Origin of the sequence: Methylobacter sp. BBA5.1, from assembly GCF_000746145.1 — a bacterium.
Taxonomy (GTDB): domain Bacteria; phylum Pseudomonadota; class Gammaproteobacteria; order Methylococcales; family Methylomonadaceae; genus Methylobacter; species Methylobacter marinus.
Window position 1 is genome coordinate 1 of the sequence record NZ_JQKS01000041.1, and the last position, 41742, is coordinate 41742.

The window sequence follows — 41742 nt, forward strand, 5'->3', positions numbered from 1 at the left end:
TGCCCGTTCGGGCATGACCTCTTCCAGAATGGCAAATATCCGCTGACGCAAGCTGACCTCGGTATAAATGTATTGCAGTCCACGCAGTAGTTGGGGAATGTCATCACGTGATTTAGGATCAATGACAATGGCGGCAATATCGGTTTCACCGAATTTGAGTTGAGGCTGAATGACGGTGCGCATGCGAATTCGAGGGATGAAGATTTTGGCTTTTAGGCGGTTACGGGCCGATTTTCGCTGGAAATAAGACAAAACCGGGGTCAGGGCAACACATCTTCGTGTTGGAAAATCATTATAACCTATTGATGAATATGAGATTAATTAATTTTCATTCAAACACTAATTAGCATTATAGCGGCCAGTTGTTGAATTGCCTGGGCGAGTCGGTTGTAAAAAGTATTGAAGCTATCTGGATCTGTTTATCGTGAAAATGACGTATGTTATCCCGTTTAGAACTGCAACGTTTTTCAGGAAAAATGTTTTGATGCTGTGGTCCGGTGTGTAATATATGCAGATCTTGAGAATCACTTGTTAGGCATATACTTTTTCACTTGACAACATTAATTGGAATTTTACGTGAATGAAATTGTTCAACTAATTTCATCAATAATCACAGGTATTTATTCTGGGATTATTGTTGCAAAATATTTTGAATTTAGAACCTTGCGCGAAGAAAGTAGCCGGATATTACATAAAGGGCTAACCGCAAAAGATTGTGGATTTGAACTAAGCATTATTTCAAGCTCCCTTAAGCGGCTTGGTCATAAAAATACTGCAAAAATGCTTTCAGAAATTTCTAATGACTACATGAAGCTATCAAAATCGATAGAAATTATTGGCGAAGACGGTTCAATCAGCTTACCAAGTATTGAGGAAGCGCCAAGAATTAACGATGAGAATAACCGACTGAGAATTAGGGTGGCGAATCTTCAGCCATCATGGTTCCATATTATTTTCCCATTTTTATAGCTCTAGTTGATTTTGTGGTAATCAATTTTTTTTGCAGAGCTGGCGGTGTTGTTGCTTCATTAGGCGATTTGCTTTCGTTCATGCTGCTTATGCCAAGCTTGCCGGGTCACTCACTAGGGTCAAATCGATCTGTTTTTGTTGGTGGTTTACTGGTTTTGTCGGTTATTGCCTGGCCTAACAAGCCGGTCAAAGGGACGCGCCGCCCGTTGGCGGTTTTGAAGTTCAGTTTTTTATCAAGGTTCGGTGGCTTCGTTTAAGCTCAGTGAGCGGCGCGCCCCTTACCGTAACGTTAGCCTCCAAGAAAAGATGACAATAAGAAACGACGAAGAACTTAAGGAAGCGGTGTCTCAAGCGAGTGCTCTACTACAGAGCATCCATGAATATTGCGTTGAGCAGAATCATCCATGGTCAGAGCTTGAGGCTGCCAAGGTACGTTTCCCGCGTGGGTTTATCCGTCCGGCGGCTTATCAGCGCCACCGGCTTCCGTTTATCAAAGACCAGAACCTCAAGAGCAACTTGGCATACACCCTGCTACTGTCCGATGCAATTCTCTGGCTAGGCATGCGGACGGACTTGGCGGGGACTGCTCAGGAAATGCTCACCAAGCTCTACATCTTCTTGATCGCAACCCTCTGCGAAAGCATCACCAAAGATTACCTAAAGGGAATCTGCGGGAAGAACGTCAAGAGCCGTAACGAGTTTCTTGCCGCGAAGGGAATAATTAATGAGAACCTGCAGCGCGAGCTGGACTGGCTCTGGGATACGCGGAACCGGATGCACCTGTTTCAGCTTGAGGAGCGCGAATACGAGACGAGCTACAACAAGGGAAGTCACATGCGGTGCATCTTTGCGTTTCGGGAGTTGATTGGCGCGCTAGCCAAGGTCGGACGGCTAGAGGCTAACAAAAGCGTGGAGTCGACCGTGTAAACGCGGCGGCTCACACTCAACGTTATGTTGAAAAAAGAATTAATGGAAACTCGGGCGTATCACGAAATATGTAGCAAACCTTCTTCCTTTTCTAGGCAGGAGATTGAGCAAACACTGGCAGCTTTAGAAAAGGTTGAATCAAATAAAATGGGTTTAATAAGTGATACGTTAAAATCAAAGCCAGCAGAAAAACCTGCTCAACACCGAGGTAGCAAGGAAACAGATTATTTTCTTGTTCAAATTACCATTGAAGATGCAGAGAAAATAGTTGAAGCTCTAGGCACATTAGAAGCGCAGTCAGTAAGCCCCGAAGGACATACAACGCGCGAGGCTTCGTATTATGCTTCATTACTGGATAGGTGGCTTAATTATGTCGAATCATTGTAGTCGGCAAAATCAACATAACCAGGCCATTAAAACCGACGCTCGTACCTCGCGCGGCTTATGGCAACGTTAGCCGCCAATTAGGGAAAGCCTCATGAATAAAGAATTTATCGATCTGATGAAAAAGCGAGCCGGGAATGGCTCGGTTGGTCCGTCTACTGCGAGAAGCATGGGGCCTGCGGGAACAATTGAGGCCGCAAAAATCTTCTTTCATGAATTCGATATTCGGTCGATTAAAGCGCGTAGTGAAGCATCTTTCTTAAAGAAACTGGATAAGGCCATAAGATGCGCCAGGCATAGGATGAGCTGAGGAACGAAGCGCATCTTTCGTGATTGATGCGCCTCCTTGCGTCGGCACATCCTATGGCTCTATGACCATGCAATTACCCAGCGAATTAAACATAATTAAGCCAGCTCAGCAAGGCGTTTTATTTAAGGAAATAAAGTAGTGAAAAAGATAATTTCACTCATTTTTACAATTATCATCTTGGTGTTAATTGTAGTTTATGGTGCGCTGGTCTCTTTTTCAGAGAGCCGTGAATATGGCAGAGTTAGTTTAGATTACTACCTATTAACCCCCAATGAACTATCTCAACTATCCGGGTACTGTGAAAATGATCCTCGGTTTATTTATAGTTCAGCAGATGGACCAAAGCCCGCAATCATACAGTTGCATTGTTTATTTGAGCGAAATGTAATGGACGAATACTTGATTAAAAATAAATTTGATCAGGCATCCCGGAACCATTTTAAAAGAGGGGATATAGAAATTGAGTTTGAAGAAAATGATAGTAATAAGGTAACTGTAACCACGGTATATGAGTATCTATAGCTGAACAAGGCATTGACGCAAATTCCGCTACGCTCCATTTGTGCCTTTTAGCTCAGCGTTAGGTTTTATCGAGTGGCCGAAAACATGAGCATTAGTGAACAAGAAAGAAAAGCAGTTCTTGATAACCTGCTGGTAAAACACAAAGCTCAACCAGTTGGCAGTGGATATATTGACATTATTGTCATGAGAGAGAACTACAAGGATTTTGCTAAGGATCTCATAGGCAATGGATTTAGAATTTACGCCATCAGTTGGTGGGAATATGTAGATAAAGTTGGCAAATCAAACACCTACGGAATGGGAGGGCCACGTAGTCGTTTTTATGATGGTTGGTTCGCGGAAACTTGTATGGATATTGACAAATTACCTATTGAAGATCATTCAAAAAATAAATTATCAATTGTCATAGACCTCGTGGAAAATAAAGTATTAGGGGAGATTGATGGAAAGTTAATAAGTTATAAAAACTGTCTCTCCCTGACCCCAGCATTTTGGATAAAAGTAAATAAAAACTGGAAGAATGTTCGATAGTATCCAGAAACCTAATATTGCGCTCAACCGGAGCGCGGTTACAATACGGTTTTATTTTTTCAGCTTTCCGGGCCGCGCCCGGTTAGCTCTACGTTAGCCCTTAAGACCAGACCAATGAAATGTCCTTGCTGCGGAAAAGAAGTTGAGCCCCATCAGATGGATGTGGCTTTTGGACTACCTGATGCCATATTCGCCTTATCTGAGGAACAGAGAGACGCACGCGCAAAAACTCATGCAGACTTTTGCTCCCTTGATGGCAAGCGCTATTTCATCCGTGGTGTTATGTACGTCACTGTTCAAGAGTTGGGTACGAAATTTGGCTGGGGCGTCTGGGCTGAAGTCTCAGAAGAAACCTTTGACCGGTATCACGAGCTATATGACAAAGATGGCTCGAACGAGCCGCCTGCTGCGGGTATTCTGGCAAACACTCTGCCTGGTTACACTGCTATCGAGCAACCGCTCGAAATTCACTTCGGGCCTGCGGATAAACGTCCAATATTCAAGCCAACTCCTACAGAAAGTGAGTTTTATCATGAGCAAATCGAAGGCCTGCCGGTTCGCAAGTGGCACAGCATTATTGAGCAATATGCGGGCTAACCCGGCGATCAACAGAGACTGGCTTCCAGCCAAGGCCATAAGATGCGCTAGGCACATCCTATGGCTCTGGCCACATAAAACACACTGTTAGGCTTTACAGAGAACAAAATGGAAAATCCATATCAACCATTTCAGCCAACTTTGACGAAATCAGGCTTAAACACTTTTGGCCTTTATCTTAAGTCTACGAATGCATGTATTTATTTACGAGGGATAGTTCATTCGTATCTGCAAATTGAAGCAACAATGCCCACTCGTTATCCCATTATTCCAGATGGCACTCAAGCGATATTTATTTCTCCTAATGGATCGCTACTCAGTGGGTCCCGGTTACAAGCCTGCGATCTACAAATTCTCGATGCCGGAGAGTATTTTGGCATTTGGTTTTATCCTGGGGGGTTGCGTCATTTTGTTAACTTAAATGTTTCGGAAATAAAAGATCAGTTTGTGGATGATAGTTGTCTTTCATGGAGTGGCTTTGATGATCTTTATAAGCGCATTTATCAAAACAACAACTTCCGCGATCGAGCAGCCGTCTGTGAGCAATGGCTGTTAAGTAACCTCAATAAACTTCCAATAAACCAATTCGATCACGCATTGAGTCTGATATATCAATCGTTTGGCAATATAAGAATTAGTGGATTAACCAAATTGGTAGGGTGGAGTGATCGCCATCTAAATCGATTATTTCACCGAAACACGGGGTTGAGCACAAAAGAATTCGCACAGACTATTCGCATTCAACATGCATGCAAGCAGATGTATTCGGTACAAGCTTCTTCATCAAATACGCATCATGACCTTGGATATTTTGATCAATCCCACCTGATAAAGAACTGGAATAAGTTCCTGCTTTCAAGCCCGAGCACCTTTTGGGAGCGATTCAAGTCCGATTTTTACAATAGCTGATCTCTGGAATTTGAAAGAATTACGTTTTTTGCCCACTCGGAGGCCAGGATGCGTTTTTCAAATACAGAAATTTTGGAAATGACTAAAGGAAAATTTTTTGGTGAGGGCAATGCTCAGCTACCGAATTCCTTAATGTTGATGATCGATGAGATTACAAACATTACTAACGATGGAGGAATTTATGATAAGGGCCAACTTGATGCCAACCTGAAAATTCAGCCAGAGCATTGGTTTTTTAGTTGTCACTTTCAGGGGGATCCCGTCATGCCCGGCTGCTTAGGTCTTGATGCATTATGGCAATTGCTTGGGGTATTTCTCGGGTGGTCCGGGTTACAGGGTAAAGGGAGGGCATTGGGTGTCGGCAAAGTCAAATTTACAGGCCAAATATACCCTGATGCCGGGTCCATTCATTATCGATTACATATAAAACGTATTTTTAAGAAACCAATGCCGATAGGTATTGCAGATGGTATTGTTGTACACAAAGGTAAGACTATATATCAGGCTGAAGACCTTCGAGTAGGACTAATAAGTTGATATTTATAATATTTCGCCTAACGAATCGCTCAAGAGGGACGGTCGCTATCGCGCCCGCCCCTTAGCTTTACGTTAGCTGCAGAGCTGCCTATGAATCTCATTCAAGAGGGAACTGGTAAAGTCAAGTTCTATACAAGCATGCTGGACGTCGAGGCGTGGCTGGGCATTACCCTGTCGGGTTTTAACTGGCATATTTCCGATATTGACGGTGGCTGGGAAGGGCTGCCTGATCCGGCATGGGTCACTGGACGGGAGCTAAAGGCTAAGCTGGTCGAGTACGATTATCAGTTCGTTTGGGCCGTTTTTTCAGCCTTTTCATCTGGCGCCCAGGCGATTCTATCCGACAGGCCGTATGCGGATGGGAATCCAGATTTTTGGAAAGGCAAACCATCCAAACAAATCGAAAACGCTGTCTTTGAAATAGTCTGTTGGGACAGCAGTGCAACATTATTTATCGGGCTTCCCGATGAGTTGGGACAGTCCGTGCTTGCCAAGGCACCGGGTATCAAAGATTTGGACAAATACAATGATTCAAGAAGCAATTAACAACCACATCGAGTCCGACACCTTACCCTTCCGCTGCGCTCCAGGGCAAGCCGCGGCTCATATGGAATGATAGGCTTATTAAAAATGGACGTCTCAGATTTACCTTTTAATAAACTCATTGGGCTGCAATTGGCGTCAAGTGAGAGCGGTTTTCAAACCTGCTTGCCTGACGGGCAGCAGTACACTAACCATCTCGGCACGGTTCATGCCAGTGCCATGCTGGCTGTCGCCGAGGCCGGATCAGGGGCTTTTCTAGCTCGGGAGTTCTCGGGGTATGCTAGCGTCGTCCCTGTTGTCAGGCGACTTGAAGCAAAGTTTCGTAAGCCAGGCGTTGGACAAGTATCTGCAAGATGCGTCATTGCGCCGGACACGCTTTCAAAGTGGACTGCCGAGCTTAATGAGCGCGGGAGGCTTTCTGCGCCAATTCCCGTCGAGGTGGTTGACGCCGCAGGCAATGTGGTTCTGTCAGCTACAGTCGAATGGTTCATTTCCAATGTGCCAGCCTAACCCGGGATTCAAAGGGACGCTTCGCTGCTCCATGCGCTCCTTAACTCAGCATTATTATGCCTTTAAGGAGGAATGACATGCGGTACCTGCTCATTATCAGCCATGATGACTCTTTTGCTCCGACTGAAACCTTGATCAGGGACATCGGTACCTGGATAAAAGAGATGGAGCATCGGGGAGTCCGTGTATACGGCAATCCCTTGCGCCCCGCCGGTGAAGCCACAACCGTCCGGGTGCGAGAAGGCAAGGTAGTACTAAAGAAAGGGCCATTCGCCGACTCGATGGAAAAGATGTGCGCCTATGAGTTGATTGAATGTTCGGGCGATGAGGAAGCGATCGAAGTAGCGTCATCGCATCCAATGGCAAAGGTTGCAACGATTGAAGTAAGAGCGATTTGGAGCGAACTGGCCGGTCGGTAGCGCCAGATGAAATCCCCGTAGAACCTCATAGCATGAGTACGTCCCTCGATCTGAATAGGAGATATTAAGTGAACAATATTAAGCAGTCGACGTTGCAGGTCATTGATGCCTACAAAACGGCGGTTTTTGAGAGGAATGTCGACGCATTCATAAATTTATATAGTGAAAATGTGTGGGTATTCGACGCATGGAGCGCCTGGTCCTACGATAGTTTGGAATCCTGGCGGAAAATGGTTGATGAATGGTTTATATCGCTAGGGAACGAACGCGTTAAGGTGAGCTTCGAGGAAGTGCGAGCCATAGATGAGCAGGAACTGACAATAGTCACGTCCATAGTCACCTATGCGGGTTATTCCGCTGAGGGTGAGAAGCTGCACGCCTTGCAAAACCGACTTACTTGGACGCTCAAGTCCGAGGGAAACGCTGTGAGGATCGTTCATGAACATACATCGGTGCCTGTAGGCTTTAATGACAAAAAGGCGATCCTTCTGCGCGAGACTCAATCATGCCCTGCCAAATAACGCATCTTTTTGTTCGAGGGGATGCTCCGCCTTCGTCGCGCTGCTTTCTGCTGCCGGTGATGCGAGGCGTTATGTCTGGCCGTGAACGCACGCCTTCAAATGATCACAAATGATCAACCCAATAAGGCCATAAAATGCGCCAGGCATAGGATGTGCTGAGGAACGAAGCGCATCTCTCGCGATTGATGCGCCTCCTTTCGTCGGCACATCCTATGACTCTGTATATGGCGTTAGGCAAAGAGGCGAGCGAGCGGCAAGCCAGATATCGGGAGTTATTCACGCAGCATATCGATGGGAATTATTGGAAGAGATTCGACGGACGCTGAACAAGGAGCTAGCGCTAGGGAATGAACGGTTTAAAGCGCAAATTGAAAAACTGACCGGTCGGCGGGTCTCAGCCAAACAGGCAGGCTGCCCTGTCGGTTGGCGGAAAGATAAGATTTAATTTTACTCTGGCCCCAGTTATCTGCAGTTATTAAAAAATGATAGATAGTTCGATTCCACCTGCAGTTGGCTACGGTCAAAGGAAATTTGAGTTTCCTTTAAAAGTTAAAGAATTACGTTCGGGGAACTCAAAACAATATCCAGCCCTCCAATTCGCCAGACCTTATAGTTGGGGCAACGAGATATTATTATTCGGCATTCTTTCGTAATGAAGATGATCAGTTTGCGAATAAGCTTAAAGATGCCGGAATTGAGCGCTTCGTATTTGGAGCTGTTGGTCCGCAAGATTTAGAATATTTTATACCAGACGATTTGAAAACCAGCGATACTGATATAAGCCCTGCCGATTACATGACAAAATTCTGTTCATAAAAAATCGCAGCAGGGAGAAATACAATTTGGTTTCCAATCACTACTTGAATTAGGTTATGTCGATATGAAAATTTACACGGCGATTATTGAAAAATGTCACGACACTGGTTTATATGTGGGTTTCATTCCTGGATTTGCAGGCGCACACAGCCAAGCGGAATCATTGGATGAGCTGAATCAAAATCTTCGGGAAGTCATTGAAATGTTGCTTGAGGATGGTGAGCCAATACTGGAAGCCGAGTTTGTTGGAACTCAAAATGTGGTCATCGCTTAAGCATGGGAAACGTACCTGTTCTTAAACCTCGCGAAGTTGTCGCTTTGCTTGAAATATTAGGATTTACACAAATCCGGCAACGCGGTTCACATAAACAATTCCGCCATCCTGACGGCAGATGCACAACAGTGCCATTTCATGCCGGACGTGATATTTCCCCAATTTTACTTCGGCAAATCGCTAAAGATATCGGCTTGACAGTTGAAGAGTTACTTAAATTTCAAGCCTAACCCAACGCTCCAGAGGACTCCTCTAACGCTACTCCGCTGAGCTTTACGTTATATGGTTCTGAGCGCTCGACTCATATCACTCACGATTCTAATGGAGGTATCGTCCAATGGCGAACCGGGAGAAAGACGAAGAACGCGAGCATCGCATCAAGATGGAGGCTATCGTTGACGCTTACTGTCCAGAAGAGCAAGCGATGGGATGGTACTACTATCTCCAGGACAGAATCGCCTTCCCTTTCAAGGCACGCTGCATGCGAGAACGCTCAATTTCGCCGCTGTGCAAAGGTGAGGAGGTCGTAGCTGAGAGTATGGCGTCAGAGGGCGATTGTATGTATGAGATGTTCGTTATGGTGAAGTGGAAGGGGCGATCGATGGGTCTTCCATTGGCGCAACTTGAACCGATTAGTGCGGATGAGGACACAATAGAAGCTGTCGATGATTGGCGTTACTGGGTAGATCGGGGATACGAGCTTTGAGGACGAAGAGCCGTATAATTCTTCATTCAAAGCGGATCCGCCTACGTCGATGGCCGATTTGAAGGTGGCGGTTTCGTTTAAGGCCATTAAATGCGCCAGGCATAGGATGTGCTGAGGAACGAAGCGCATCTCTCGCGATTGATGCGCCTCCTTTCGTCGGCACATCCTATGGCTCTGCAATTGTTTTCTAATAATTTCAGCAGCTTGTGATGCGGCTCATGCAAATCCAAAGGGGACGCCTGAACCATACAGATGCATTGTAGGGGCGGACCTGCGTGTCCGCCCTGTTTCCGGTGCACGATGGATTATCGGAGAGCCATTGGCCGAGGGTGAACCGTTGGGCAAGGGCGAACATACAGGTTCAGCCCTGCGTGTCCGCCCTGTTTCAAATGCTGTCATTCACATTCGCAACATAACAGCCCGCAAGCGGCCGGTACCGCCCAGTCACGGACCGCCTGATTCACTATCGATATCAGCCGCCAGTTTTGCCGGAAGCGGGCGGCGCTATTCTCACCAGCGGCAACAGCAACAAGGCCAGGAAGAAAACCAGAGCCAGGAGTTGGAACATGGAGTTGATAGTGAGCACTTCCGCTTCGCGCCTGGCCATGCCATAGATCTGCTTCAGCGCGGCCAGATCGCCGTCCTGCAACGAGGCCGTGCTGAAGCGGTTCTGTAGTCCGCCCAGCCAGGCTTGCGTGGTCGCCGAACCGGGCCTCACCGCCTCGCGCAATATCGCGTAATGCTCCTTGTTCAGCCGGATCATCAGGGTATTGGAGACGGCCAGGCCAATGGCGCCGCCCAGATTACGCATGAGATTGTACAGTCCGCTGGCGTTTTTCACTTCCTCCGGCGGCAGCGTGCCGAAGGTCAGGTAATTGATGGGCAGGAAGCAGAACATCAAGCAGAAGCCCCGGAGCGCCTGCGGCCAGAAGAATTCCCAGTAACCGGCCTCATGGGTCAGATTGCCGTTCATCAAGGTCCCGAGGCCGAAGCCGAACAGCCCCAGGCCCAGCGTCAGGCGCGGACCCAGCTTTCTGGCGACCCGTCCGGCGATGAAGGCGGAGGCGAACTGAAACAGGCCGGTGACCATGATGTACTGGCCGATCTGCAGGCTGTTCAGGCCTTTGACGGTGGCCAGATAGGTCGGCATCAGGAAGATGATCGAGTAAAGCCCGATGCCGAGAATGAAGCTGAACAGGCAGCCAATGGCGAAATTGCGGTTGCGGAACGCCCACAGGTCCACGATCGGGTGCTCGATGGTCAGCTCGCGATAGAACATGGCGATGCCGGAAGTCACTGCGATCAGGGTGAAGAACACGATCTCGCGGCTGTCGAACCATTCCTCGCGCACGCCTTCCTCCAGCACGAATTCCGTGCTCCCGAGAAACACCACGATATACACGATGCCGCGGAAATCGATCCGCTTAAGCAAGGCCCAGTCCGGCTCGTCCAGCCGCAGAAACAGCGCGGTGGCTATGGTGACCAGCGTGCCCGGCACCAGGTTGATCAGGAACATGGTGTTCCAGGAGGCCGTCTCGGTGAGATAGCCGCCCAGCACCGGGCCCGCCGTGGGCGCGACCGTCACCACCATGGCGACGACGACCGTCATGGTCGGCTGAAGATGGCGCGGGAACAACGTGTAGGTCACGGCGAATACCGACGGGATCATCGCGCCGCCGAAAAATCCCTGGAAGGCGCGAAAGGTCACCATGGACGGCAGGTTCCAGGCGAGCGCGCACAGCAGGCTCATCACGGTGAAGCCGCCGCAGGACAGGGCGAACAGGTAGCGCATGGACAGCGCCCGTCCGAGCCAGCCGGACAGAGGGATGATCGCCACTTCCGCGATCAGATAAGCGGTCTGCACCCAGGTGATTTCGTCCTGGGTCGCCGACAGCGCGGCCTGGATCTGCTCCAGGGAACTGGCGACGATCTGGATGTCGAGGACCGCCAGAAACATCCCCAGGACCATGGCGAAAAACCCGATCCATTGCCGGGGGCTGACCGTCTTTTCGGCAGCGTCGTTCGAGGCCGGGATCTCGGACGGCTTTTCGCTGGCGGCTGAAGGCCGGGGCGAGGAGGGCTTGACTACCGCTGCCATGCCGGACTACCCGACCCTGACCTTGACCACCGTGGACAAACCCGGCTTCAGGCGTCTCAGGTCGGTACCGGGCCGGAACCGGATCTTCACCGGCACGCGCCGCACGATCTTGGTGAAGTTGCCGGTGGCGTTTTCCGGCGGCAGCAGGCTGAATTCGGAACCGGAAGCGGGCGAGAAGCTGTCCACCGTGCCTTCGAACCGGTTGCCGGGATAAGCATCGATCAGGATATCCACCGGCTGTCCCGGCCGCATCCGGTCGATCTGGGTTTCCTTGAAGTTCGCCTCCACGAACAGGCCATCGGTCGGGATCAGGTAGGCCAACACGCTGCCGGGCTTGACCAGCTGACCCACCTGCACGCTGCGATTGCCGATGACGCCGGCGATAGGCGCCACAATGCGCGTGTTCTCCAGATCGATGCGGGCCAGTTCCAGGACAGACTGGGCCGCCTTCAGCCGGGCCCGGGTCTCGCCGATCCGGGCATCCAGGGAGGCCAGTTCGCTTTCCGCGGCCTGCCGCGCCGAACGGGTTTTCTCGACGTTGGCGGCCGCCTGCTTGAGGGCGGATTCGGCGGCATCGCGGGTCTGGGCCGAAATGGCTCCTTCCGCCGCCAGATTGGCGAAACGTTTGGTATCTTTCGCGGCCCGTTCCAGGTCGGCTTGCGCGGCGGCGATATTGGCTTCTTCCTGATGAATTTTGGCGCGCTGCGTGACTTTGTCGGTTTCCAGCGTATGGATGTGCGCCGTTTCTATCAGGACCTGCGCTTCCGCCTGGGCGACCCTGGCCCTGAAATCATGGTTGTCGATGACGACGAGCAGATCGCCCGGCATCACCTTCTGATTGTCCTCGAACAGCACTTCCTTGACGTAGCCCGTTTCCTTGGGGCTGATCAGGCTCAGGTGCGATTTGAGATAGGTATTGTCGGTCGTCTCGAAGGGATGAATCTCTTTAAGCCAGTACACGATGCCTGCGGCTATCGCCGATGAGAGTATTAGAAGGATCAGGATGGTTTTTGGAGAAAAGGAGAGACGCATGTTTGTTGTTAATGCCTTATCAAACGGTATAGTTTAATTTAAAAAAACGGTAATTGGTCATTTGTTCATGTGCTTGCCCTTGACTTCCAATACCGGATCGGGCACGCATAGGCCTTCCAGCGTTGGTTAAGGCACGGGAAGGCCTATGCCTCCTGGCGTCGTTACTGCAGACCCAGTCGCCCGCGATGTCCGGCTTCGATACGGTATTGGATCGAGGCCGGCCGGTCACAATGTTGGCGGGATTGAACGGAATTGACCACGGTGATGGTTTTGCGGGCCGACGAGGATACTTTGTCCGGCCGCGCCGTGTGTCAGCGACAAAATCAAGCCGGACAACAGTCCGAATTTCCTAATCCTGCCGGATTACGAAAAACGACTTGTTTCATCCATTTGTGCCCCTGGCTCTGCCCAATAATCCGAGTCCGGCCAATCCCGACATAAACAGCCACGCGGCGGCCGGAACAGGCACCAGACTGGCTTGAAAGCTGAAATTGCCGACTATCGCATTGGTCGAACCCCCCAAATGATTGAAACTGCTGCCCAATCCCAGATCGCCGGAAAGAAGCAGCGAAGCGGTGGTCAGATCGGTGACGACATTGAACAGATAAAATGCATCGGCCCGGTAATACAAATGGTTATAGAGCGTCCAACCGGAGCGGCCCGTGCTTGGATCGATGTTGGCAGCGTCGTACTCCAACGTATAGTCGCCCGACAGGACCCTGTTGCCCTGTGTTCCGGTATCGATTCGAAAACGGGCGGCGCCGCCGAAACCGACCGCACCAGTGACGCTGCCTGCCAAATCGTCAGGATTGAAAGTTAACGTGGTCGGCTGGCTGTTCCGGCCCTGCGGGTTGCTGACCGTAGGGCCGTTGACAGCAAATTCAAGGCCTGTGGCCTGAATTTCATCGACGCCCGCTACCAGATGGTCTTCCAAAAGCTGTTTATTGGTGCGAGTAGCGGCGGCCTCCGCATCAAAAAATTCTTCCAGGTAAATGGAAGGCGCGGCAGTCGCATCCAAGGCGATTGAAGCTGCCAGCGCGTCCCGGTCCAGATTCAGGATCAATGATCCGCCGGAGACTTGGGCGGCTGTCGCCGTTGCCGGCATGAAAGCCGTCAGTGCAGCCAGCAAGGTCAAATACCCGCCGGCTGTTTTTGCCAACGGTGACAGGGAATGTGCGGTCGTAACGATAAGCCCGTTCAAGATTGAAATGGAGTTTTGCAGAATGGTCAATGCCGGCAAACGGAGGCTGGGGCGGCTAAAACATCCGAGCCGCCGGCCGTTATCCGGCGCGATAAAAAGGACCAAGCCGCCTGCGGCAAGTGGTCTGCCGGATCCGTATTTTTTCAATTCAATTTTTTGCATGATTGTTTCCTGCGTTTTGAGAAATATAAGTTGTTAAACACACTATTCGAAGCCCTCGAATAACTCTCACGGGAAAGACGTTCAGGCTGTCTTGAAACCAAAGGCCACGGTTTTTTCCAGTCCGCCTTACAGCGCATGTGGCGAAGATGACTCTTTATTTGCGATCGATAGCATCCTGGGACAGTCGGCCGGCAGGCTATCAATCGAATTATGACAGCAAATGTCATGCCATCTAACGCATCGGATCCGGCTGTAAATTCCGGTTGTGAAAATAAACAAGCGCATAGGGAAACGATTCGGCATTCAACCGGCCAAGCATGCGAATCCGCTGGCCGTCGGGAGGGATAGACGACGAGTATCCATGTCTTAATATACTAAGGAACGCGCATAGAATAACTTCCTCAAGTGCGCGGATGCATTTCCGGTGTAGGTGCGAATTCATTTATGCCCTATGGGTACTTGTGCCCTTCAGGGTATTCGCACTGTGCGGATAAATCCGCACCTACAATTCCCTGATTTATTCCATGCCCATTACTAAGCTTCGTTGGAGACGGGCTTCGGGCACCTGGATCAGGTAAGACTTAAATACAGTCCAACTTATTTACTAAGCGAGGCATATGACACAATGTCAAGCTCTAGCATAAACACAAGTTATTGTTTATAAAGATATAAAAAATCAATCAGCCATATCCCATAGCCCCGATGCGGTATATAACATAATTATTTTATCGAAATTGATAAATACCAATGGAAATCCGCGAATACGCCAAAATCTGCTGAATAATGTTTCACAACTCCTGCTCTAGCTAAACCGTTAAAAATCGTCTCAAGCCCGGCCAAACCTGATCTCAACGGGTTCTTACGCCTGAACAGCCGAGGCCGGTTTATCGCTTGGCACAGCTATTGCTGACAGGCTTGGAAATAGTTGTTTTCCGCCCGTACGGGCCAATAAGAATGAGTCTTTCCACCATGACATCCAGTGAATTCCAGACCCTTGCCGAGATGTGCATCCGCCAGGCCCAGCTGCGGCCGGATGCCGTTGCCTTTATAGTGGACAACCAGCAGCAGACATTTGCGCAACTCGATCTAAGCAGCAATCAGGTCGCCCACGGCTTGACCGCGGCCGGCGTCAAGTCCGGCTCCAGGGTGGCGATACTCGGCAAGGACACGATTGCCCATTATGAGATTCTGTTCGGTTGCGCCAAGATCAAGGCCGTGCTGGTCGACCTGAACTGGCGGCTGGCCCCGCCCGAGATACTTTATATCCTGAACGACAGCGAAACCGAAGTGCTGTTTGTGGCGCCGGAGTTTTTGCCGCTGGCGCAGTCCCTGTTTTCGCAACTGATCACTGTCCGTACGATTATCGCCCTGGATGGCGCGCATGCGGACTGGCCGCTCTACGAGGACTGGAAAACCGAGAATCCGGCCACCCCGATCGCCTGCGAATACAGTCCCGAAGACGTCGCCGTGCAGATGTACTCCAGCGGCACCACGGGGCGGCCGAAGGGCGTACAGCTCGCCAACTACAGCTTTTTCAGACTGATGCAGGGCATGCGCGCGGCCGGCGATGCCTGGATGTCGCTGAATCCGGACGATACCTTGCTGCTGGCGCTGCCGCAGTTTCACATCGGCGGGCTCTGGTGGGCCATCCAGGGATATGCGGTCGGCGCCGCCGGCGTCATCGTCGACACCTTCGTCGCCTGGCAGGCCCTGCATTTGATCGAGCGGCACCAGGTCACCAAAGCCGTGCTGGTGCCGTCGATGATCCAGCTGATGCTGGAAGAACCCGCCTGCGCGCAGACCGATCTGTCGTCGTTCAAGGGACTGCTCTACGGCGGCTCGCCGATCGCGCCGCCGCTGCTGCGCAAGGCCATGGAAATCTTCGGCTGCGACTTCTTCCAGATCTACGGCCTGACCGAAACCGGCAATATGGCCGTGTGCTTGCGGCCCGCCGATCACAGTCCGGAAGGCAGTCCGAGAATGAAAGCCGCGGGCAGGCCCTTGCCCGGCGTCGAGGTCAAGGTCATTGACGCGAAGGGCCGGACATTGCCGGCGGGCCGCAGCGGCGAAATCTGCATTAAATCGCCCAGCAACATGCTGGGCTATTGGAAGAATGAATCCGCCACCGAACAGACGCTGGTCGGTGGCTGGGTACATACCGGCGACGTGGGTTACAAGGATGAGGAGGGCTACGTCTATGTCTGCGACAGAATCAAGGACATGATCATCTACGCGGGAGAAAACCTGTTTCCCGCCGAGATTGAGGCCGTACTGAGCGAACATGACGCGGTTGCCGAAGTCGCTGTCATAGGGATCCCCGATGAAAAATGGGGTGAAGTCGTAAAAGCCTTTGTCGTGCCGCGCCAGGGCGGCGAAATCAAGCAACGGGAGTTGATCGATTTCGCCAGAAGCCGTATCGCGGATTTCAAAGTGCCCAAATCGGTAACGTTTGTCGATGCCTTGCCGAGAAACCCGAGCGGCAAAGTCCTTAAGCGGGTATTGAGGGCGCCGTTCTGGCAGGACCAGGACAGACAGGTTAGTTAAACAGTCAGGATTCGGTTATCAATCATTTCCCGTTTAAACATAGGATGTGCCGACGCCAGGAGGCGCAGTTGTGCCTTTAGGGTATCGTTCGCGAGCAGCGTCGCCTGGAGCGCCTGCTTCTGGCCAGCGCATCCCATGCAGGATTCCAGTTTCAGGAAGTCATTTTTAGCCGAATCCTTAGTCAATTCACAATCTAGAGCAAAGGAATAATAAATCATGAATGCAGTGGTATCAGAAGATCAAGTATCCATCATCGAGGCCGCACCCGGACAAATCGGCGCCGAGGTGCATGGTTGGGATGTAACGACCTTCACCCCGGGTTGCCCCGAAGCGGAGATGCTCAGGCAATTACTCTACCGGAATAAACTGGTCGTCATGCGCGGCCAGCGTCTTGACATGACCGAACAGCAACAAGTCGATTTCACCAGAGCGGTAGGCCGGCCTCAGGTTTATTTTCAACCGAATTATCACCACCCTGACCACCCTGAAATTTTCGTTTCCAACAACCTCAACGAAGACGGAAAAAAATTCGGTGTTTCCGGTACAGGCCGCTACTGGCATACCGATTGCTCTTTCGAGAAACATCCTTTGTCCTTTACCTCGGTACGTCCTATCTTCTTCCCCAAATCGGCCAGGGATACCTCCTACATCGACATGACCCGCGTCTACCGCGAACTCCCGGACGATCTGAGACGTTATGTGGACGGCCGGATGGCCATGCAGGAAGCCTGGCCGCGCTATAAAGTACAACCGTGCGACATCGACCGTTCGATTGAGGAACTCATCGAGAACTTCAAAGCCGAATGTCCGCCACAGGCCCATCCCGCCGTCATTGAGCATCCGGTGACCGGCGAAAAAATCCTGTATATCAGCAGCGGTTTCACCAGCGGACTGGTCGGCCTGTCCTATGAGGAAAATCAGCGGGTGATGAAGGCCCTGTTCGAATTCGTCGAGCAGCCTAAATTCATCCACACGCATACCTGGGAGGAAGGCGACATGATTATCTGGGAAAACCGGACATTGATTCATAAAGGCTCCAAGGCCAAGCCGGGCGAATACAGCAGAATGTACCGCATCGGCATTTACGACGATTTACCGTTTTATGTGGGGATTGAATAATGAGTCTGCTAAGGATGGTTGACCCGCTGGAGAACGTCATCGTTTCCGATATCGACAATGGTTTTATGAACGAGGTGCTGAAACCTTATTTCAGCCACAGCCGTTATCTGAAACAGGCCTGGTTCCAGCAGTCGGAAGATCTTGATCCGCAAAGCCTGATCATGAACGGCGAATTCTCGATACCCGAGTCCTGCTATATCGACGACACCGGGCACTTCAATGCCGTGGAATACAACATCTGCTTCAACCAGATTTGTTACGTGCATTTGGCGCATTGCATCAAACACGCCCTGATACCGGAGTTATCGGAAGATTACGACATGGACACGTTTTTCGAGAAACAGCTTCCGAACGTCTTGATTGCAAAGCTCGCCTCGAGCTATCAAAGCCAGCTGAACGCCAAGCATTTTTACGGCACTTACGGCATCAAGAGTATCAAGAAGACCTCGACATGCACCTTCATCAAGACCTATTGCAATTTTCACGATGACGCCAAAGGCAAAAGCAAAGGAGAAGTGACGCTCGCGGTATTGGCGCCATAAAGACCGAAACCTCGCCCTTTTTCCGCGAAATCCGGGATGTAGTCCGGTGTCCGGCGTGGAAAACGGGCGACGGTTTTGCCTGGCGGCCCGCGTTCGTGCCGAGCCTCCCGAAAGCTGTCCGCTCGCGCTCCGGCGCCCGGCCTCGGCATCCCGTGCCCCGACGCTTTAGATTTTCACTACCACAAGCCCGCAACCGTTATGTACGCCAGTTCGACGATCATCAACACCTTACAACACGCCCGGCCGGCCCAAAGAAAGCCGATATTGAACGCCTACATTCGCGAATTACTGGCGAATTTCATCGGCATGGACAGTCCGGAAGACATAACGCCCGATCAGAACTTTATCGACCTGGGCACCGATTCCCTGCAAGCGGTCGGATTCAAGTCCACACTGGAAACGAATCTGGCCTGCTCGCTGCGCACCACCTTATTGTTCGATCATCCCCGGATGGATCTGCTGGTCGATTACCTGATCGACGAGGTATTGCCGCTCAACCCGGCGCCGCCCGAAGAAACGCCGGATGCCGCCGCCGTCACGCCGCCGCGCGAGGAGGGCGGAGCGCTGACCGCCCCTGCGCAGCCGATCGCCATTGTCGGTCTGGCCGGCCTGTTTCCCGGCGTCGATGACGCGCAATCGCTCTGGGAAAAAGCCCTGGCCGGCGACTGCCTGCAGCCGGACCCGTGTGTGCCGTCCGTCGCGTTCGGCTACGGCCGCCTCGGCGCAGGCGGCCAGGGCGAAACACCCGACCTTGCCGAGCGCCAGCTGCAACTGCTGAACGCTCTTCTTGCCCAGGTCCAGAACGACTACGGCATGGCCGGGCCGATGCTCTCGGAGCCCATGACCGGCGTTTTCATCGCCGCCCAATCGTTCGTCGACCGCCTGGGCTGCCGCGCTAACGGCGGCCAGCCGTACCGGGTGCCCATCGCCAACGAGCTGTCCTTTCAGTTCGACCTGAAAGGCCCGAGCGAAGTCATCAATACCTTCTGCACCAGTGTCCACGTCGCGCTGCACCGCGCCGTGCAAAGCATCCGCGCCGGCGAATGCGAACAGGCCGTGGTCGGCGCCGTCAACCTCATCGATGGCGACGAATTCGCGTCCATGGCCATGCACGGCCTTTACGACCAGCTGCTGAGCAGCCGCAACCGGACGCGCAGCTTCGGCGAGGAAGCCGACGGCTTCGTTCGCAGCGAAGGCGCGGGCGTCATCATCATCAAGCCGCTGGCGCAGGCTCTGGCCGACGGCAACCGGATTCTGGCGCTCGTCAAGGGCAGCGCCGTGCATCACGGAGGCCGCGGTTATTCGCTGGAAGCGCCCAACGTGCAAGGGCTGAGGCACGCCATCGCCGCCAGCCTCGCCCAGGCCGGCGTCAGCACCGATACCATCGATTACGTGGAAGCCCACGGCATCGGCAACACGCTGGCCGACGCCCTGGAATTGACCGCCATCAGCGACGCTTACCGGCAGCTGAGCGCGGATGCCGGCAAAAACTGGTTCGTCAGCAGTATCAAGCCCAGTATCGGCCATCCGGAGGTCGCCTCGGGCATGGCGTCGCTGATCAAGGCTGTCAAAGCCCTGGAGCACCGGGCCATACCGGGCATAGCGGGGCTCGGCGAACTCAATCGCGAACTGCCGGCCGATCATGCCCTGATCCTGCAAAACCGGGCCACCGCCTGGCAAAACGGCGCCGGCCCGCGCCGGGCGGCGCTCAACAGTTACGCGATCGGCGGCGTCAACGCGCACATCGTGCTGGAAGAGTATTGCGGACAGGCGGCAGCCGATGCCGGCGCGGTTTTCAGCCAGCCGTCGGGCCAGGCGGCAACCGCTCAGGCAACGCAAGCCGCTTTGACCGACGATGCCGAGGCGGCGCTGGCGAGCGTGACCGCCGAGGTGTTCGGCAAGGAACTGTCGGCCATCGACCGTTCGCTGTCGCCCGTGCATTACGGCTTCGATTCGATCCAGGTGGTGCAGTTCATCAAGCGCCTGAACGAGCGGCTGGGCCTGAACATCAAGGTCGCCCAGGCGATGGGCGCCAAAAACTTCGGCGAATTTTTCGCCTTGCTGGCGCAGCAAGCGCGCAGCGCGGACAAGGTCGCGCCCGAACCGGCGCAAACGGCGGCGAGCGCGTTGGCGGCGCCGCAGCCCTTGTCGGAAACCCAGAAAGGCCTGTGGTATATCCAGGAAACCTTTCCCGACTCCATCGGCTTCAACGTGCCGCTGATTTTCCGGCTCCAGGCCCCGGCGGACCGCGACTGTCTGCGACAGGCGCTGCACGCGGTGCTGGAAGAGCGGCCGCTGCTGCGCTGCCGCTATATAAAGGACGCGGCGGGCGAAGATATCGCTCAGATGGCAGGCAGCGCCGCCGACAACCTGGCGATCGAGCATCTTACCCTGCCGGAAAGCGAACCGACGGCGCCGTTTCTGCGCCGGTTGCTGCAGCGGCCGTTCAATCTGAAAACCGATCCGCCGCTGCGGCTGTATACCGTGGAATGCCCGTCGGACCGGCGCTTCTACGTGTTCTTCGTCATCCATCACATCGTCATCGACGGCTTTTCCGGCATGCTGTTCGCCAACGAGTTCTGGGACAAATACCAGACTTTGGCCGCCGGCGGCCAGCCGGCCGCGCAAGCGCCCGACACGGCCTTTTTCGACTTCATCGCCTGGGAGCGCGCCTACCTGAACTGCGCGCGCGCCGAAGACGATCTGGCCTGGTGGAAGAACTATCTGGACGGCGTACCGGCGACCATCGCCCTGCCTTACGATACTCTGCCGCAGCCCGGCCTGCCAGACCTAGGCATGGGCTGCGAGACGCTGACCCTGAACAGCGCCACGCTGTCGGCGCTGAAATATCTCGGTTCCATGCTGAACCAGAACCTGTCGTCGCTGTTGCTGGGCGTGTTCAATATCCTGATCCACCGGCTGAGCGCGGAAGACGATATCGCCGTGAACATGCCGGTGGCCGGCAGGCCCTTGCAGCGCCATGAAAACACGGTCGGCTGCTACATCAACCTGATGATCGTCAGGAACCAGCTCCGCCCGGACGAGACCTTTCTGCAACTGGTCAAACAGATCGGCGCCAATCTCGCCGAAGCGCTCGACCACGCCCATTTCCCGTTCATCCGATTGATGCGCGAGCTGAAACTGACGCTGCTCAACCCGAGCGAAGTGCCGTTTTCGGTATCGTTCACCTACCAGAACATCTTCGACGGCGTACTCGGCGCCGATGAGCGGCTGGGCGGCGCCGAGCTGTGCTACGACGTGTATCAGGAAACCATGGACAGCTACATGCTGGAAGTCTACGACTTCCGCGACAAGGTGGAGCTGCACCTGAAATACCAGCGCAATCTGTTCGAGGCCGACACGATCCGCCGCCATCTCGGCTATCTGGAAATGCTGCTGGGCGATATCCTGGAAGATCCCGGCAAACGCATCGACGAATACGACTGCCTGCCGGCGCAGGAGGTGAGCCTGTTGCTGGACGGTTTCAACGACACCGCCAGCGAATTCCCGAGCCAGCACTGCGCTCATGAGCTGTTCGAAGCCCGGGCGGCGCAGACGCCGGACAGCACGGCGCTGATTTTCGCCGGCCGGGCCATGTCCTACGGCGCCCTGTTGGAGCGTAGCCGGCGTCTGGCGATCTATCTGCAGGCCCAGGGACTGGGGCCGGATCAATTGGTCGCGGTGTGCATGGACCGATCGGCGGACATGATCGTCGCGGTGCTGGGCGTGCTGGCTTCCGGCGCCGCCTATCTGCCCATCGATCCGCACAACGGCGAGGACAGAATCCGCTACATGCTCAGCGACGGCGGCGTCAGCCTGCTGCTGACCCAGTCCCATTTGCAGCCGCGCCTGTCCGGCCTGTCGGCCGACTGCCGAACGCTGGCCGTGGACGATCCGGCCTGGACCGACCAGGTGCCCCATAACACTGAGCTGCGCCGCGAGGTCGGCCCGCAGCATACGGCCTATGTGATCTACACCTCCGGCAGCACCGGCAACCCGAAAGGCGTGGCCATCGCCCACCGGTCGCTGGTGAATCTGTGCCAGGCGATGACGGTGAAATACGGCATTACCGAACAGGACAGGATCCTGCAGTTCGCCTCGTTGAGCTTCGACATGTCGGTGGAGGAAATCTTCCCCTACCTGCTGGCCGGCGCCGGCATCGTGATCCGCCAGGAGGCCGATATCGAAGTGGACAATTTCTACCGGGTCGTCGTCGACAACGGCGTCACGATACTCAATCTCCCGCCGCAGTTCCACGGCGTAATCGCCGCGCTGGAGCCGGAGCGGCAAGCGCGCCTGTTCGGCCAGCTGCGCCTGATTTCCTTCGGCGGCGAGGCCCTGCCGGAGGCCACGCTGCAAGCCGTGCAGGACCGCGGCGTCAGAATCTTCAACGCCTACGGCCCGACCGAATACACCGTCAATGCCGCGATCGCCGAGCTCGATGCCGGGCAGCGCCTGACCATCGGCAAGCCGATCGCCAACACCCGCCTGTATGTGCTGGGCCAATACCTCGAACTGCTGCCGATAGGCGTCGCGGGCGAGCTGCATATCGCCGGGGAAGGGCTGGCGCTGGGTTACCTGAACAATCCCGAGCTGACCGCCGAGAAGTTTATCGACAACCCTTATGCGCCCGGCAAGCTGTACAAAACCGGCGACCTGGCGCGCTGGCTGCCGGACGGCACGCTCGCCTATGTCGGCAGAACCGATCATCAGGTCAAAATCCGCGGCTTCCGGGTCGAGCTGGGCGAGATCGAAAATGCGCTGACCGCGCTGCCGGGCGTGACCGGCGCCGCCGCGATAGTGGCAAAATCTCACGGCGGCGAGCGCCTGGCGGCCTATTATACGGCCGACGCGGAAGGCATCGATGCCGACGGACTGCGCGAGCAATTGCGCCGCCGCCTGCCCGATTACATGGTGCCGGCCGCCTTCATCCGCCTGGACAGCCTGCCGCTGACGTCCAACGGCAAGATCGACCGCAAGCGCCTGGAGCAGACGCCGGTGGCATTCGACGCCGGCGAGCACTATGTCGCGCCTCAGACCCCGGTCGAACGGCAACTGGCCGGCATCTGGGAAGACGTGCTGGGTCTGGCGCGCGTCGGGCTCAACGATAACTTTTTCGAACTCGGCGGCCATTCCCTGCTGTCGATACAGCTGGCGAACAAAATCAACCAGCAGCTGCCGTCCGCGCAGATCGGCATCGCCGACATCATCCAGTGCCCGACCGTGCGGGAACTGGCCGAGCGCATCGGCGACGCCGGCGAAAAACCGGCCGGCTCGCCCTATGTCGCCAGACTGCGCGACAGCGTTCCGACCTTCATCATCCCGGGCATGCCGGGGCTGAGCGACGGCTACCACCAGCTGGCGGCCCGGATCGGCGACGGCGGTCCGGTGTACGGCCTGCAGATGAAAGGCTACGCCGGCAGCGCCCCGGCCGCATCGGTCGAGGACATGGCCGCCCACAACATCGAGCAGATCCGGGGCATCAAGGCGCGCGGCGCGATCCGGCTCTACGCCCACAGCTACGGCGGCACCGTGCTCTATGAAATGCTCAAGCAACTGCAGGACAGCGGGATCGAGGTCGAGGACATGGTGCTGATAGACAGCGGCGTCGCCAACTGGCCGAAGCGGATGGACAAGCGCTCGGTCATCGCTTTCTGCACCATGATCCTCGAAAACGCCGGCATCGATCCGGCCGGGCAGGAGGCGGCCATCGTCGGCATTCTGGAGGACAATCCCTATCCGGCCTGGAAAACCGGCTTGGCGGAACAGCTGCATGCGGCGATGGGCATCGACCCCGGTTATTTCCTGGACTTGTGGCAGGTGGTCGAGACGTCGCTGGCCGTCGATTACCGCTATCCGCACGGCAGACTGCCGCACCGGGCGACGCTGGTCATCGCCGAGGAGAGCAGGGGCTGGCTGGAGCCGGGCTGCTGGGACGAGTACTACGACGAGGTCAGGGTCGTGCATGCCGGCGGCGGCCATTACACTGTCGTGGCCGAGCCTTATTGCGGGCAATGGCTGAAAGACCTGAAGCCCGTCCACCGCTCCGGTGCGGAACTGCCGGAAGGACACTACTATGGCGCCTAAGGCAGGCTATCTGTTGCTGCTGTGCAGTCTGGCCGGATGCACCATGGGGCCCGATTACCGGGAACCCTTGCTGGCGCTCCCGGGTAGCTGGCTGGCCGAAAACGACGCCGGCCCGGACCGGCAACCCGTAACGCCTGAGCAGCTGAGGAACTGGTGGAAAAATTTCGGCGATGCTGAACTTAATCGCCTGATGGAACTGGCGCTGACCGACAATCTGGACCTCAAGATAGCCCTGACGCGCATCGATCAGGCGCGCGCCGATCGCCGTTCGGTCCGGGCCGAGCTGTTTCCGCAGATCGATATCAAGGCAGGCGGCCAGCGCCACCAGAACCTTTCGCCCATTTATGCGAAAGGCGTCCGTTTCAACCTGTTCGAGCTCGGTTTCGACGCCATCTGGGAACTCGACCTGTTCGGCCGCCTGCAGCGCCGGCTGGAGTCGGCCAGCGCCGATCTGGATGCGGCGAAGGAAGAGCACGCCCAGGCGCTGGTGACGCTGACGGCGGAACTGGCGCGCGCTTACGTGGAATACCGCAACCTGCAGAACCAGCTGCGGATCACGCGCTCGAACCTGGAAGCGCAGCGTTACACCCTGAGGCTGACTGAACGGCTGTTCAACGAGGGTGTCGGCACCCGGCACGACGTGGTGCGGGCAAGGGCGCAGGCCAAGAACACCGAAGCGCAGGTTCCGGCTCTGGAAGCCGGAGTCACCGTCACGCTCAGACAGCTGGAGGTACTGATCGGCCGGCAGCCCGGCGCACTGGACGGCGAGTTGCAGGCGACGGCCGCGCTGCCCATGGCGCTGGCGCAGCAATTGCTGACTTCGCCGGCCGAGACCATTCGCTGGCGGCCCGACATCCACGTCGCCGAACGCCGGCTCGCGGCCGCGACCGCCATGCAGGGCGCAGCGATCGCGGAACTTTTTCCGAAAATCTCGCTGTCGGCCTTTCTGGGGCTGCGCAACACCGACATCGAAAGCCTGTTCAAGTCGGCGGCCTTTTCTTACAGCACGGCCGCCAACCTGCTGCAGCCGCTGCTCAATTTCGGCCGCATCCAGGCCGGCATCGATCTGACCGAGGCGCAGCAAAAGGAAGCTTATCTGACCTATGAAAAGGCGGTGCTGGAAGCGCTGCGCGAGACCGAAACCTCCCTGACCCGCTACCTGAAGGAAGAAGTGCGGCGGCAAACCCTGGCCCACGCCGTGGAAGACCAGCGCGAATCGGTCAGATTGTCCCAGCTGCGCTACAAGGAAGGCGTCATCACCTTCCTGGACGTGCTGGACGCCCAGCGTGCCCTGTATGCCGCCGAAATCGAGCTGGCCCGCTCCGAGGCGGAGGCGTCCACGAACCTGATCGCCTTTTACAAGGCGCTGGGCGGCGGCGCGAACGCCCTGACGCCGGAAGTCGCCCAGGAGACATCGGGGAAGGCATCATAAGCCAGGTGGCCCTGTCCCGCCCGTGAACAAGCGGGCCGGGGTTTGCAACCCCGGCCTAACGTTTCCATGATGTCTGAGATAAGTGGCTGCTCTTGACCAGAGTCAAACGTTTCGGATGGGGCAATATGCTCCGCCGGCTCATGGGCCTGCACCTGCACCTGACAGCCGTAGGGTACGCAGTGCGTACCTTTTGGGGCTTGAATTAAGGATGCGGCAATTAATAACTTCCCTGAATCTTGATAAATAAATAATACCTTTGTGGAGGCGACTTCGCCTAGAGCGCCTACTGTTGGAAGTCGCCCGGGGCGAATACCTAAAGTGCACAAGTACCCAAAGGGCATAAATAAATTCGCCCTACATAACGGTTAATTACACCCGCAAACCACGGCCAAACCCTAAGAGAATTTTTTCCTCGTGCCTTCGATTGCTGTTCCAGACGCCATTCTGCCTTCCCGTAGTGGTTTATAATGCACAGGAAAAATTAATCGACTGGTTACAGGATGGATAAAAAACAGAACCCCCCCGAATCAAATCGGCCGACAGCCGCGATCCAGGAAATGGTCCTGGTCTTGCGGCCGGGCGGCAGCAAAAAACTGGCTGAGATACGCCACAAGGCCCAGACGGGCCAAACGAGCCCGCCGCCCGTTGAACCGGCCCATACTGATCATGAAATTCCAAAAGACTTGAAACCCGATGTGGCCGCGGAGCTGAAGAAAGCCCGCGGGCTCATCGATGCAAGAATCGCGGAGATTATGAGCCGTTTTCCCGCCGGCAAGCAGAACAAGCTTTTCGGCTTCAGGTACGGCTCAGTCGATGCCATAAAACACATGGCTGTGAACGACGCGTTCAAACGGTTGGGAATGCCGGACAATCAGGTCAAGATGATGCTGATTGCCGGGCTGGATTATTATGGTAATGAGACGGGGACCCCGCACAACGATACTCAGTCAATTTAATTATGACGGTTAAATTGTAGGTGCGAATTCACTTGTGCCCTTTGAGGGTATTCGCACTATTTGCACTATTCGCGCTATCGATACTCGGCAAATTTTACTCGTCAGAACAAGATTGACTAAATACTAGCGCGGTCATCATATCGTTTGATGATTATCACTCCTGACAGGACGTATTGCCTTTATCGTAAGGATCTGGGATTTTCAGGAATAAAACGCGGTCATCGCCGCGAACCTCAGCCCTTTCATTATCTTCTATTTCTGTATCTATATCGGCATCCGATAAGCCTATTCCGGTTCCCGGCCCAGCCGAAACCAGACGTGCACAATCGGTCGGATTTGTCGATATGCTGCAGCTTGTAGGCACCTGCAAAATAATAGGCCGTCCCCAGCCGTCCATAACAATAGAGTCTCCATCAGCAAGCGCATGCACATAAGTGTCGCTGCTGAAATTCGCGGCCAGCTTCGTTTTATCGGCCAAACTGATGCCAGTCATTAAATAAGGCCCGCGCCAGCCCACGCCGGTTTTGGGGTTGTATTCATCCCATGAGCCTCGCCCGAATAAATATTTCAGGTTGTAGTCAGAGCTGTCTTTATCAGTGGCCGGGTAATACCCCAACGTATCGGCATAATACCCAGGCCCCGCCTTGCCGCCCATGATCGCCTGCTTGACGGCCTGCAGGGTTGCATCCGTCGCTTTGCACATAGCCGCGCCGCCCGTGCCGCCCACATAAGGCACAACCATTCCGGCCAGTGCGATCAGTATCAGCAACACCACCGTTATTTCCATCAGTGTCATGCCTGACTGCATTGTTTTGTGAAACCGTTTCATCATATTGCTCTTCATGTTGTCGTTATGTTTCGGGTCGAATTAATTCGACCCTACAGAATTGGCCGGAGGCACGGATAAGCCACGTAGGTGCGAATTTACTTGTGCCCTATGGGTGTTCGCACTTATTTGTTGATGTAGATTGATTCTCGCCGAATGCCCTGTAACAGTATTCCGGCCGGCGACATGGTAGGTGCGAATTCATTCGCACTATATATCAATGCCGATGTTCAGCGCTGTCCGGGGTCGAATATCCTAAAAGGCACAAGTACCCAAAGGGCATAAATGAATTCGACCCTACAACCATATTGCATCCCACAAGGCATAGTCGCCTATGTGTTCGACCAAACCCGCGCGCAGTGGATTGGCCACGATATAATGCGCGACTTTTTTAATATCTTCGTCATCGCGCAGGGCATGATCATAATAAGCCCTTTGCCAGAGCGACCCACATCGCTGCAAGCGATCATTGACGCGCCGCGCCGACGATGCCTTGAAGATTTTAATCGATGTCGACAATTCGGCATCGCTCCCTAACGTTACCAGCCAATGCAGATGATCCGGCATCAATACCCAGGCCAATGTGGTCAGACGGCCTTCGATTTCGCTGCGGCGCATTTCATCGATTACCAGACGGCCCGTGTACAGACACCTGAACAACGGCTCCCGGTTGGTCGTTACCGTGGTGATGAAATAAATCTGGCCCGGGATGCTGACCCGGCCTTTACGCAAATCGTCATAGGCCATAGCGTTCCTCCATGTTCGAACCGGTCGGATTTCGGGTCGAATGAATTCGACCCTACAGGACACATGCCTTACGGCATGTGCGCCCCTACCATGTAGGTGCGAATTCATTCGCACTAAAATGTATAAATAAAGACCAATTTTGACATTTTTACCAATTGATGGCCGGCAATGACGTCCGTGGGTATACGGTTACTGTTAGTGGTTTATGGTCTAATGGATAAGGATAGGGCATAGTTGTTTTACATCCGGTTGCGTCCTGCTGATAATACAATCCAATGCTTGCCTGACCGATATTAATTAAAGTGTTTGCCGGAAAACTGAATACCATAGTATGTAGGTCTCCATCTTCAATAATGATAGAGGCTGAAGGATAATGAATTATTGCCTCGTCAGAGCGATAATTAATACTCAAACAAATTGACCTAGTACTGTTTGGGCCATCACCAAACCAATTTGAAGCTGGTATTGTAGCTTGGCAGTCAGCTTGGGTGGTCTTACTCTTATCACTGCAACTGTACCATTCGTTTGGATCTGGACAAGTCGCTTTATCCAATTTTGTAGGATCAGAGGAACAACCGTAGCCATCTCCATACCATAAACCTTGATTTGCTTCACAATCGGCTTGTGTCGTATGAGCAGTAATACTGCATGAATTCCATTTGCCGGCGGGACAGGTGCTCTTGTTAGCGTATTCACTGTCACTACAGCCACCATACCAAGTTCCTTCGTTATCCTCACAGTCTGTTCGCGTAGTATATGAAGCATTACTACAATGGCTGTTCAACGAGAACGGCCGCCCTCTAACCGATATCGTGATTCCTGGTGAAATATCTAACTGATAATCACGTTTCAAAATTTGAACGGAGCAATCTCCACTATAATCACTATCCGAACAATTGCCGCCAGGGGCCTGATCTTTGCCGTAGCTCAGAACTGTTAGACCATCGGTTTCTGGTGTATCTAAGAGTAATCCCCACCCATAGTCGTGATTTATGCTATTTGCAGCAAAGCTACCCCAGCCATCAACAAAAGCATCATCGTCCAATGCGCTGCCGGAAATATTAAGATAAGGCCCGTGCCATCCGTACCAAAGGCCGCTATCAGAATCCAATGTCCAATCTTGCTGGAAATTCCATATCTTGCCAGCCGCTTCACAAGTTGCTTGGGTTGAATACGTTCGATCAGAACAAAAATTTTGCTCCAGCAACTCATGCAAATTCTTCGGCAACCGCCCCATATCCGCCACAAACCCGCTAACCGCCTGCTGACCGTTGATGATCTGCCGGGGATTGCCGAGGATGGCTTCCCTGATGCGCTCCAGGCGCTCTCGGGTCTGCTCGTAGCGGACCTGAAAACTCAAGCCGTTGGTTTCGCGGATGGCGACGCTGGCCAGTAAGGTCATCAGCAGCAGCACGACCGTCATTTCAAGCAGTGTGAAGCCGCGGGTCTGGGGGAGGGATGATGTGTTCATAAGCCGGTAAGTATCCGATTGTCAGTTGCTTGATGCTGTCAAAACCTGTAAGCCATGCCCAGATTGAAACCGAAGGAATCCCAGTTCACGCCGTTGAACCGTGTCTCTCCGACCGTACCGTCGGCACCATAGAACGTGTCGATGCCTTTGTTGTTGGCTTTCCATTTCTGATAGTCGGCCGACAGACTGACCGTCCAGGCCGGATTGATCCGGTAGCGTCCGCTTGCCGAGGCGACGATGCCTTCGCCTTCCGCTTCATGCGTGAAGCTTTTGGGGTGCTGGAAATCGTCGCGCAGGTTCCAGTTGCCGGTACCTTCATAGTCCGCCCAGTGATATTCGATCGAACTTTGCAGGGACAGGCGGTCGGTCAGGAACAGTTGTGTTTCCAGGCCGCCCCAGGGGCCGAAAAAGGTCGCTTCGTAGGTGCTCTCCAAGCCGCCGAAATGGCCCCAGGCCGGTATGGTCTGAAAGCCGTTGGTGATGTTGAACTGCTGGGTGTGATAGGCATAACCGACTTTGGGCGTCAGGCGCAGGCGGGGCGCAAAGCGCTTGCCGGCGATGTCGAAGTGATAACCGAGCGCGCCTGACACTTCGATCGTCGCGCCGTCGTCGGCGACATTGTTGGAGCGCGAGAATTCGGCTTGGCGATTGTCCTGCAGGTAATCGGAATCCTGATTGCGGCCGTCGACAATCCCGCCGTAAGCGAACTTGCCTTCCGCATGCCAATGGCCGGCATAGGTCATGTCGATGCCGGTCTCGACCATGGCGCTTTCCACGTCCTGCCATTGCAGCTCGGACAGGACATCGGGCGATCCTGACGGCGCGGCGATGGTCCAGTCCAGATCATCCTGCCGATAGCCGCCTTCAATATAATAATCAAACTGGAATTCCGGTTCGGCGTCGTAACGCTCCGGTTCCCGGTAATTTTCAGCGACGGCCGGGCGGTCGGCGGCAAGGCTGACGGTCGGACCGCGTTCGGCGGTTGCAGGCCCGCCCGAAGGCGGCTGGTCAAAGATGACCATGTGCATGGGCCTGTCGCGGCCGATTTCGTGCTCGCGCCTGTCGGGCAACGGTTCGTAGTCAGACGTTTCAAACACATGCATTTTCATGTCCGGCACGGCGCCCGAGGCGATGCCCGTCGCCTGCGCCGCCAGAGGACAGCAGACGAGCAAGGGGCCGAGTCTTATCAAGCGGTATTTCTTAGCCATGATTTTCCTTGACTGTCCGGCGCATCAACGGGTCGCAGGGGCTACAATTTCCTCGAACGGCTGGGAGGAAATCAGGTACAGATAGGTCGTCGCATGGCTTTGCTCGCTTTGTCCTTCCAGCGTCTCGTTTTCGATCGTGGACGCCAGCCAGCGGCCTTTCAGTTGGCGGTAATCGACCGTCACCCGATCGTTCGAGACATTGTGCAGTTCCACGGCCGTGACATAAATGCCGCCCTGGCGCCAGCCGGCGATCGGCAACGCCTTGATTCTGGAATCGTAGGTCAGGTCGACCGGTGCGAAGTCGGTCATCCTGACCAGCGTGATTTTGGGATCGATTTTGCGCTGTTCGGGCGGCAGCCGGATGGCTTCCGACGCGTAGCGGGTCAGGTCCACGTAAATCTGCTGGGCGGGCGAGGGCGCCGCTGCCGCCCGGCGATTTTTCGGGAATTCCCGCGAATCGCCGCGGCCGCGGTATTTATCGAAGCTATCCTGTTTGCTGTATTGCTTGTACGGCTGTTCCAGCACATAGCCTTTATGACGCCTGTCCGGGTTCGAATAGACGTCCAGCGCGCCGGCATCGAGCGCGTTCGGATGAATGCTGTTTTCCCGTAATACCTCGTGACTGACGCCGGCCGCTTCCGTCGGCGTTTCCATGATATGCGGCTTGATGATGATGACCAGTTCCCGGCGCGTGCGCGACTGGCCGTCGTCCCGGAAAAAGAAGCCCAGGCCCGGGATGTCGCCCAGGATGGGCACTTTTTTCTCGCTGTTGCTGGCCGCTTCCTGGATCAGGCCGCCGACGGCGACCGCGGTCGAATCCTTGGCGACGATGGTGCCGCTGAACGTGCGTTCCTGCACCAGATCGATATTGGCATCCTGGAGCTTGTCGCCGATCTGCACCGGAATCGTGCCTTTGCCGGCCGACAGGGTGGATTGCTCGACCAGAATCTGGATGCCGACCGTCCGGTCCGAATTGATGTTGGGCGTCAGCAGCAGGGTGGTGCCGATGGCGCGCAGGTCGGTTTCGGGCACCAGAATCGGCTGTTGCACGACGGTTCCCGTGCCGAGCCCGACGCCGCCGGCCACGGTGGACGATGCCGAATAGCCGCTGATGATGGGTCTTTCCTCGCCGACAAACACGCGGCTGACTTCCTGATTGGTGGTCATCAGCATGGGCGTGGCCAGTTCCGTGACCCGGCCTTCCCGTTCCAGCAATTGCAGGCGCGCCTCGAAATTGTTGCTGACCACGGTCGCCAGCAGGGACGGATCGAAAGCCGCCGACGCGGCCCGCAGGCCAGTGTCGAAAATTTCCTGGGCGCCGATGCTGTTGACGGCGTCCAGCGTGGACAGATTGGCGTTATTGGTCTTGAGCTTGAAATCGAACAGCGAGTTATAGCCGTCCGACAGATCGATGGACAGGACTTTGACTTCCATCAGCAGCATGGAACTGTCGGTGTCCAGCTTCTTGTACAGCTGGCGGATTTCATCCATCGCATCCTGGTCGCGCGTACGAACCAGCACCCGGTTCTGGTGCTTGATGACGCCGACATAAATGGGCGCCTGGTGGCGGATGGTCTGATCCAGCAGTCCGATGCTCTGGGCGGCATCGCCGGTCATCAAGCCCTGCATGCTGTCTTTGGCTTCGGCGATTTTGCGCAAAATCTCGGTGCCGACCCGCAGCTGCTCGTCCATTTCAATTTGCCGGTTGCTGTGTTCCTGCCCTTCGACGGAAACGCCCAACTGGTTGCCAAGCATGCCGCCGCTGCCGGCACTGATACTGGTCGAGTTATTGCTGCCTCCGCCGCCACCGCCACCGCCGGAGCCGCCCCGCGCCGACGTCAGGGTCGAACGGCCGTCGATCATGTTAAAGCGCTGAAAGCGCTGGGACAGGTCCGTCATGATTTCCCGCTCGTTTTTTCCGTAACTCAACTGTACACGCTCGGAGAACAGGTTTTTAACCGTCTCGGCCAGGTCCAGCGCATTCTTGGCGTTCTTCATGGTGAAGATTTCCGTCTCCTCCTTCTTGAACTCGACCTGTTCCAGCCGGTATTCCTTGACCGTGTAGATGCGCACGATATTGGAGTTCCAGTCGCGCTGATACCAGAGGTTGTAGGTTTTGGCGATGGCCTCGATGACTTCCAGGGAGGTCACGCGGCGCAGGAACATGGTGACGTGTATCTCGGCGGCTTCCTTGGAGGCGATGATGTTCAGGTCGGATTGCTCCGACAGGATGCGCAGGGCATCGCCGACGGTGATATCGCGGAACTCGATCTGCTCGATGACCCGTTCGGGATTGTCAGGCGCGGCCGTGAGCAAGGACGGTTGCAGCAGCGATAAAGCCAGTAGAGCGGCGGTCAAACGGGATTTTGAAAAAAAATTGGGCATATGTAATTAATTCTGGCGTTGCGGCACGGCTGATTGGCATCAGGCCGCTCTCATGCCGCAAAGCGTCATCAGCGTAAAATAATGGTCTCGTTGCTCGGGTAGATCCTTACCTGCACATGGTTTTTTTGTATTTCCAACACGTGGATTTCTATCAACTGGTTTTTTTCGATATAGGTAATCCTGTCGTTGACGCTCACCATCTCGGTCTTGCCGTTAATGCGCAGCATGGCGTGATTCTTGCCCTCATGCATGTTGCAGGCGCTGGCGGCCAGGGAGATGTCGGGCAGGTTCGGGGCTGCGGAAACGGTCGTTTCGCCGCCCGCCACGGCTGAACGGCGGGTGACGTGTTTTAACGCATCCCTGAAGTTGTCGTTCATGCGGGTCGGGTCCGGAAATTCCTCCTTTGACTTTTTTCGGCCGGCGCCGGGTTCCTGTTCCGGGCCTCTCAGCCGTTGTTCGAATTGCCGGGTCATGACCGTCGGGTCGGCCAGGACATCGGCCGCCGGATCGGGCGCGGCGTTATCCTGCCCCACGGATAGGGAAGGGCAGAACAACAGCCATAGCGCCGTCCGTTTAAGCGATTGCATCTTCATGAAGGGCTTCCTCCCGCGGCGGAAAACATGGCCACCAGGAAAGCGGCGTAAACAAAGCCGACGACGCCGCCGACAAAAATGGTCATGAGCGGCGCGATCATGCCGGTCAGCGTGGCGATGGCCTGTTGCAGCAGTTCATCGTGGTATTCGGTCATTTCAAACAGGATGTCGTCGAGCATGCCGGAGTTTTCGCCGACACGCGTCATTTGCAGTAATAACGGCATATAGCCGGATTCGGTTTCCAGGGGCTCGGCCAGTGACGAGCCTTGCAGCACGCGGCCGCGCGCAAAGGCGATGCGGCTGGCCATGTATTTGTTGACGTGCAGTTTTTCCATCGTCGCCAGGGCGTCGACCATGACCACGCCGCTGCGCAGCAACAGGCCCATGGCCCGGGAGAACAGCACGGTGCCGGACAGGCGCAGGACATAGCCGAACAGCGGCAGTTTCAGCGCCCACTTGTCTATCCACCAGCGGCTGGGCGGCCAGTTGTAAAGGACGATAAAAGTCACTGTTAACGCGGCTGCGAAAACGGCGATGGTGAGGCCGTTGGCCAGCATCCAGTCGGAGGTGTCGATCAAGGCCTGCGTCACCGGCGGCATCGGTTTGCCCATGATCTGCAGCAGTTTCTTGATTTCGGGAATGATGCTGGTGAGCATGAAGATCACCAGGCCGATCGCGAACAGCAGCGTGAAGGCCGGGTAGCGCAGGGCCGAGACGATCTGCTTTTTGAGTTTGCGGCTGGATTTGACTTCCTTGGCCGCCTCGTCCATGACTGTGTCCAGATGGCCGGTCTGCTCACCGACGTGGATCAGCTGGATAGTGAATTCGCTGAAGGCCTTGTGTTCGGCCAAAGCGTCCTTGAACGAGCTGCCCTGCTGGATGCGTTTGGCCAGTCTTTCCCAGGTCGGGCGCGCGCCGGGCCGGCAATGGGTAAGGGTCAGGTTCAAGGCGTCGAGCAGGCTGATGCCGCTGCGCAACATGACCGCGATCTGGTGAAACTCATGCTCGATGTCGGAGGCATTGAAGGCGCGGTAAGCCAGCGGGTTCAGGCTGTAGGATTTAAGCGCGGTGTCGGCTTTTTTCAGCTCTTCGATTTTAAGCGGCAGCAGGCCCTGTTCGCGCAACGCCAGAATCGCCGATTCGCGGGTCGCGCTTTCGATGGCGTCAGTCAGCTGCTGGCCGCTGCGGTCGCGGGCGAGATAGGTGAATACAGGCATTAGCGGACCGCCGGATTGTTAAACAGATCAGGACTTACGCAAACCTGTGGGGGCGACTTCAGTCGCCTCTTGGGTCTGAAACGGGCGACTGCCAACAGTAGGCGCTTTAGGCGAAGTCGCCCCACAGGTTTTAAAGCCGCTTGTTTCGACGGTTGAACGGGCAAACTGCGTAAGTCCCGCAGGTGTAGGTTTTCAATCATCGGCTTTACCATGACGAGGCGATCTGGATGACTTCGTAGACCGACGTGACGCCGGCGATCAGTTTGGCCACGGCATCGTCCAGCAGGCTATTGATGCCGGACGCGCGCATTTTGACCACCAGGTCCGACTCGCCTTCGCCTTCGGCGACGGCGCGTGCCCAGTCCTCGCGCAGTTCCAGCAGTTCGTAAAGCCCGATACGGCCCGAATAGCCCTTGCCGCCGCAGTAAATGCAGCCGGACGGGTCGTGGATGATCTCGCCGGCCAATTCCGGATGACCGATCGACACCGCTTCCAGCTCGGTCATCGGCCTAGGGATGCGGCAGTACCGGCACAGGCGCCTGAGCAGGCGCTGGGCCACGGCAAGTCGCAGCGCGGCCGCGACCAGGTACGGCTCGACGCCCATGTCGGTCAGACGCGTGACGGTCGCCGCGGCCGAGTTGGTGTGCAGCGTGCCCAGCACCATGTGGCCCGTGAGCGCCGCCTTGATGGCGATGTCGGCGGTTTCCCTGTCCCTGATCTCGCCGACCATGATCACGTCGGGGTCATGACGCAGCACGCTGCGCAGGGCCTTGGCGAAGCTGACCTTGTCGGCGGCATCCACCTCGACCTGCGCGACGCCGCCGATTTCGTATTCGATCGGGTCCTCGATGGTGATGATGTTGACGTGGCGCTCTTCCAGCAGCATGCGGATGGCCGCGTACAGTGTCGTGGTTTTGCCGCTGCCGGTCGGTCCGGTCATGATCATCATGCCCTGGGTGCGGCGCAGGAAGCCTTCGATCTTGTCCTGGTGATCCGGCTCGAAGCCCAGATGCTCCAGGGTCAGCGAGTCGGTCTGCACGGCTAGCAGACGCATCGTGACGCGCTCGCCGTACTTGGTCGGCAGGGTCGCCACGCGCACGTCGATGCGCCGCCCGCCGGACACGAACTGGTGCGAGAAACGGCCGTCCTGGGGCTGGCGTTTTTCGGCGATATCCAGATAGGCCATGACTTTCAGGCGGCTGACCAGCTCGGTGTAAATGTTGGCATTGATCTGGCTGTACTGCTCCAGCTGGCCGTCGACGCGAAAGCGGATGGTCGCGCCGTTAAAGCCGGGATCGATATGGATATCGGACGCTTGGCGCATGTAGGCGGCATAGAGCAGCTCGTCGCCGGTACTGACGGCGTTGGAACTGATCTCGGCCGCTTTCGGCAAGGCCTGGACCTGGTGGCGGTTGTCGCCGTAGACCTGCCTGAGTTTTATGTCCAGCAAAGCCTCGTCGCCGGCCCACAACTGCACGGGCATTTTCAGCAGCCGTTCCAGCAGGTTGGCCAGCGTCGGATTTTCAATATCCTGGCAGATGACATGGATAACGCCGTTGAACTCGATAAAGGGCAGGGCTTTCTGCCGTAGCGCAATATTGGCGGGCAGCTTCAGCGCGCAGGCCGGATCGATGCGCGTCAGGCTGATATCGAGCAGGTGGGTCTGGGGATTGAGGCCGACATGGTCGATGTATTCCACGGCCACATGCAGTTCATCGCCATCGGACTGGGCCCGGCACACCCTGGCCTTGCGGGTAAAGCGCCGGTGTTGGGCCTCGATGCTGACCGTGATCGCCTGGTCATGCCTGACCAGGCCGGGCTGGCCCGCGATAACCAGGCCGGCGCCGCTGTCGGAGGCGTCCTTGACGTCGGCATGGCTGAACGTAAGGCTGTCTTCGATGAACACGGTCGCGCGCCAGCCGCTGACGGGCTGGCGATCGGCGCTTCTTTGCTCGGCAGCGGGCCGTTCAGGCTCTGAGGATTTTTGTCTCATGTCTTTATAGTTATTATCATCGCGTGGAAAGCGCTCTGGTGTTTTCCACGGCTGTTTATTATTTCGTCAGGTTTTTTGTGGGGGCGACTTCGCCTAAAGCGCCTGCTGTCGGTAGTCGCCCAGATCAGTATGTAGGGGCGAATTGATTCGCCCAGGGCGACTGAAGCCGCCCCCACAGACCGCAGGCGTTTATAAAAAGCGTGCGCCCAATACGCTTACAGCCACAGTTTCAACAGCCATTCCTGTTTGCCGGCCCCCTTGTCATAGGCTTTCATCGCCAGGGACACCGGCAGCGCTTTGATATTGCTGTCGGCCAATGTTGCCAGTGCCCGGTAAGTATCCACATAAGTGCCGGCAAAACGGATTTTTCTAATGTTTAAAGCAAGGTCTTTGGCGTTTTTATCGTCAGTGGCGGCCGGCTTTTTGGCTGCGGACGCTTTGGCTTTAGGATCGGGGGTCTCTTCCGGTGTCAGCAGCTCCTTGAGCCAGTTTTGCGTATCCTGTAACGATCGGGACAGGTTTTTCTCGATTGACTGCTCATTGGGCGTCTCTTCAAGTACCTGTAAATGGTTATCGGCCAGGATAACGGTAATGCGGTCTATGGCGTCATTGGTCGAACTTTCGAGCGACAGAAAACCACTCTCGGCCGCCATGGCAGCATGGATGGATTTGGTTTCCTGTTCAAGCTTGATAACTTCCTCCTTTAACCGGCTTTTCTCCTGTTCCATGCCTGGTATCGCATCCGGGTTGATGCCCTTGCTGACCATCTGTACATATTGTTCCTCGGCTTTTGCTGACTTGTCCGTGATAAAGCCGCTGATGATGGCGAAATAAACCACCAGCACGCCCAGTGCCGGCAGGATGCGTTTAAGCAGTTGCTCTCGTTGTTGTTCGGGTGTCATCGTCATTCGGGCGTCAATTCGTTAAAGGGAAGCCGGCGCTATTTTTTTTGCGGTTCATGATGAAATCCTTCGATGCCTTTATCGCGCAGGGCGATTTCAAATTCCCAGGGGCCGCCGTCTTCAAACAGGTTCATGTTCTTTTTGGTCGGGGCCGCGATTTCCCAGCCCAGATCCGCCAGTTTCAGTTCCAGATAACCGGCCAGTTTGTTGGTTGAAACGGCATCCAGACTGATGCCGCGAATTTTTATGTCGTCGTTTTCGGCGACGATTTCTTCCAACAGCAGATTCTCGGGACGGCCCGAGGCGATGGCGGCCAATAATCGCGAGGGACGGTGCTGCAGCGCGTTGATCATCTGCGGCAAGGTGTCCGAGTCGCCTTTGAGCTTGTCGAGTGTTGTTTTCAGCTTGTCGCGTTTGTCGCGATCGTCGGTTGTGGATTTGCGCAAGGCCGTCAGCGACGTTTCGACTTTTTTCAGGGCTTCGGCTTCATAGGTGAACTGCCGGGCTTGATACAGATGCCAGCTTAAATGAACGACACAGATCAGCACGGCCGCCGAACCGCCGGAGGCCATCAGCAGCAGGTCCTTGTTGAGCCTGGATTGATGGCGCAGCATCGGGACCGGGGGCGGCGATTTTTGGGTCAGCGCGCCGGCCCACAAGGCCAGCCATTCCGGTATCCGTTCGGTATTGCCTAAATGCACCCTATAAGCGGTTTCAGGCAATAACTCGATTTTATTGTTCAGCAGGGTTTCGGTATGCGGGACCGCGCCTTGCTCGTTCAGCCATTGCTCCAGCTGCGTCTGCCAATGGCGATAGTCAAAAGAGAATTGTTGCATGGCAAGGCCGCTGTCGGGATGGCGCCGCAACGCGACCAGCTGGTTGGACCAGCACTCCAGTCTCAGCCAGTCCTCATGCTCCGGGTTGGCCAGCGATTGCGGCATGCCGGCCGGATGCAGCAGGCCGCCCAGCTGGCTGCCGGCTTTTTTCACGGCTTTGTGGAGGTCCTCGAAATGCAGTTGGTTGATCTGGCTCACCCAGTAGGTGCTCATCTCGTCCCTGTTGCTGAGCAGGTGATAAGCCAGCTGCATGTCCAGCGAGGACTGGCCGGTCAGCCCTTCCAGTTCGAATTGCAAAGCCTGTAGCAGCGTGGTCTCGTCGACGCCTTCCACCTGCATGGAGGGAATGCTCAACAGGGCGATCGGCAGGCGTATGTACAGCAGCCAGACCTTGCGTCCCAGTGGTTTGCCGGCGGCGATCTGTCCGACGCACTCGGCCAGTTTCGCCGTCGTCGGACAGCTGATGTCTGTCGTGCTCATCTCGCCGGTCAGCACGCCTGACTTGTCGAAATCGGCGCGAAAGGTTTTGGCCTCGGTGATGAACAGCAGACTGTGAGCCGGGCGTTTTTTGAATAAGGGGATTTTCATGGTTTTTTAAACTACAAATAAAACCTGGGTTCGTTATAGCGTTAAAGAGGCGCGGCCATGACAACCGGGCGTCTTAATGCCCATACCGCTGCATTCTTTGGAAAAACGCAGGGGTATGAGGTGGATGAGGAGGTCTCCGTATCCTCTTCATCCGTCATCCGTGAGAAACATCTCCTTTGGTATTTTTCCGTCATCCCTTGCGGAAACCGCCGGGCATCGGTGGGGTGCCTGGAGCCCGGGTTAGCGGAGTTGTTTCTGTCTGAGAGGATGGCCATTGCTGTTGCGGACATCCTGTTAAGCTGATGCAGGGCGGGCACGAGAGGTCCATGTCCGCGCTGCATGGTTTTTGCAACGGTGGCGGATTCGCGGGTCGCTGATCCGCCTTGTGATTAATATTGGGTTGCCGGACAGCATGGCAACCCGAACTGAGCGGCTAGGGATTAGTTAGCGGCTCTGTTTTCCCAGCCTTTAGCCAGCAGGGTATTTGCGCCAACCAGAGTAGTTGATTCAGACGCTGGCACGTTAGCTACAACGCCCAGAAATTTAGCTGGTTCGATCACAGCAGAGCAACCAGCGGTGGTGTTATCTTTATGTACCTGTAAGATTGCAATGAAGTGGCCATAAGCTTTTGCTGGGCCATATTCGGCATCCTGAGGGAAGAACACAGGTGCGGCTGCCATTGTGGATTGAATCAATTCATTGTTATCGCCAATACCGACCCCGATGTAGTCATAGCAGGTGTCATTGTAGACCATCGGGTCGCGGCCTAATGCTTTTGCCAAGTGTTTTTCGACACCTGAAGACATCATATCTGTCACTAAACCAGCGTCCGCAACACTTGCAAATGCTGTCGTATCAAAATCAGTAGAAGCTGGATCATCAAGCATATACATGCCTGTGCTGGTGCCAAACGTCCTGTTTGCGACATTCGGGTCATTGCCTACCGCCATGTTGATTCCGGATTTTACCAGCGATTGTGCTGCAACACTGTTAGCGCCGTAGACAGCTGGTGTAAACATGGCAGGATTCGCCAAACCGCAATAGATGTCCCATTGCACGGCAGCTGAACAGGTTCCTCCAGCAGTACCTGCGTCAGCTAAACCGTTGGTTAGTGTGTCTACATGCGGGGGGATTCTGTTTTTCTCATTTACATAACGGCCCATCGCATTATTCAGCTGAGTTACGTTATTGGAGTTGGTGCTGTCATGGGTAGTCTGGGTAAAGCTGCCGACATAGGGCACCAGCAAGCCTGCCAATCCGATCAGAATCAACAGTACCACGGTTAATTCGATTAAAGTCATACCCGCCTGGCGAGCCATGTTGTTATAATGCTTCATGAAGGGTTACTCCCTATTTTTCTAGTTAATGATTAAGTTAAAGTTGCCATTAACAAAGTTGTTGGCGGCAGAGCTCGACCCTCTGCCGCCAACCGGGGGTAGCCTTTCCCCCACACTCCTGAAATTCCTTTAGTTCACCATCCCGGCTCTGCCCATCCTGGAACGAATTAACTCGCATGGTCGAAATAGATATAGCAAAGGTTGTGCCAGAGTTGTAAGCAATGGATTACCAAGTAATTATTCTTCCTGAATGCCAAGTGGTCTGTAAAACTGCGTGAAATGCCGCGTTTTTACGGGTTATATGCGGCATATGACTTAATTTATCGTGCAAGTATTTGATATAAAAAGATTAATATTTCATTTTGGCCGGTTTGTAGTTTGAAAATAAATATGTGAAATGCGTCACTTTTATTTAGGCTTAAATGTGGTATTAGCCTGTAATCCTTTGATTACAAGGTGATAATTGCTTCTATTGAGTCACGCCTTAACAAACTGCGTCAAATAATATACTTTTTATAAGGTAGTTGTTTATATGGGGTATTTTTGTCACTAGCAGTCAGCCATTACTTAAAAGCAATGGCTGTTGTGAAAATTGAGTATTGACAGGCGGGCTTGCCTGAAAAATACAGTAGGGTACGCATCGCGTACCTTTTCCAGCGGTTCCGGCCATCCCAAAAGGTACGCGATGCGTACGAGACTGTGAAAGTATTCAAGACTCCTCAATGGTATAATATTATTTATTATTCCATTGATATAAAAAGAATAAATGACTGCCAAGAACTATAAAGTGGGTCAAGATCGCTACCAGTCATCGTTGCTGCCCCCCCGCGTGGATGAGTATGTATCCGAGAATAATCCGGTACGCGCGATTGATGCATACGTGACCACCCTTGATTTAGTGCGCCTGAAAATCCAAAAGTGCAGCTCAGGTCTGACAGCCGGGCAACCGGCCTATCATCCAAGCCTGCTGATCAAGCTCTATCTTTACGGC

General features: G+C 54.8%; 37 protein-coding genes and 1 pseudogene. 23 read left to right on the plus strand and 15 right to left on the minus strand.

Annotated features, from left to right (window positions below; all coding sequences use genetic code 11):
- Positions 1-183 (minus strand): annotated as a pseudogene (locus tag EK22_RS19275) (ISNCY family transposase); the annotation flags it as partial.
- A gap of 393 nt (positions 184-576) precedes the next feature.
- Between EK22_RS19275 and EK22_RS24395 the strand changes: the two are divergent.
- From EK22_RS24395 to EK22_RS19345, 16 genes are all read left to right on the plus strand, one after another.
- The gene (locus tag EK22_RS24395; protein WP_152565154.1) at positions 577-969 is read left to right on the plus strand and encodes a hypothetical protein; all 393 of its coding nucleotides are present in this window, start codon (positions 577-579) and stop codon (positions 967-969) included.
- Positions 970-1275: 306 nt separating this feature from the next.
- Positions 1276-1896, plus strand: coding sequence for a hypothetical protein (locus tag EK22_RS23305; protein WP_152565155.1), 621 nt, complete (start codon positions 1276-1278; stop codon positions 1894-1896).
- Between the two features lie 24 nt (positions 1897-1920).
- Positions 1921-2283 carry a hypothetical protein gene (locus EK22_RS19285; RefSeq protein ID WP_036253685.1) on the plus strand — a complete coding sequence of 121 codons (363 nt, stop codon included), beginning with the start codon at positions 1921-1923 and terminating at the stop codon, positions 2281-2283.
- 91 nt (positions 2284-2374) lie between these two features.
- Positions 2375-2590, plus strand: coding sequence for a hypothetical protein (locus tag EK22_RS19290; RefSeq protein ID WP_036253688.1), 216 nt, complete (start codon positions 2375-2377; stop codon positions 2588-2590).
- 138 nt (positions 2591-2728) lie between these two features.
- Positions 2729-3112, plus strand: a complete 384-nt coding sequence (locus EK22_RS19295) for a hypothetical protein (RefSeq protein ID WP_036253690.1) — start codon at positions 2729-2731, stop codon at positions 3110-3112.
- A gap of 84 nt (positions 3113-3196) precedes the next feature.
- A complete protein-coding gene (locus tag EK22_RS19300) occupies positions 3197-3643 on the plus strand; it encodes a hypothetical protein (protein WP_036253692.1) in 447 nt (148 codons plus the stop codon).
- A gap of 114 nt (positions 3644-3757) precedes the next feature.
- Positions 3758-4240 (plus strand): DUF2199 domain-containing protein, encoded by a 483-nt coding sequence (locus tag EK22_RS19305; protein WP_036253695.1) that lies wholly within the window; start codon positions 3758-3760, stop codon positions 4238-4240.
- 108 nt (positions 4241-4348) lie between these two features.
- Positions 4349-5149 (plus strand): helix-turn-helix domain-containing protein, encoded by an 801-nt coding sequence (locus EK22_RS19310; RefSeq protein ID WP_081917979.1) that lies wholly within the window; start codon positions 4349-4351, stop codon positions 5147-5149.
- 48 nt (positions 5150-5197) lie between these two features.
- Positions 5198-5686, plus strand: a complete 489-nt coding sequence (gene fabA, locus EK22_RS19315; protein ID WP_036253700.1) for a bifunctional 3-hydroxydecanoyl-ACP dehydratase/trans-2-decenoyl-ACP isomerase — start codon at positions 5198-5200, stop codon at positions 5684-5686.
- Between the two features lie 90 nt (positions 5687-5776).
- Positions 5777-6232, plus strand: a complete 456-nt coding sequence (locus tag EK22_RS19320) for a hypothetical protein (RefSeq protein WP_036253702.1) — start codon at positions 5777-5779, stop codon at positions 6230-6232.
- A 66-nt stretch (positions 6233-6298) separates the two neighbouring features.
- Complete coding sequence (locus EK22_RS19325) at positions 6299-6739, plus strand: DUF4442 domain-containing protein (protein ID WP_235209454.1); 441 nt, start codon at positions 6299-6301, stop codon at positions 6737-6739.
- 77 nt (positions 6740-6816) lie between these two features.
- The gene (locus tag EK22_RS19330; protein WP_036253704.1) at positions 6817-7158 is read left to right on the plus strand and encodes a YciI family protein; all 342 of its coding nucleotides are present in this window, start codon (positions 6817-6819) and stop codon (positions 7156-7158) included.
- 68 nt (positions 7159-7226) lie between these two features.
- The gene (locus EK22_RS19335; RefSeq protein WP_036253707.1) at positions 7227-7679 is read left to right on the plus strand and encodes a YybH family protein; all 453 of its coding nucleotides are present in this window, start codon (positions 7227-7229) and stop codon (positions 7677-7679) included.
- An 880-nt stretch (positions 7680-8559) separates the two neighbouring features.
- Complete coding sequence (locus EK22_RS19340; RefSeq protein WP_020157745.1) at positions 8560-8769, plus strand: type II toxin-antitoxin system HicB family antitoxin; 210 nt, start codon at positions 8560-8562, stop codon at positions 8767-8769.
- 2 nt (positions 8770-8771) lie between these two features.
- Positions 8772-8999 carry a type II toxin-antitoxin system HicA family toxin gene (locus EK22_RS23845; RefSeq protein ID WP_081917981.1) on the plus strand — a complete coding sequence of 76 codons (228 nt, stop codon included), beginning with the start codon at positions 8772-8774 and terminating at the stop codon, positions 8997-8999.
- Positions 9000-9106: 107 nt separating this feature from the next.
- Complete coding sequence (locus tag EK22_RS19345; protein WP_036253709.1) at positions 9107-9475, plus strand: calcium-binding protein; 369 nt, start codon at positions 9107-9109, stop codon at positions 9473-9475.
- Positions 9476-9947: 472 nt separating this feature from the next.
- On the opposite strand, the gene EK22_RS19350 is transcribed toward EK22_RS19345, so the two are convergent.
- The 3 genes from EK22_RS19350 to EK22_RS19360 form a co-directional block, all read right to left on the minus strand.
- Positions 9948-11573, minus strand: a complete 1626-nt coding sequence (locus EK22_RS19350; RefSeq protein ID WP_152565156.1) for a DHA2 family efflux MFS transporter permease subunit — start codon at positions 11571-11573, stop codon at positions 9948-9950.
- A 6-nt stretch (positions 11574-11579) separates the two neighbouring features.
- Entirely contained in the window at positions 11580-12533 is a 954-nt protein-coding gene (locus EK22_RS19355; protein WP_235209455.1) for an HlyD family secretion protein, read from the minus strand.
- Between the two features lie 454 nt (positions 12534-12987).
- Complete coding sequence (locus EK22_RS19360; protein WP_036253714.1) at positions 12988-13968, minus strand: hypothetical protein; 981 nt, start codon at positions 13966-13968, stop codon at positions 12988-12990.
- A gap of 969 nt (positions 13969-14937) precedes the next feature.
- Between EK22_RS19360 and EK22_RS19365 the strand changes: the two genes are divergently transcribed.
- The 6 genes from EK22_RS19365 to EK22_RS19395 all read left to right on the plus strand — a co-directional run bounded on the left by EK22_RS19365 (position 14938) and on the right by EK22_RS19395 (position 26648).
- A complete protein-coding gene (locus tag EK22_RS19365; protein WP_051961982.1) occupies positions 14938-16512 on the plus strand; it encodes a fatty acid--CoA ligase in 1575 nt (524 codons plus the stop codon).
- A gap of 216 nt (positions 16513-16728) precedes the next feature.
- Positions 16729-17631, plus strand: coding sequence for a TauD/TfdA dioxygenase family protein (locus EK22_RS19375; RefSeq protein WP_036253719.1), 903 nt, complete (start codon positions 16729-16731; stop codon positions 17629-17631).
- Positions 17631-18173 (plus strand): FcoT family thioesterase, encoded by a 543-nt coding sequence (locus EK22_RS19380; protein ID WP_027147012.1) that lies wholly within the window; start codon positions 17631-17633, stop codon positions 18171-18173. Before EK22_RS19375 ends, EK22_RS19380 begins: the two co-directional genes overlap by 1 nt.
- A gap of 198 nt (positions 18174-18371) precedes the next feature.
- Positions 18372-24260, plus strand: a complete 5889-nt coding sequence (locus tag EK22_RS19385; RefSeq protein WP_036253722.1) for a non-ribosomal peptide synthetase — start codon at positions 18372-18374, stop codon at positions 24258-24260.
- Positions 24250-25692, plus strand: coding sequence for an efflux transporter outer membrane subunit (locus EK22_RS19390; protein WP_036253723.1), 1443 nt, complete (start codon positions 24250-24252; stop codon positions 25690-25692). Before EK22_RS19385 ends, EK22_RS19390 begins: the two co-directional genes overlap by 11 nt.
- Positions 25693-26192: 500 nt before the next feature.
- A complete protein-coding gene (locus EK22_RS19395; protein WP_036253726.1) occupies positions 26193-26648 on the plus strand; it encodes a hypothetical protein in 456 nt (151 codons plus the stop codon).
- A 154-nt stretch (positions 26649-26802) separates the two neighbouring features.
- On the opposite strand, the gene EK22_RS19400 is transcribed toward EK22_RS19395, so the two are convergent.
- The 11 genes from EK22_RS19400 to EK22_RS19465 form a co-directional block, all read right to left on the minus strand.
- Positions 26803-27444, minus strand: a complete 642-nt coding sequence (locus EK22_RS19400) for a type II secretion system GspH family protein (protein WP_152565157.1) — start codon at positions 27442-27444, stop codon at positions 26803-26805.
- A gap of 327 nt (positions 27445-27771) precedes the next feature.
- A complete protein-coding gene (locus EK22_RS19405; RefSeq protein ID WP_036253731.1) occupies positions 27772-28221 on the minus strand; it encodes an REP-associated tyrosine transposase in 450 nt (149 codons plus the stop codon).
- Positions 28222-28369: 148 nt separating this feature from the next.
- Entirely contained in the window at positions 28370-29692 is a 1323-nt protein-coding gene (locus EK22_RS23850) for a prepilin-type N-terminal cleavage/methylation domain-containing protein (protein ID WP_081917982.1), read from the minus strand.
- 38 nt (positions 29693-29730) lie between these two features.
- On the minus strand, positions 29731-30900 hold the full coding sequence (locus EK22_RS19425) for a hypothetical protein (protein ID WP_051961983.1): 1170 nt from the start codon (positions 30898-30900) through the stop codon (positions 29731-29733).
- Positions 30901-30924: 24 nt separating this feature from the next.
- Entirely contained in the window at positions 30925-33285 is a 2361-nt protein-coding gene (locus EK22_RS19430) for a DUF3438 family protein (protein WP_036253741.1), read from the minus strand.
- A 68-nt stretch (positions 33286-33353) separates the two neighbouring features.
- Positions 33354-33878 (minus strand): hypothetical protein, encoded by a 525-nt coding sequence (locus tag EK22_RS19435; protein ID WP_152565158.1) that lies wholly within the window; start codon positions 33876-33878, stop codon positions 33354-33356.
- Positions 33875-35095 (minus strand): type II secretion system F family protein, encoded by a 1221-nt coding sequence (locus EK22_RS19440; RefSeq protein WP_036253747.1) that lies wholly within the window; start codon positions 35093-35095, stop codon positions 33875-33877. Before EK22_RS19440 ends, EK22_RS19435 begins: the two co-directional genes overlap by 4 nt.
- A 205-nt stretch (positions 35096-35300) precedes the next feature.
- Entirely contained in the window at positions 35301-37088 is a 1788-nt protein-coding gene (locus EK22_RS19445) for an ATPase, T2SS/T4P/T4SS family (RefSeq protein WP_036253749.1), read from the minus strand.
- A 215-nt stretch (positions 37089-37303) separates the two neighbouring features.
- Positions 37304-37996 carry a hypothetical protein gene (locus tag EK22_RS19450; protein WP_036253752.1) on the minus strand — a complete coding sequence of 231 codons (693 nt, stop codon included), beginning with the start codon at positions 37994-37996 and terminating at the stop codon, positions 37304-37306.
- Between the two features lie 32 nt (positions 37997-38028).
- Positions 38029-39414 (minus strand): hypothetical protein, encoded by a 1386-nt coding sequence (locus EK22_RS19455; protein WP_020157724.1) that lies wholly within the window; start codon positions 39412-39414, stop codon positions 38029-38031.
- Between the two features lie 440 nt (positions 39415-39854).
- Entirely contained in the window at positions 39855-40751 is an 897-nt protein-coding gene (locus EK22_RS19465) for a type II secretion system protein (protein WP_020157721.1), read from the minus strand.
- Between the two features lie 766 nt (positions 40752-41517).
- On the opposite strand from EK22_RS19465, the gene EK22_RS19470 reads away from it, so the two are divergent.
- Positions 41518-41742: transposase (locus EK22_RS19470; RefSeq protein WP_036253762.1), on the plus strand; the 225-nt coding region annotated here is incomplete at its 3' end.

Coding starts and splice junctions, on each gene's coding strand:
- EK22_RS19380 (WP_027147012.1), top strand. CDS start 17,631: ATGAGTCTGCTAAGGATGGTTGACCCGCTGGAGAACGTCATCGTTTCC.
- EK22_RS19330 (WP_036253704.1), top strand. CDS start 6,817: ATGCGGTACCTGCTCATTATCAGCCATGATGACTCTTTTGCTCCGACT.
- EK22_RS19345 (WP_036253709.1), top strand. CDS start 9,107: ATGGCGAACCGGGAGAAAGACGAAGAACGCGAGCATCGCATCAAGATG.
- EK22_RS19450 (WP_036253752.1), bottom strand. CDS start 37,996: ATGACGATGACACCCGAACAACAACGAGAGCAACTGCTTAAACGCATC.
- EK22_RS19285 (WP_036253685.1), top strand. CDS start 1,921: ATGTTGAAAAAAGAATTAATGGAAACTCGGGCGTATCACGAAATATGT.
- EK22_RS19360 (WP_036253714.1), bottom strand. CDS start 13,968: ATGCAAAAAATTGAATTGAAAAAATACGGATCCGGCAGACCACTTGCC.
- fabA (WP_036253700.1), top strand. CDS start 5,198: ATGCGTTTTTCAAATACAGAAATTTTGGAAATGACTAAAGGAAAATTT.
- EK22_RS19400 (WP_152565157.1), bottom strand. CDS start 27,444: ATGACACTGATGGAAATAACGGTGGTGTTGCTGATACTGATCGCACTG.
- EK22_RS23305 (WP_152565155.1), top strand. CDS start 1,276: ATGACAATAAGAAACGACGAAGAACTTAAGGAAGCGGTGTCTCAAGCG.
- EK22_RS23845 (WP_081917981.1), top strand. CDS start 8,772: ATGGGAAACGTACCTGTTCTTAAACCTCGCGAAGTTGTCGCTTTGCTT.
- EK22_RS19445 (WP_036253749.1), bottom strand. CDS start 37,088: ATGAGACAAAAATCCTCAGAGCCTGAACGGCCCGCTGCCGAGCAAAGA.
- EK22_RS19350 (WP_152565156.1), bottom strand. CDS start 11,573: ATGGCAGCGGTAGTCAAGCCCTCCTCGCCCCGGCCTTCAGCCGCCAGC.
- EK22_RS23850 (WP_081917982.1), bottom strand. CDS start 29,692: ATGAACACATCATCCCTCCCCCAGACCCGCGGCTTCACACTGCTTGAA.
- EK22_RS19305 (WP_036253695.1), top strand. CDS start 3,758: ATGAAATGTCCTTGCTGCGGAAAAGAAGTTGAGCCCCATCAGATGGAT.
- EK22_RS19435 (WP_152565158.1), bottom strand. CDS start 33,878: ATGAAGATGCAATCGCTTAAACGGACGGCGCTATGGCTGTTGTTCTGC.
- EK22_RS19430 (WP_036253741.1), bottom strand. CDS start 33,285: ATGCCCAATTTTTTTTCAAAATCCCGTTTGACCGCCGCTCTACTGGCT.
- EK22_RS19365 (WP_051961982.1), top strand. CDS start 14,938: ATGACATCCAGTGAATTCCAGACCCTTGCCGAGATGTGCATCCGCCAG.
- EK22_RS19310 (WP_081917979.1), top strand. CDS start 4,349: ATGGAAAATCCATATCAACCATTTCAGCCAACTTTGACGAAATCAGGC.
- EK22_RS19440 (WP_036253747.1), bottom strand. CDS start 35,095: ATGCCTGTATTCACCTATCTCGCCCGCGACCGCAGCGGCCAGCAGCTG.
- EK22_RS19320 (WP_036253702.1), top strand. CDS start 5,777: ATGAATCTCATTCAAGAGGGAACTGGTAAAGTCAAGTTCTATACAAGC.
- EK22_RS19385 (WP_036253722.1), top strand. CDS start 18,372: ATGTACGCCAGTTCGACGATCATCAACACCTTACAACACGCCCGGCCG.
- EK22_RS19425 (WP_051961983.1), bottom strand. CDS start 30,900: ATGGCTAAGAAATACCGCTTGATAAGACTCGGCCCCTTGCTCGTCTGC.
- EK22_RS19340 (WP_020157745.1), top strand. CDS start 8,560: ATGAAAATTTACACGGCGATTATTGAAAAATGTCACGACACTGGTTTA.
- EK22_RS19405 (WP_036253731.1), bottom strand. CDS start 28,221: ATGGCCTATGACGATTTGCGTAAAGGCCGGGTCAGCATCCCGGGCCAG.
- EK22_RS19375 (WP_036253719.1), top strand. CDS start 16,729: ATGAATGCAGTGGTATCAGAAGATCAAGTATCCATCATCGAGGCCGCA.
- EK22_RS19465 (WP_020157721.1), bottom strand. CDS start 40,751: ATGAAGCATTATAACAACATGGCTCGCCAGGCGGGTATGACTTTAATC.
- EK22_RS19395 (WP_036253726.1), top strand. CDS start 26,193: ATGGATAAAAAACAGAACCCCCCCGAATCAAATCGGCCGACAGCCGCG.
- EK22_RS19290 (WP_036253688.1), top strand. CDS start 2,375: ATGAATAAAGAATTTATCGATCTGATGAAAAAGCGAGCCGGGAATGGC.
- EK22_RS19455 (WP_020157724.1), bottom strand. CDS start 39,414: ATGAAAATCCCCTTATTCAAAAAACGCCCGGCTCACAGTCTGCTGTTC.
- EK22_RS19390 (WP_036253723.1), top strand. CDS start 24,250: ATGGCGCCTAAGGCAGGCTATCTGTTGCTGCTGTGCAGTCTGGCCGGA.
- EK22_RS19325 (WP_235209454.1), top strand. CDS start 6,299: ATGATAGGCTTATTAAAAATGGACGTCTCAGATTTACCTTTTAATAAA.
- EK22_RS19300 (WP_036253692.1), top strand. CDS start 3,197: ATGAGCATTAGTGAACAAGAAAGAAAAGCAGTTCTTGATAACCTGCTG.